At 72.8% G+C, this 42,067-nt stretch carries 45 protein-coding genes; 30 read left to right on the top strand and 15 right to left on the bottom strand.

The features are described 5' to 3' along the window. The 4 genes from JWP64_RS21420 to JWP64_RS21405 form a co-directional block, all read left to right on the top strand. On the top strand, positions 1-544 hold a 544-nt coding region (locus JWP64_RS21420), incomplete at its 5' end, for a hypothetical protein (protein ID WP_297499926.1). Then, complete coding sequence (locus tag JWP64_RS21415) at positions 534-824, top strand: hypothetical protein (protein ID WP_297499924.1); 291 nt, start codon at positions 534-536, stop codon at positions 822-824. The genes JWP64_RS21420 and JWP64_RS21415, both read left to right, overlap by 11 nt. A 54-nt stretch (positions 825-878) precedes the next feature. Continuing rightward, the gene (locus JWP64_RS21410) at positions 879-2,411 is read left to right on the top strand and encodes a TldD/PmbA family protein (protein WP_297499922.1); all 1,533 of its coding nucleotides are present in this window, start codon (positions 879-881) and stop codon (positions 2,409-2,411) included. After that, positions 2,408-3,793, top strand: coding sequence for a metallopeptidase TldD-related protein (locus JWP64_RS21405; RefSeq protein WP_297499920.1), 1,386 nt, complete (start codon positions 2,408-2,410; stop codon positions 3,791-3,793). Before JWP64_RS21410 ends, JWP64_RS21405 begins: the two co-directional genes overlap by 4 nt. A 33-nt stretch (positions 3,794-3,826) precedes the next feature. Here JWP64_RS21405 and JWP64_RS21400 read toward each other — a convergent pair whose 3' ends face one another. The 3 genes from JWP64_RS21400 to JWP64_RS21390 form a co-directional block, all read right to left on the bottom strand. After that, entirely contained in the window at positions 3,827-4,249 is a 423-nt protein-coding gene (locus JWP64_RS21400) for a hypothetical protein (RefSeq protein WP_297499918.1), read from the bottom strand. Positions 4,250-4,353: 104 nt separating this feature from the next. Further along, a complete protein-coding gene (locus tag JWP64_RS21395) occupies positions 4,354-5,160 on the bottom strand; it encodes an alpha/beta hydrolase (RefSeq protein WP_297499916.1) in 807 nt (268 codons plus the stop codon). A gap of 51 nt (positions 5,161-5,211) precedes the next feature. Then, positions 5,212-5,769 carry a TetR/AcrR family transcriptional regulator gene (locus JWP64_RS21390; RefSeq protein WP_297499914.1) on the bottom strand — a complete coding sequence of 186 codons (558 nt, stop codon included), beginning with the start codon at positions 5,767-5,769 and terminating at the stop codon, positions 5,212-5,214. Between the two features lie 160 nt (positions 5,770-5,929). Here JWP64_RS21390 and JWP64_RS21385 point away from each other — a divergent pair, with 160 nt between their 5' ends. Beyond that, positions 5,930-7,468, top strand: a complete 1,539-nt coding sequence (locus JWP64_RS21385) for an MFS transporter (protein ID WP_297499913.1) — start codon at positions 5,930-5,932, stop codon at positions 7,466-7,468. A 3-nt stretch (positions 7,469-7,471) separates the two neighbouring features. Here the strand turns inward: JWP64_RS21385 and JWP64_RS21380 are convergent, their stop codons facing one another. Further along, positions 7,472-7,981 (bottom strand): WYL domain-containing protein, encoded by a 510-nt coding sequence (locus tag JWP64_RS21380; protein ID WP_297499911.1) that lies wholly within the window; start codon positions 7,979-7,981, stop codon positions 7,472-7,474. Positions 7,982-8,075: 94 nt separating this feature from the next. On the opposite strand from JWP64_RS21380, the gene JWP64_RS21375 reads away from it, so the two are divergent. From JWP64_RS21375 to JWP64_RS21360, 4 genes are all read left to right on the top strand, one after another. Beyond that, entirely contained in the window at positions 8,076-8,774 is a 699-nt protein-coding gene (locus JWP64_RS21375) for an alpha/beta fold hydrolase (RefSeq protein WP_297499909.1), read from the top strand. A gap of 197 nt (positions 8,775-8,971) precedes the next feature. Then, entirely contained in the window at positions 8,972-9,292 is a 321-nt protein-coding gene (locus JWP64_RS21370) for a hypothetical protein (protein ID WP_297499907.1), read from the top strand. A gap of 357 nt (positions 9,293-9,649) precedes the next feature. Next, complete coding sequence (locus JWP64_RS21365; RefSeq protein WP_297499906.1) at positions 9,650-11,476, top strand: phosphoenolpyruvate carboxykinase (GTP); 1,827 nt, start codon at positions 9,650-9,652, stop codon at positions 11,474-11,476. Positions 11,477-11,851: 375 nt separating this feature from the next. After that, positions 11,852-13,717, top strand: a complete 1,866-nt coding sequence (locus JWP64_RS21360) for a hypothetical protein (RefSeq protein WP_297499905.1) — start codon at positions 11,852-11,854, stop codon at positions 13,715-13,717. Here the strand turns inward: JWP64_RS21360 and JWP64_RS21355 are convergent. After that, complete coding sequence (locus JWP64_RS21355; RefSeq protein WP_297499904.1) at positions 13,714-14,052, bottom strand: hypothetical protein; 339 nt, start codon at positions 14,050-14,052, stop codon at positions 13,714-13,716. The two genes, JWP64_RS21360 and JWP64_RS21355, sit on opposite strands and share 4 nt — an antisense overlap. Before the next feature lie 77 nt (positions 14,053-14,129). On the opposite strand from JWP64_RS21355, the gene JWP64_RS21350 reads away from it, so the two are divergent. Next, positions 14,130-14,708: a peroxidase-related enzyme gene (locus JWP64_RS21350; RefSeq protein ID WP_297499902.1), complete on the top strand. Its 579-nt coding sequence runs from the start codon at positions 14,130-14,132 to the stop codon at positions 14,706-14,708. 79 nt (positions 14,709-14,787) lie between these two features. Here JWP64_RS21350 and JWP64_RS21345 read toward each other — a convergent pair whose 3' ends face one another. The 4 genes from JWP64_RS21345 to JWP64_RS21330 form a co-directional block, all read right to left on the bottom strand. Next, positions 14,788-15,282 (bottom strand): hypothetical protein, encoded by a 495-nt coding sequence (locus JWP64_RS21345; RefSeq protein WP_297499900.1) that lies wholly within the window; start codon positions 15,280-15,282, stop codon positions 14,788-14,790. A 271-nt stretch (positions 15,283-15,553) separates the two neighbouring features. Beyond that, entirely contained in the window at positions 15,554-16,315 is a 762-nt protein-coding gene (locus JWP64_RS21340) for an amino acid ABC transporter ATP-binding protein (protein ID WP_297499898.1), read from the bottom strand. Further along, entirely contained in the window at positions 16,312-17,241 is a 930-nt protein-coding gene (locus JWP64_RS21335) for an amino acid ABC transporter permease (protein ID WP_297499896.1), read from the bottom strand. The genes JWP64_RS21340 and JWP64_RS21335 overlap by 4 nt, the downstream gene beginning before the upstream one ends. A 4-nt stretch (positions 17,242-17,245) precedes the next feature. Then, positions 17,246-18,169 (bottom strand): ABC transporter substrate-binding protein, encoded by a 924-nt coding sequence (locus tag JWP64_RS21330; RefSeq protein ID WP_297499894.1) that lies wholly within the window; start codon positions 18,167-18,169, stop codon positions 17,246-17,248. 250 nt (positions 18,170-18,419) lie between these two features. Between JWP64_RS21330 and JWP64_RS31655 the strand changes: the two genes are divergently transcribed. The 5 genes from JWP64_RS31655 to JWP64_RS21305 all read left to right on the top strand — a co-directional run bounded on the left by JWP64_RS31655 (position 18,420) and on the right by JWP64_RS21305 (position 23,149). Beyond that, entirely contained in the window at positions 18,420-18,752 is a 333-nt protein-coding gene (locus JWP64_RS31655) for an antitoxin (protein ID WP_366890354.1), read from the top strand. Positions 18,753-19,045: 293 nt separating this feature from the next. Further along, on the top strand, positions 19,046-20,242 hold the full coding sequence (locus tag JWP64_RS21320) for a thiamine pyrophosphate-dependent dehydrogenase E1 component subunit alpha (protein WP_297499892.1): 1,197 nt from the start codon (positions 19,046-19,048) through the stop codon (positions 20,240-20,242). 1 nt (position 20,243) lies between these two features. Continuing rightward, on the top strand, positions 20,244-21,218 hold the full coding sequence (locus JWP64_RS21315) for an alpha-ketoacid dehydrogenase subunit beta (protein WP_297499890.1): 975 nt from the start codon (positions 20,244-20,246) through the stop codon (positions 21,216-21,218). Beyond that, the gene (locus JWP64_RS21310) at positions 21,218-22,597 is read left to right on the top strand and encodes a dihydrolipoamide acetyltransferase family protein (protein ID WP_297499930.1); all 1,380 of its coding nucleotides are present in this window, start codon (positions 21,218-21,220) and stop codon (positions 22,595-22,597) included. Before JWP64_RS21315 ends, JWP64_RS21310 begins: the two co-directional genes overlap by 1 nt. Positions 22,598-22,660: 63 nt before the next feature. Beyond that, entirely contained in the window at positions 22,661-23,149 is a 489-nt protein-coding gene (locus JWP64_RS21305) for an FxsA family protein (protein ID WP_297499888.1), read from the top strand. Position 23,150: 1 nt separating this feature from the next. On the opposite strand, the gene JWP64_RS21300 is transcribed toward JWP64_RS21305, so the two are convergent. Beyond that, entirely contained in the window at positions 23,151-23,339 is a 189-nt protein-coding gene (locus tag JWP64_RS21300) for a hypothetical protein (RefSeq protein ID WP_297499886.1), read from the bottom strand. Between the two features lie 176 nt (positions 23,340-23,515). Then, complete coding sequence (locus JWP64_RS21295) at positions 23,516-24,139, bottom strand: SIMPL domain-containing protein (RefSeq protein ID WP_297499884.1); 624 nt, start codon at positions 24,137-24,139, stop codon at positions 23,516-23,518. A gap of 88 nt (positions 24,140-24,227) precedes the next feature. Here JWP64_RS21295 and JWP64_RS21290 point away from each other — a divergent pair, with 88 nt between their 5' ends. From JWP64_RS21290 to JWP64_RS21270, 5 genes are all read left to right on the top strand, one after another. Then, entirely contained in the window at positions 24,228-25,061 is an 834-nt protein-coding gene (locus JWP64_RS21290; protein WP_297499882.1) for a DUF1206 domain-containing protein, read from the top strand. 182 nt (positions 25,062-25,243) lie between these two features. Then, positions 25,244-26,434, top strand: a complete 1,191-nt coding sequence (locus tag JWP64_RS21285; protein ID WP_297499880.1) for an ATP-binding protein — start codon at positions 25,244-25,246, stop codon at positions 26,432-26,434. Between the two features lie 215 nt (positions 26,435-26,649). Continuing rightward, on the top strand, positions 26,650-26,979 hold the full coding sequence (locus JWP64_RS21280) for a co-chaperone GroES (protein ID WP_297499878.1): 330 nt from the start codon (positions 26,650-26,652) through the stop codon (positions 26,977-26,979). Between the two features lie 56 nt (positions 26,980-27,035). Further along, on the top strand, positions 27,036-29,570 hold the full coding sequence (locus JWP64_RS21275) for a VanW family protein (RefSeq protein WP_297499876.1): 2,535 nt from the start codon (positions 27,036-27,038) through the stop codon (positions 29,568-29,570). 91 nt (positions 29,571-29,661) lie between these two features. After that, complete coding sequence (locus JWP64_RS21270; RefSeq protein WP_297499874.1) at positions 29,662-30,087, top strand: CBS domain-containing protein; 426 nt, start codon at positions 29,662-29,664, stop codon at positions 30,085-30,087. Between the two features lie 94 nt (positions 30,088-30,181). Here the strand turns inward: JWP64_RS21270 and JWP64_RS21265 are convergent, their stop codons facing one another. After that, positions 30,182-32,005, bottom strand: coding sequence for an acyl-CoA dehydrogenase (locus JWP64_RS21265; protein WP_297499872.1), 1,824 nt, complete (start codon positions 32,003-32,005; stop codon positions 30,182-30,184). A gap of 282 nt (positions 32,006-32,287) precedes the next feature. On the opposite strand from JWP64_RS21265, the gene JWP64_RS21260 reads away from it, so the two are divergent. Beyond that, entirely contained in the window at positions 32,288-33,352 is a 1,065-nt protein-coding gene (locus tag JWP64_RS21260; RefSeq protein ID WP_297499871.1) for a peptidoglycan-binding domain-containing protein, read from the top strand. 25 nt (positions 33,353-33,377) lie between these two features. Here JWP64_RS21260 and JWP64_RS21255 read toward each other — a convergent pair whose 3' ends face one another. Then, entirely contained in the window at positions 33,378-34,193 is an 816-nt protein-coding gene (locus JWP64_RS21255) for a glucose-1-phosphate cytidylyltransferase (protein ID WP_297499869.1), read from the bottom strand. Between the two features lie 89 nt (positions 34,194-34,282). Further along, on the bottom strand, positions 34,283-34,939 hold the full coding sequence (locus JWP64_RS21250) for a 2-C-methyl-D-erythritol 4-phosphate cytidylyltransferase (RefSeq protein ID WP_297499867.1): 657 nt from the start codon (positions 34,937-34,939) through the stop codon (positions 34,283-34,285). 212 nt (positions 34,940-35,151) lie between these two features. Between JWP64_RS21250 and JWP64_RS21245 the strand changes: the two genes are divergently transcribed. The 6 genes from JWP64_RS21245 to JWP64_RS21220 all read left to right on the top strand — a co-directional run bounded on the left by JWP64_RS21245 (position 35,152) and on the right by JWP64_RS21220 (position 39,944). Further along, positions 35,152-37,113 (top strand): Hsp70 family protein, encoded by a 1,962-nt coding sequence (locus JWP64_RS21245; protein ID WP_297499865.1) that lies wholly within the window; start codon positions 35,152-35,154, stop codon positions 37,111-37,113. 129 nt (positions 37,114-37,242) lie between these two features. Then, positions 37,243-37,548: a hypothetical protein gene (locus tag JWP64_RS21240; protein ID WP_297499863.1), complete on the top strand. Its 306-nt coding sequence runs from the start codon at positions 37,243-37,245 to the stop codon at positions 37,546-37,548. A gap of 126 nt (positions 37,549-37,674) precedes the next feature. Beyond that, entirely contained in the window at positions 37,675-38,397 is a 723-nt protein-coding gene (locus JWP64_RS21235; RefSeq protein WP_297499861.1) for an alpha/beta hydrolase, read from the top strand. Positions 38,398-38,445: 48 nt separating this feature from the next. Continuing rightward, entirely contained in the window at positions 38,446-38,577 is a 132-nt protein-coding gene (locus tag JWP64_RS21230; RefSeq protein ID WP_297499859.1) for a hypothetical protein, read from the top strand. Next, positions 38,574-39,446, top strand: coding sequence for an alpha/beta hydrolase (locus JWP64_RS21225; protein ID WP_366890351.1), 873 nt, complete (start codon positions 38,574-38,576; stop codon positions 39,444-39,446). The genes JWP64_RS21230 and JWP64_RS21225 overlap by 4 nt, the downstream gene beginning before the upstream one ends. 27 nt (positions 39,447-39,473) lie before the next feature. Beyond that, positions 39,474-39,944: a GNAT family N-acetyltransferase gene (locus JWP64_RS21220; protein WP_297499858.1), complete on the top strand. Its 471-nt coding sequence runs from the start codon at positions 39,474-39,476 to the stop codon at positions 39,942-39,944. Here JWP64_RS21220 and JWP64_RS21215 read toward each other — a convergent pair. After that, the gene (locus JWP64_RS21215; protein ID WP_297499856.1) at positions 39,924-40,079 is read right to left on the bottom strand and encodes a hypothetical protein; all 156 of its coding nucleotides are present in this window, start codon (positions 40,077-40,079) and stop codon (positions 39,924-39,926) included. The two genes, JWP64_RS21220 and JWP64_RS21215, sit on opposite strands and share 21 nt — an antisense overlap. 110 nt (positions 40,080-40,189) lie before the next feature. On the opposite strand from JWP64_RS21215, the gene JWP64_RS21210 reads away from it, so the two are divergent. The 3 genes from JWP64_RS21210 (at position 40,190) to JWP64_RS21200 (ending at position 41,914) form a co-directional block, all read left to right on the top strand. Then, positions 40,190-40,384 carry a hypothetical protein gene (locus JWP64_RS21210; RefSeq protein ID WP_297499854.1) on the top strand — a complete coding sequence of 65 codons (195 nt, stop codon included), beginning with the start codon at positions 40,190-40,192 and terminating at the stop codon, positions 40,382-40,384. A gap of 346 nt (positions 40,385-40,730) precedes the next feature. Continuing rightward, positions 40,731-41,060, top strand: coding sequence for a DoxX family protein (locus JWP64_RS21205; protein WP_366890348.1), 330 nt, complete (start codon positions 40,731-40,733; stop codon positions 41,058-41,060). Positions 41,061-41,524: 464 nt separating this feature from the next. After that, a complete protein-coding gene (locus JWP64_RS21200) occupies positions 41,525-41,914 on the top strand; it encodes a hypothetical protein (protein ID WP_297499850.1) in 390 nt (129 codons plus the stop codon). Positions 41,915-42,067 lie beyond the last annotated feature (153 nt).

Genomic DNA, 42,067 nt, shown 5'->3' with positions numbered 1-42,067 from the left:
CGCGGCGCTCACGGAGGCCGCCGCCCGCCTGGAGCGCCGCGTCCGCGCCCGGGCGCTGCCGCCGCTGCGCGCCCTCGCCGGCGGTCTCGGGCTCGATCCCGCCCTCGTCGATCCCGGGAGCCCGCCGGAGCCCCCACCGGTCCGGTTGCCGCCCCCGCCCGCGCTTCCCGGGTGGCCGCACCTCTTGCTGCGGGCCGGTCCCGGGGCCTGGCGTCCGCTGCTCGCGGCGGCGTTGCCGCTGCTGGGGCTGCCGGTCCTGCCGCTCACCGGGCTCCGGGCGCTGCTGCCGCTGCTCATGGGGTTGTCCGTGGCCGCCGTGGCGGGGACGATCGTGGCGCAGCGCGCCGCGGCGGACCGCACCCGCTGGGGCGGCTGGGTCGCCGAGGCCCTCGAGGGGTTCGGCGCGGCGTACGACACGGTGGTCGGAAGGCGGCTGATCGAGGTGGAACGGCGGGTGGGGACGGCGCTGGACGCGGCCGTCGCCGCGCGCCGGGCCGAGGTCGTCGCGGAGCTGCAGGCTCTGGAGCCGTCCGGTGCGCGTTGACGGAGACCTGCCCGACGAGCCTCTCGGCGAGCTCGTCATCGGCCCGTGGGACCTCGACACGGACGGCGACGGCGTGCCGGACTCGATCCTCGTCGACGACGGCGGGCTGGTCGCCGCGACCGACCTGGACGGCGACGGCCTGGCGGACCAGGTCCTCCGCCTCGACCCGGTGGACCCGGGCGGCCCGCTCCTGACGGGCACGGTCTTCGGCCCGCTGCTCATGGACGCGGCGTTCCCGGACGACGACCACCCGTGGTGGCTGCCCCCGGACCCGCACTGACTGCCGCCCCCACTGACTCCGCGTCCGGACAGGGGCGGCCGGTAGGTTGGCGCGGTGCCAGCCACCGATCCCGCCGTGGACGACACCCTGATCGATCCCGAGTTCCGGGCGCTCCCGCTCGCCGGCCTGGCCGGGGCCGCGCTCAGCCGGGCCCGGCTCCTCGGCGCCGAGTACGCGGACCTGCGCGTCGAGCGGATCGTGTCGCAGACCATCCGGCTCCGGGACGGCTCGGTCACCGGCGTCGAGGACTCCACCGTCACCGGGGTCGCGGTCCGGGTGCTGGTCGACGGCGTGTGGGGGTTCGCCTCGCACGTCGAGCTCACCGCGCAGTCCGCCGTCGCGGTGGCCGAACGGGCCGTCGCCGTCGCCCGGACGCTGCTCCCGGTGGCGCTGGAACGGGTCGAGCGGGCGGACGAGCCCGTCTATCCGGGTTCGGTCTGGGTCTCGGCCTACGACGTCGACCCGTTCACCGTGCCCACCCGGGACAAGGTCGAGTTGCTCACGGATCGGTCCCGGCGCCTCCTCGCGAGCGACGGCGTGGACCACGTCGCGGCCTCGGTGCTGCAGGTGCGCGAGTGCAAGTTCTACGCGGACTCGGCCGGCACCACGACGCTGCAGCAGCGCGTCCGGCTCGAGCCCGGGATCACCGCGACCGCCGTGGACCGGGCGGCGGGCGGCTTCGAGACCATGAGCAGCCTCGCCCCGCCCGTCGGCCGCGGCTGGGAGTACCTCACCGGGGACACCTGGGACTGGGACGCCGAGCTCGCCGAGATGCCGGAGCTCCTCGCCGAGAAGACCAAGGCGCCCAGCGTCGAGGCGGGGGCGTACGACCTGGTCATCGACCCGACCAACCTCTGGCTCACGATCCACGAGTCCGTCGGGCACGCCACGGAGTACGACCGCGCGATCGGCTACGAGGCGGCCTACGCGGGATCGTCGTTCGCGACCCCGGACAAGCTCGGGACGCTGCGCTACGGCTCGGAGCACATGCACGTCACGGGTGACCGGACCGTCCCGCACGGCCTGTCCACGATCGGGTTCGACGACGACGGCGTGCGGACCGGCGAGTGGGACCTCGTCCGCGACGGCGTGTTCGTCGGCTACCAGCTGGACCGCACCTTCGCGCCCCGGCTGGGCCTCGACCGGTCCAACGGCTGCGCGTTCGCGGACTCCCCGCACCACGTCCCGATCCAGCGGATGGCCAACGTGTCCCTGGCGCCGGACCCGGCGAAGGACACGAGCACGGACGAGCTGATCGCCGGCGTCGAACGAGGGATCTACGTCGTCGGGGACAAGTCCTGGTCCATCGACATGCAGCGCTACAACTTCCAGTTCACCGGCCAGCGCTTCTTCCGGATCGAGGACGGGAAGCTCGCCGGGCAGCTGCGCGACGTCGCCTACCAGGCCACGACCACGGACTTCTGGGGCGCGATGGACGCCGTCGGCGGCCCGTCCACGTGGCGCCTCGGTGGCGCGATGAACTGCGGCAAGGCCCAGCCGGGACAGGCCGCGCCGGTGAGCCACGGCTGCCCGTCCGCGCGGTTCCGCGGGATCTCGGTGCTGAACACCCAGGAGGAGGGCAAGTGAGCACCCTGTCCCCACAGGAGATCGTCGAGCGCGTCCTGGCGGCGTCGGCCGGGCTCGCGGGCTGCGCGGTGATCGTCAGCGAGACCGGTGAGGCCGTCCTGCGCTGGGCGAACTCGTCGATGACGACCAACGGACACACGACGTCGCGTCGGGTCACGGTGATCGCGTTCGTCGACGTCGAGGGCGGGACGGCGGCCGGGACGGTCAGTTCCAGCGTCGCCGTCACCGATCAGGGCCGGCTCGAGGACCTGGTGCGCGAGGCGGAGCGCAGCGCCCGGGACGCGGGCCCGGCGGAGGACGCCGCGCCGCTCCCCGAGCCGACCTGCGAGGACGCGGCCTGGGGCGATCCCGCCGCGGAGACCTCGATCGCCGTCTACTCGGACCTGGCGAGCGGCCTCGCCGAGGTGCTGGCCGGGCCGAACCTGCAGTACGGCTTCGCGAGCCATTCGCTCACCACGGCATGGCTGGGCACCTCGGCGGGCGTGCGCCGCCGCTGGGTGCAGCCCACCGGTTCCGTCGAGCTCAACGTCAAGACGCCGGATCTGTCCGGCTCCGCCTGGGCCGGCGCCGCGACGACGGACTTCACGGACGTCGACGTCGTCGCGCTCGCCGCCGAGGCCGCGGACCGGCTGGCCTGGGGCACCCGCAAGGTCACCCTGGAGCCCGGCCGCTACGAGACGCTGATGCCGCCGTCGGCCGTCGCGGACATGCTCGTCTATCTGTCCTGGTCCATGGAGGGGCGAGCCGCGCAGGAGGGCCGCAGCGCGCTCGCCGGGCCGGACGGGCCGCGCATCGGCGAGCAGCTGACGTCGCTCCCGCTGACCCTGAGCAGCGATCCGGACGCACCGGGGATGGAGTACGAGCCGTTCGTCGTCGCCACCGCGTCCGGGGGCGGCACCAGCGTGTTCGACAACGGGGCGCCGACCCGGCGGGTGGACTGGGTGCGCGAGGGCGTGATCAGCGAACTCGTCTACAGCCGTGCCGAGGCCGCGGAGTTCGGGACGGCGTTCACGCCGGCCGGGGACAACCTGATCCTGACCGGCGGCGCCGACACTTCCTTGCCGGAGATGGTCGCGCGCACCGAACGCGGCCTGCTGCTGACGTGTCTCTGGTACATCCGTGAGGTCGACCCCACGACGCTGCTGCTCACCGGCCTGACCCGGGACGGCGTCTACCTGGTGGAACACGGCGAGGTCGTCGCCGAGGTCGACCACAACTTCCGGTTCAACTACTCGCCCCTGGACCTCCTGCGCCGGACGAGCGAGGTGGGCGCCACGGTCCCGACGCTGCCGCGGGAGTGGAAGGACTGGTTCACCCGGACGGCCATGCCGCCGGTCCGGGTGCCGGACTTCCACATGAGCTCGGTGTCCCTCGGGCGGTAGCCCGTCCTGGGAGGGGTGCTGAACATCACCCTCCTAAGCCGGCGGGGGCGGCGGGACCGGGTCGGCGGTCGGGGCGGGGCGGCGGCGCTGCTCGGCCAGCCGCTCGTCGATCCGGTCGGACACCACGGCCTGGCGCCTGCGCTCCCGGATCCGCAGCAGCACCAGCATCGAGACGCCGTAGGCGATCCCGACCACCAGCAACGCCACCCCGAACCGGGTCACCGTGGCCTGCAGGGGCGCCTCGATCGGCACATCGATGGTCGAGAGGAGCGCCAGGACCCCGAGGGTGAGCAGGTGGAACAGCACGCTGAGCAGGACGTTGAGCGAGTGCGCCGTCTCGTTGCTCCGGAACACCTCCTCCAGGAAGGGCTGTCCGCTGCGCAGCAGGACCTGGCCGACCACCACGGTCAACATGACGGCGACGAACAGGTAGATCACGTACTCGGTGGTGCCCATCGACTCTCCTCAGGCGCACGGCCACCGGCCGGTGGCGCAGGCGATTACCCGTTTCGCCCCACTCGTACGCATGCGGTCATCGGATCCAGGGCGGAGACCGGTCGTCACCGGGCCGCCCGCAGGAACTCGAGGACGACGGAGTCGAGCACCGCGATGCTCACGGGCTCGGCCAGGGACCCGGCCCCGAGCTGCTCCCGGACCGTCCAGTCCGGCCGGGCCTGCGCCAGCACGTCGACGAGATCGCGGATGGGCGGCTGCGGCATCGGCCCGACCAGCAGCAACGTCGCCGCGGAGCCCGAGGCGACCTCGGCGAGGGTCAGCCCCGGGTCAGTGATCGCGTCCCATTCGTGGCGCCCGGGCCCGATCGCGTCGACGAACTGGGCGCGGCGCCGTTCCGAGAGGCCCGCCCAGGTGCCCTCGCCGAACCAGTGGTCCGTGACCGACGGCGCCGCCGCGGCGCAGCGCTGCGCGTCGGCGGCCTCCACGACCCGATCCCGGAGCCGGCACACGTCGTCGAACACGTCGTGCCTGCCCGCCCGGGCGAGCAGGCTGAACGGCACCGGCTCCACCAGGACGAGGGCCTCGGCCCGTTCGCCCAGCTCCACCGCCGCGCGCATCGCGACCGCGCCGCCGATGCCGTGCCCGATCAGCGACACCGGGTCGTCCCGCCCCGCGGTGACGGCGTGCACCAGCCGGACCTGGTCCGTCAGGGACTGCCGGCGCGGCGCCGACCAGGGCGGGGTCGCCCCGTGCCCGTGCAGCGCCACCGTCAGGACGTGGTGGTCGTCGGCCAGCTCCTCGACCAGGCCCTCCCACCGCGACAGCCCGGCCAGCGAGCCCGGCAGCAGCACCACCGTCGGGCCCGAGCCCTTCTCCCGGACGTCGACGCGGACCGTTCCCCGGGTCCTCATCACCATTCCGATCCCCCTCGTGGGAGGGGTTCGGCGTCGTGGGGACCGGTGTTAGCCGGTCGCGCCGGTTCCGGACCGGCCGATGATCTGTCGGAGCCGGTCCAGCAGGTCGTCCACGGCGATGCCTCCGGTGAGCGGAGCGCCGGTGAGGGTGCGCAGGTACAGGCCGTCGCCGACGAGCTGGACCAGCCAGGCGAGCACCGGGTCCGGGACCTCCTCGGTGAGCGCGGCGAGCCCGTCCGCGTCGACGCCGGCCACCGCCTCGCGCGCCGCCCCGCCGATCGTGCTGGCGTCCGCGAGACGCAGGGTCGCGAGATAGGTGCGGCTCAGCCCGGCCGGCGACGCGGCACCGGGGACCGAGGTCAGGAGGTAGTACTCGACGGGGCCGTCCGGGCTCTCCCGCATCAGCGCGGCGTCCGCCTTGCTGCGCTCGCGGAGGCGTTCGAACAGACCCTGGGCCAGCGCGTCCTTCGAGGCGAAGTGGTAGAGGAGGCCGCCTTTGGAGACCTCCGCGGCGGCCGCGACGGCGTCCAGCGTCGCGCCCGCGGACCCCTGCTCGATCAGCAGGGTCTCGTAGGCGTCGAGGACCCGATCCCGCGCGCTCGCCACCTGCCGAGTCTAGGGGTCGTGATCGCGGTGAGACGTCTCACCCGGCTCGCGGAAGTTCGCGTGCCCCGGTGACGTTGAGCTACTGTACCGTCTGGACGGTATAGCTCGTCCCGAATTCTCATCCGCACGACGCGCCCGGTGGGCGCCGCTAGGACCCGCGATGACCGCCACCCTCCCCGCCCCCCGCTCGTCGTCTCTCCCCACGACCCCTCGTACCCTCGCCGGCCTGCGGGAATGGCTCGCCCTGGCGGTGCTGTTCCTGCCCACGCTGCTCGTCGCGGTGGACAACACGGTGCTCGGTTTCGCGCTCCCCGCGATCAGCACCGCGCTCGCCCCGGACGCCACGACGCTGCTCTGGATCGTCGACGCCTATCCCCTCGCACTGGCCGGCCTGCTCGTCACGATGGGTACCCTGGGTGACCGGATCGGTCGCCGACGGTTGCTGATGATCGGCGTCACGGGCTTCGGTGCGGTGTCCCTGCTCGCCGCCTTCGCGACGGACGCGGCGCACCTCGTCGTCGCCCGGGCGCTGCTCGGCGTCTTCGGCGCGATGCTCATGCCGTCCGTGCTGGCGATCCTGCGCGGGCTCTTCGTCGACCGCGCGCAGCGGCGGCTGGCGCTCGCGATCTGGGCGACGGGGTTCGCGGCCGGTGCCGCGCTCGGCCCCCTCGTCGGCGGGCTGCTGCTGGAGCACTTCTGGTGGGGCTCGGTGTTCGCGGCGAACGTGCCGGTGATGGTGCTGCTGCTCGTCGCGGTGCCGACGATGCTGCCCGAGTCCCGGATGGCCGTGCCGGAGCGGCTGGACCTGGCCGGCGTCGTGCTCTCGCTGCTGGCCGCGGTGCCGGGCGTGCTGGCGATCAAGCTGGTCGGCGAGCACGGGGTCACCCTCGAGGTCGTCCTCGCGGCCGGCGTCGCCGTGGCCGCGGGCGTCGCGTTCGTCCGCCGCTGCCGCGCCAGGGTCCGCGCGGGCCGCGCGCCGCTGATCGACCTCGACCTCTTCAGCGCCCCGGTGCTGCGGGTGTCGGTGCTGGCCAACGCCACCACGATGTTCGCCTTGACCGGCCTGCTGTTCTTCGCCGCGCAGTACCTGCAGCTGGTCCTCGGCCACTCGCCGATGCAGGCCGGGCTGCTGCTGGTGCCGGGCATGGTCGCGACGATCCTCGCCGGGCTCGGGGCCGCCGCCCTCGCCCGCCGGTTCCCGCTGCGCCTGCTGGTCCCGACCGGCCTGACGACCGCCGCCGCGGGCTACGCGCTGTGCACGATGCTCGGCGCGGGTTCCGGCGAGCTGACGCTGCTGGCGGCGTCCGTGCTGATGGGCGCGGGCGTCGGCCTGTCCGAGACCCTGACGAACGACGCGATCCTCGCCGCCGTCCCGGCGGACCGGGCCGGCGCCGCCTCCGCGGTCTCGGAGACCGGGTACGAGGTGGGCGCGGTCCTGGGCACCGCGGTGCTCGGCAGCGTGCTGAGCGCGGTCTACCGGGCGGGCGTCGAGGTCCCCGCGGGCGCCGACCCCGCCGCGTCCCAGACGCTCGGCGGCGCGGTCGAGGCGGCGGTGACCCTCCCGGCCCCGGCGGGCACTGCCCTCCTCGACTCCGCCCGCGAGGCGTTCGCGACCGGCGTCGACGTCACCGCGGGCGTCGGCACGGCGGTCCTGCTGGCCGTCGCCGTCACCGTGGCGGTCGGCCTGCGGTCCCGTTGATGTTCACGAACGGCACTTTCGCTCATACCTGATGAGCGAGAGTGCCGTTCGTGCATCGACCCGCGTCCTCCAGGAGCCGCGCCGCGTGCTCCCGGACCGCCACCCGCACCTCCTCCGGGCGCAGCACGGTGAACCGCACGCCAGCCCGGCGAGCATCCGGGCCATCCCGTCCGCGTGCTCCGCGCGGGCCCGCAGGAGCGTCCCGTCCGGGTGTGGTTCGAGGGGGCCGAGCGTGCGCGGCAACCGCCGGCGGACGTCGTCGGGCGGCCCGTGCAGCACCACCTCGACGTCCAGGGCATGGGGCACCCCGGCCAGCCCGGCCGCGACGTGCGCGACCGGGTCGAAGCCCTCCGGCCGACGGAAACGGTGCTCGGTGCGGCCCACCGAGGTGATCCGGTCAAGCCGGAAGACGCGGACCTCGCCACGCCGGTCGTCGTGCCCCGTGACGCACCAGCGGCCGTGGTGGAAGACCAGCCCGTAGGGGTCCAGCGCTCGCTCGTCTCCCCGCGTCACGAGCGGTAGCCGACGCGGACCCGCCACCGTCGGTGTGGATTCTGCCCGACAGACAGGGCCGGATCCGTCCTGATTCGCTTCTACCATTCTCCCCATGACGACATATGTGCTGGTCCCCGGGTTCTGGTTGGGCGCGTGGGCATGGGACGAGGTGGGTGCCGAGCTGCGGGCGTCGGGGCACGACGTCGTGGCGGTGGACCTGCTCGGGTCGACGGCCGAGGCGCACGTCGACGAGGTGGTGGCCGCGCTCGGCGGCCGCGAGGGCGTGGTGCTCGCCGGGCACAGCGGCGGCGGTCCGGTCGTCGCCGCCGCGGCCGAGCGGGTCCGGAGCGCCGTGTCCCACCTGGTGTTCGTGGACACCGGACCGCTGCCCGACGGCTTCGCACAGATCGACTTCGCCCCGCCGGAGGGCCAGGAGTGGACCCGGGCGCGGATCGCGCAGAACAACGGCATGAACCCGATGCCCAGCCGCGAGGAGTTCGACGTCCAGGGCACGAGCACGGCCGGCCTGGACGACGCGACGTTCGCCCGGGTCCACGAGCGCTCCCGCCCCGAGCCCGAGGGGGTCGTCACCGGTTCGATCCGCCGCGGCACCCCGGACCCGACGCTGCCCAGGACCGTCGTCGCCTGCAGCTTCACCGCCGCGGACGCCCAGGGCCTGATCGACGCCGGCGTCCCCGGCTTCGCGGAGATGACCGGGCGGGAGTGGTCCTTCACCGAGCTGCCGACCGGCCACTGGCCGATGTTCTCGGAGCCGAAGGCCCTCGCGTCGCTTCTCGCGGGGCTCGCCTGATCCGGGCGAGCGGCACGTCCGCCCGGCGGTCTTCGGGCCGACGTGCCGTTCACGGCACCGAGGGCTGAACTTCGGCGACTCCCCGGCGCGTCGCGGGGCGAACCGCGTACCTCGGTGGCCCGCATGCAGTTGAGTGTCGGGAGGCCGCACCACCGACGTGGTGTGCCGCCCGAGTGGGTGCGAGGAGGGTGACAGCCGTGTCCTACGACGCAGTGAGCGCGTACACGCTCGTGGTGGGTGACGACGAGGAGCCCGCGACGGTCAGCGTGCACACGACCGCGGACGACGCGTGGCGCACCCTCGACGCCTTGATCCGGGAACGGTGCGCGATGCGCCCGCGTCCCCGGCGGGTCGTGGACTCCGACGCGACGACGCGGCTCGCCGACGCCTGGCGGGCCGTCGACCCCGAGTGCCGCTACTGGCAGGTGACGGCGCACCGGCTCCCGCTGATGCTCCCCCAGATCGCGACGATCTCCCCCGGCTACCGTTCCGACAGGTTCCGCCGCGCTTCTGCGTGAATTTCAGGCACCATTCCGTATTTTGAAACCGTAAGCTCGGGCGTCGATTTCACATGTGCGTCATGTGCGGGAACCACGCGGGCCGATCGCGCTTGTGACGTGCCCGGAGTGGTGATCCTTACTGCAGGACAACCTGACGGCATTTCTGGTGGTCAACAGCGCTCTGACCGTTTCTGAATCGATTCCATGATCGGTGCTGTGAGCCGACCGACAGTTTTCCCCTGTGGGGTCCGCGGTACATCGCCGGTAACCTCCGTAGTCACCTTTCCCCGTTACACCCCCCGCTCACGACACGGGCGGGGTGATTGCCGTTTTCCCGGACGGGCGGGGCCGACCGGGCGAGGAGACAGGACGAGAATGACCGCAGCGACCGTTCCAGGGATCGACGACGCCCCCACGACCAACGCGCGCCTGCTGTCATGGGTGCGTGAGGTCGCCGAACTGACCACGCCGGACGCCGTCGTGTGGTGCGACGGGTCCGACGCCGAGTGGGACCGCATGACGACCCGCCTCGTCGAGGCCGGGACGTTCCGGAAGCTGAACGAGGAGAAGAAGCCGAACTCGTTCTGGGCGGTCTCCGATCCCGACGACGTCGCGCGCGTCGAGGAGCGGACGTTCATCTGCAGTGCCACCCCCGAGGGCGCGGGCCCGACCAACAACTGGGTCGACCCCGCCGAGATGCGGGAGACCCTCACCGGCCTGTTCCGCGGCGCCATGAAGGGCCGCACCATGTACGTCATCCCGTTCTGCATGGGTCCGATGGACGGCGACGACTCGAAACTCGGCGTCGAGATCACGGACTCCGAGTACGTCGTGGTGTCGATGAAGATCATGACGCGGATGGGCGCCTCGGTCCTGCCGCTCTTCGACACGGCAGCGGGGGACAGGTTCGTGCCGGCGATCCACACGGTCGGCGCGCCGCTCGAGCCGGGCCAGAAGGACGTGCCCTGGCCCTGCAACGACACCAAGTACATCACCCACTTCCCGGAGACCCGGGAGATCTGGAGCTTCGGCTCCGGCTACGGCGGCAACGCCCTGCTGGGCAAGAAGTGCTACGCGCTGCGCATCGCGTCGAACATCGCGCACGACGAGGGCTGGCTCGCCGAGCACATGCTGATCCTCAAGCTGATCAGCCCGGAGGACAAGGCGTACTACGTCGCCGCCGCGTTCCCCTCGGCCTGCGGCAAGACCAACCTCGCGATGCTGCAGCCGACCATCCCCGGCTGGAAGGCCGAGACCGTCGGTGACGACATCGCGTGGATGCGGTTCGGCGAGGACGGCCGGCTCTACGCGGTCAACCCGGAGTTCGGCTTCTTCGGCGTCGCGCCGGGCACCAACTGGAAGACCAACCCGAACGCGATGCGGACCAACGAGGCCGGCAACGCGATCTTCACCAACGTCGCGCTGACGGACGACGGGGACGTCTGGTGGGAGGGCCTGGAGGGCGACCCCCAGCACCTGATCGACTGGAAGGGCAACGACTGGACGCCCGAGTCCGGCACCGACGCCGCGCACCCGAACTCGCGCTACACCGTGCCGATCGCACAGTGCCCCGTCGTCGCGCCCGAGTGGGAGGACCCCAAGGGCGTGCCGATCTCGGCGATCCTCTTCGGCGGCCGCCGCAAGACGACCGTCCCGCTCGTCACGGAGGCCCGGGACTGGCAGCACGGCACCTTCATGGGCGCCACGATGTCGTCGGAGAAGACCGCCGCGGCCACCGGCGGCCTCGGCCAGGTCCGTCGTGACCCGATGGCGATGCTGCCGTTCCTCGGCTACAACGTCGGCGAGTACTTCCAGCACTGGCTGGACACCGGCAAGGGCGCGGACGCGAACAAGCTGCCGCGGATCTTCTACGTCAACTGGTTCCGCCGCGGCGAGGACGGCCGCTTCCTGTGGCCCGGGTTCGGCGAGAACTCGCGCGTCCTGAAGTGGATCATTGAGCGGATCGAGGGCAAGGCCGCCGCGGTCGAGACCCCGGTCGGTTTCGTCCCGACGCCGGACCAGATGGACCTCGACGGCGTGGACGCCACCGAGGAGGACGTCGCCGCGGCCCTGGCGGTGGACGTCGAGGAGTGGAAGGCGGAGATCCCGCTGATCGAGGAGTGGTTCGAGAAGGTCGGTGACAACCTGCCCACCTCGATGCGGGACGAGCTGGAGAACCTGAAGCAGCGCCTCGGCGCCTGATCCCTCCCGAGCACGGCGGACGGCCCGTCGCGAGCCTCGCTCGCGGCGGGCCCGTCCCGCGTCGTGGGCCCTGGCAGCCTCCCCGCTCCCGGCCTGTCGCTCACTGAGAGTGATGCCTACGCGGGGACGGGCCGCCGACCTGCGCCGGAGCCCCGCTCCGAACGGCCGGCCCGGTACGACGAACGTGCGTGTAGTGCCTCGCCGACGTCGAAAGGGTGAGAAAGATCCCCGGACGGGCACCCGACGGCCGCATAGGGTCACCTCTGAGCGCCATCGGCTTGTGGAGGTACCCGAACGAGGTGGAACGTTATGACGTGACGGGCGAAATACAACCCGTGACCGTCGCGCGGGCGGGGGCAGTGGGAGGTGACCGGGATGCTCGATGTCGGACTGTCGAGTGAGCTGGACGACGCGGGCCTGGGGACGTTCGTGAACCGGATCGCCGAGTCCGGGACGGACGACGCCACCGTCGCCGCCCGCGAGGAGATCACGGCCCGGATCGGCGCCGGCGACGCACCCGCCGGGCTACGCCGGCTCGCCGAGGCGCTGGCCGCGTCGGTCGGGGCGCTGCCGGAGCAGCGCCGGCCGAGCGAGGATCCGGTGTCCGTCGTCTCCGCCGTGCGCGCCGAGTCCCTGGTGGTCCTCGAGGACTTCACGCCCGCCGAGGTGGCCGCGGCCGTCGGGACGCTCGTCGAGGACGGGTTCCGGGTCGCCGTCGCCGCCACGGACGCCGCCCGCCTGGAGGGGGTGCGCGCTGGCGGCCCCCTCGTCGAGGACCTGCCCGCGCAGACCCCCGCCGAGCAGCGCCGGCTCCGCCGCCTGCTCGTCACCTCCACCCCCGAGCGCCGGGCCCGCGTGGGGCAGCAGCTGCCCCCGGTGGACGCGATGCCGACGTTCGACGTGGTCGAGGAGCTGTGCCGCCGCGCCGCGCACCGCGCGTCGGACCCCGACGGCAGCGCGATGGTCCACGGCCTGCTCGAGGAGCTGGACCCGGAGCGGCTCGACGCGGTCACGGCGGTCGCGCGTTGCGCGGGCCGCACGCTCGGCGCGCTCGCGCCCGGGCGCGCCTGGGAGCGGGACGTGCTCTCGCAGCTCGTGCACAACCGGCACCGGCAGGAGTTCGACGCGCTGGTCGCGGACACCGCGCAGGCCACGGTCGCGGCCGAGCGGACCCTGCACACCCCGCGGGTCGGCGTCGTCGGCCCGCTGCCCCGGGACGCGGCCGACCTGCTGCACCGCTACCTGGACTTCCTGCACAGCGGCGGCCGCAGCCGCAACCTCTTCCGCGCCGGCGTGCAGCGGGACGTGGCGCCCGTGCTGCGGCGGCTCCGCGTCGACGGGGTGGAGCCCATCGAGGCCGAGCACGTGCTGCTCGCCCTGGAGCACCTCGAGCTGGCCGAGCGGCTGACCCGGATCGACGCGGGCTGCCGTGTGCTGGACATCCCCGCGCCGCGCGACGCCGAGGAGCTCGCACAGCTCGCGGACGGTCTGACCCGCGTCGCCGCGGCCGCCCGCTCCGTCGCCGCGTTGCGGCACGACGTGCTCTTCCTGCACCCGTCGTCGCCGCTCTCGGTCCCCGACCTGCAGACCGCCGAGCGGGTGGCCGGCGCGATCGTGGACTACGGGCAGCACGGGTCGGCCGCGCAGGCCGCCGCCCGGCTGGACGACGCGGCGCGGACGCTGACGGAGTCCCTGCCCGGCGGGAGCGTCCCGGTCGAGCTGCGGGACGTCGTCGAGGCGCTGCGGACGCGGGACGCGCAGGCCTACGCCGAGGCACTGGGCCGGCTCGCCGCGGCCCGCCGCGAGATCGCGGACGAGAGCGAGGCCGTCGAGCTGCTCGGCGGGTTGCGGGAGACGAGCCCGGGTCTGGCGGACGCCTGGGAGCGGGCCGCGGTCGCCGGCGCCGCCGGGTTCGGGTTCGTCTGGCCGGTACCGCTGGAGGAGCTGATCACCGCGCTGCCTGGTACGGACGTCCTGGACGTCGTGATCCTGCTCGACGGCGCCGAGCTCGGGGTGAACCGGCTGCTGGTCACGGGCGCGGCACCGCGCCTGGTGGCCGTCGCGTCCGGGGCTCGCCGGTCCGGGACGAACACGCTGCTCGGCGTGCTCGCGCAGGCGGGTGCGCCGGCCGTCCGGGGACGGTCCCCGGCGCTGGGGTCCGGGCGCGTGGTGCACCTGCCGCAGGCGCGGCGCGCCCCGCAGGGGGCCGGGGTCGAGACGGCCGGGAAACGACAGGCCTAGGGCCCGGTGGAACGCAGCGCGGACTCGATCCGCTCCAGCAGCGTGATGGGGTCGTCCCCGGAGGGTTCCTGGCGCTCCCACCGGGGGCCGCCCTCGGGGCCGGCGATGTAGAGGGTCCAGCGGCCGGGCTTCGGGTCGTCGGCCCGCAGCTGCGCCAGGGGCGTCGACGTCCAGGCCGCGCCCAGCTCGGGGATCGCCGGCGGGCGCCGGTCCAGGATCGTCAGATGGTCGCCGGCCGTCGTGTAACCGATGCGGCGCTCGTCCTTGGTGCTGTCCGGGACCTGCCCCGTGCACCACTCGGCGACGCGGGCACGGATGTCCTCGGGGATCGCCATGCCCGCAGATCATGCAGGTCCGCCGGGCCCCGCGAAAGGGTCTGGCGGAGCCGGTATCGGACGGTAACGTCGCGGGAATGACTGATCAGTCGGTGAGCCGATTCGGGCATGTCGAGCTGGGGGACATGCCGGAGGACCTGCGGAACAGGATCGGTGCGATCGCCGAGAAGTCCGGGTTCGTCCCCAACGTCTTCCGCGCGCTCGCCCGCCGCCCGCGCGAGCTGCGCGCATTCCTGGACTACCACGACGCGCTGATGGACTCGGACGACGGACTGAGCAAGGCGGAGCGCGAGCTGGTCGTCGTCGCGACGTCGGGGGCGAACCACTGCACGTACTGCGTCGTCGCCCACGGGGCGATCCTGCGGGTCCGGACGAAGGACGCCGAGATCGCGGACAGGGTCGCGACGAACCCCTACGCCGTGGAGCTCAGCCCCCGCGAGCGCGCGATCGTGGACCTCGCCCTGATGATCGCGACGGACTCCGCCTCCCTCACCGAGGCCGAGCTGGACGACGCCCGGGTCGCGGGCCTGTCCGAGGACGAGATCTGGGACGTCGGCGCGATCACCGCGCTCTTCGCCCTCTCGAACCGGATGGCCCACCTGACGGCCCTGCGCCCCAACCCGGAGTTCTTCCTGATGGGCCGCCCTCCCCGCTGACGCCCACCCGCCACCCCTCGAGATCACCCCGCGAGTCGGCGGTTTCGGGTCCCCGAGTCGCGGATTCCGGGCGTCCGGCCTACTCGCAGCCGACCCCGTCCTTGTCCGCGTCCAGCCGGTAGATGTCGTTGCCGGTCACCCGCACCGGCCCAGTCACGTACGACGGGCCGTTGCCGGATCCGCCCTGGCAGTCGACGTCGGAGTCGATCGGCACGCAGCCGCTGTAGTTCGGGTCGCAGCCGGACGAGCGCGCGGGCTTGGCGGTGGTCGTGACGGCCCGGCGGGGCGCTGGGGCGGCCGCGGCGACGACCGGTTCGGGCGCGACGACCGTGGTCCGCGGGCTGCGGGTCGTCATGCGCGGGGTGGTCGTGGTGGTCCGCGGGCGCGTCGTCGTCGGGGCCGCGGCCGCCGGTTCCGTGACGGGCGCGATCGTCATGGTCGGGGCGGGCGCTGCGGTCACCGTGATCGTGACGGGGGCGGCGGCGAGCGTGGGGGTCTCGGATGCGCAGCCCGCGGCGAGCAGGCCGAAGAGACCGAGGGCGGAGAGCGCGACGGTGCGCGACGTGCGGTTCACGTCCCTTCATCGGGCCGTGGTTGCAGCGCGCAACAAGTCGCGGTGGGAGATCATCAAATGTGACGAGAGGCGTCGTTCGTCCGGTCTGCGCGCGGGACGACCCGACCCGGCCACGATGCTGCCCCGAGCCGAACGCCTTCCGGCCTGATCCCGAGCAGGGCCTCAGAGCCCGACGCACGCGGGCGCCGGCCGCGACTCGCGAGGCTCCACATCGCGACTCGCGCGGTCGCGGGGCGCGCCTCGCGGGGGCTGCGGCCCGGCTGGTGGAACGTCAGAGAACCTTGGACAGGAAGGCCTTGGTGCGCTCCTCCCGGGGGTTGGCCAGGACCTCGCGCGGGGCGCCGGACTCGACGATCCGGCCGTCGTCCATGAAGACCAGGGAGTCCCCGACCTCCCGGGCGAAGCCCATCTCGTGCGTCACCACGACCATGGTCATGCCGTCCCTCGCGAGCCCGCGCATGACGTCCAGGACCTCGCCGACGAGCTCCGGGTCCAGCGCCGAGGTGGGCTCGTCGAACAGCATGAGCCGCGGGGACATGGCGAGCGCGCGGGCGATCGCCACACGCTGCTGCTGCCCGCCGGACAGCTGAGCCGGATAGTTCCCCATCCGGTCCCCGAGACCCACCCGGTCCAGCAGCTCCTCGGCCTGCTTCCGCGCGGCACCGCGAGGCGAACGCCGCACCACGAGCGGCGCCTCCATGACGTTCTCCAGCGCCGTCTTGTGCGGGAACAGGTTGAAGCGCTGGAACACCATCCCGATGTCCCGGCGCTGCTGCGCGATCTCGGACTCCCGCATCTCGTGCAGCTTCCCGCCGGCCTCGCGGTAGCCGATGAGGTGCCCGTCGACGCGCAGCCGCCCGGAGTCGATGCGTTCCAGGTGGTTGATGCAGCGCAGCATCGTGGACTTGCCGGAGCCCGACGGCCCGACCACGCACGCGACCTCGCCCGGCTGCACCACGAAGTCCACGCCCTGGAGCACCTTCGTGGCACCGAAGCTCTTGTGGATGCCGATGCCCTCGACCATCGGGGTCATGCCGTGCGCTCCTCGTTGCGGGTCGATCGATTGGTGCGGGGGAACAACCGGGGCCCGGCGGGCCCGGTCTGCAGACCGCGTCCGAAGCGCCGCTCCACGAACCCCTGGCCGATCGACAGCACCGACGTCAGTGCCAGGTACCAGGCCGCGGCGACGATGAGCAGCGGGATCGTCTGGAAGTTCACCGAGTAGATCCGCTGGACCGAGGTGAGCAGCTCGAAGTACCCGATGACGACGACGAGCGAGGTCGTCTTCAGCATCGAGATCGTCTCGTTCCCGGTCGGCGGGATGATCACCCGCATCGCCTGCGGGAGCACGATCCGGCGCAGCGTCTGCGCCCGGGACATCCCCAGCGCGCCGGCCGCCTCGGTCTGCCCGTGGTCGACGGACTGGATGCCGCCGCGCACGATCTCGGCCATGTAGGCGGCCTCGTTGAGGCCGAGGCCGAGCAGGCAGGCCGCGAACTGGTTGATCAGCTGGTTCGTGTCGAAGGAGATCCACTCCGGACCGAACGGGATCCCCAGCGCGAGGCGCGGGTAGAGCGCGGAGAGGAAGTTCCAGAACAGCAGCTGGGCGATCAGCGGGGTCCCGCGGAACACCCAGATGTAGAGCGCGGCCACCGAGGACAGGATCGGGTTGGGCGAGAGGCGCATGACGGCGAGCAGGATCCCGCCGACGATGCCGATCACCATCGAGATCACCGTGAGTACGAGCGTGTTCCCGAGCCCGTTGAGCACCGGCCCGGAGAACAGGTAGCTGCCGACGACGTTCCAGCGGAAGTTGTCGTTCGTCAGGACGGTGTGCACGAACATGGCGGCGAGCACCGCCAGCAGGGCGACCGCCACCCACCGCCCCGGGTGCCGGACCGGGACCGCGTCGAGGGGCTCCGACGAGCGGACGTCCCGGTCCGTCGAGGAGGTCGTCACGACGTCAGCTCGAGATCTCGGACGTGGGGATCGCGCCGTTCGCCACGTTCCACTTGTCCAGGATCGCCTTGTAGGTGCCGTCCGTGATCAGGGCCTGGATCGCGCCCTGCACCGCCTTCGGGTACTCCCCCTGGGCCTTCTTGAGCACGACGCCGTAGGGCGCGGTGGCGTACGGCTCGCCGACGACCTCGACCGCGCCCTGCGTGGTGGTCACCGCGTACGCCGCGACCGGGGAGTCCGCGAGCATGGCGACGATCCGGTTCGAGGTCAGCGCCAGCGTGACGTCGGTCTGCGCCTGCAGCTCGGTGACCTGGATCGCCGGCTTGCCCGTGTCCGTGCAGGCCTTGGTGCGCGCCGCGATGTCCTCGACCTGCACCGTGCCCGCCTGGACGCCGACGGCCTTGCCGCACAGGTTGTCCAGCGTGATTCCGTCCGGGTTGCCGGCCTTGACCGCCAGGCTGGTGCCGGCGATGTAGTAGCTCACCATGTCGACGGTCTGCACGCGCTCCGGGTTGATCGTGAACGAGGAGATGCCGGCGTCGTACTTCCCGCCCTCGATGCCGGGGATGATCCCGGAGAACGCGGAGTTCTGGAACTCCGGCGTCAGGCCGAGCTTCTGCGCGACGGCCGTGCCCAGGTCCACGTCCATCCCGATGATCGTGGTGCCGTCCGGGGCCGTGAACTCGTTGGGCGCGTACGAGGCGTCCGTGCCGAAGACGAGCTTGCCGTCGGCGGCCACGGACTGCGGGACCATCGCGGCGAGCGCGTCGTCCTTGGCGGCCGCCGGGATCGCGGCGGCGCTGGTCCGGGCGGCACCGCCGGTACCCCCGCCGCTGCCGTCACCCCCCGCGCCGCAGCCGGCGAGCAGGGCGGCCAGCGCCGCCGCGGCGACGGCGGCGGGGATGGTGGTGCGGGTTCGGGCGGGCACTGCGGACCTCCGTCGATGGGGAGCGGGTCACCCGGTCGGGGCTACCCACGAGTTGGTCGATCTGGCGGGATCGTGCCACCTCCGTGTCCCGGGGACACCTTCCCGTCGGCCGCCGTTACCGGACGGTGGCCGCGGGGACATCTGTGGGACATGCGGTTGGCAGGACCGGCCCGAGGGTAAGCGGAACCGGACGGAGCGCCCACGCGTTCCTCTCACGACACACCCCGAACCCTCGGAGGACGGCATGGCCATGATGAGGAAGTTGACCGCGCTGGCGGGTGCGGCCGAGGCCGCCCGCCGCTATGCGAAGAAGAACCCGGACAAGGCCGGGAAGATCCTGGACCAGGCGGCCCAGTTCGTCGACAAGCAGACGAAGGGCAAGTACTCGGGCCAGATCTCGAGCGCCGCACGCAAGGTCAAGGACGTCGCGGGCGTCCCGCAGCCGCGTCCGGGCTACGGCGCTCCCGGCACCACCACCGCGTACGACGCGCCCGACACCGGGTCCATCCCCGGCAGCGGCAACAGCGCGGCCGGCAACCCGGCGAAGGACACCCCGCCGACGTCGCCGTACCGGCCGAGCTGACCGAGCACGCACCACGGGCCCGGGTCACCTGACGGTGGCCCGGGCCCTGTCGTGTGCGGTCCACACGTCCGGTGGTTCCGAGCATCGGACGTCCTCACACCCTGTTGCCGCGCCCACGGATGCGGAACCGATCATGTTGCCGCGCACGCTCCCCGGTGGCCGCGAGCCGTGCCAGGATCGGTCCCACCAGGACGTCCGGCGCCGGACGACCCGCCCACCCGCGGGGCCGCCCGTCGCCACAGGTCCGCGCGCCGCCACCAGCGGCCGCGGGCCGCGAGGCAACAGGAGGCACCGTGTCCGATCCGCAGGCCTGGATCCCGGGCGATCCCCGTTCCCGTCCCACCAGGGAGAACATCCTCTCCGGGCTCAGGGGGACGGACTCCGGTGGCGCCGACCTCGTGCAGATGCTGACGCCCGAGGGCGTCCGCGTGCGCGACGAGCGCTTCGAGCCGTACGCGGCCGACGTCGACGTCGCCGCACTGAAGGACCTCTACCGGGACATGGTCCTGGTCCGGCGCGCGGACCGGGAGGGCAACGCGCTGCAGCGCCAGGGCCAGCTCGGGATCTGGGTGCCGCTGCTCGGCCAGGAGGCCGCGCAGATCGGCGCCGGCCGCGCGCTCGCGCCGCAGGACATGGCGTTCCCCAGCTACCGCGAGCACGGCGTCGCGTGGTGCCGGGGCATCGACCCGACGGACCTGCTCGGCATCTTCCGCGGCACCGACAACGGCTCGTGGGACCCGATCGAGACCCGCTCCCACCTCTACACCATCGTCACCGGCAACCAGTGCCTCACCGCGACCGGCTACGCCATGGGCCAGCTGTTCGACAGCCGGGTCGGCGGGTCCCCGGGCGACACCGGGACGAACGAGGCCACGATGTGCTTCTTCGGCGACGGCGCCACCAGCCAGGGCGACGTCCACGAGGGCTTCGTCTGGGCCGCCGCCTACGACGCGCCGGTCGTCTTCTACTGCCAGAACAACCAGTGGGCCATCTCGGTGCCGCTGGAGAAGCAGACCCGGGTGCCCCTCTACCAGCGCGCCCGCGGCTACGGCTTCCCCGGCATCCGGGTCGACGGCAACGACGTCCTGGCCTGCCTCGCCGTCTCCCGCTGGGCGCTCGAGGAGTGCCGCAGCGGCAACGGCCCGGTGCTGATCGAGGCCTTCACCTACCGGATGGACTCCCACACCACCTCCGACGACGCGACCCGCTACCGCCTCGCGGACGAGGTGGAGCTGTGGAAGCTCAAGGACCCGATCGAGCGGGTCCGGGTGAACCTGGTGCGCGAGCACGGCGTGGAGCCCGAGTTCTTCGCCGACGTCGACGCCGAGGCGGACGCGCTGGCGGAACGGCTGCGGGCCTTCTGCCTGGCGATGCCGGACCCGCCGCCGGACCGGATCTTCTCCGAGGTCTACGCGGACCCGTCGCCCCAGGTAGAGGCCCAGAAGGCCGAGTACCTGGCGTACCACGCGTCCTTCGAGGGTGGTGAGTGAGATGCCGCAGATGACGATCGCGAAGGCCCTCGGCGACGGCCTGCGCGCCGCGATGGAACGGGACCCGAAGGTCCTGGTCATGGGCGAGGACGTCGGCAAGCTGGGCGGCGTCTTCCGGGTGACCGACGGCCTGCAGAAGGACTTCGGCGAGCAGCGTGTCCTGGACACCCCGCTCTCCGAGAGCGGCATCATCGGCACCGCCGTGGGGCTCGCGATCCGCGGCTACCGCCCGGTCTGCGAGATCCAGTTCGACGGCTTCGTGTTCCCCGGCTACGACCAGATCGTCTCCCAGCTGGCGAAGGTCCGCTTCCGCTCGCAGGGCAAGGTCCCGATGCCGGTGGTCGTGCGGATCCCGTTCGGCGGCGGGATCGGCGCCGTGGAGCACCACAGTGAGTCCCCGGAGTCCCTGTTCGCCCACGTCGCGGGCCTGAAGGTGGTCGCCTGCTCGAACGCGGAGGACGCCTACTGGATGATCCAGCAGGCCGTCGAGACGGACGACCCGGTGATTTTCTTCGAGCCCAAGCGGCGCTACTGGGAGAAGTCCGAGGTCGACACCGCGCAGGCTCCGGCGCCACTGCTCGCGTCCCGGGTGCTGCGGCCGGGGCGGCAGGTGACCGTGGCCTGCTACGGCCCGCTCGTGAAGACCTGCCTGGAGGCGGCCACCGCCGCGGAGGCGGACGGCCTGGACCTCGAGGTGATCGACCTGCGGGCCCTGTCCCCGCTGGACCTCGGCCCGGTGTTCGAGTCCGTGCGGCGCACCGGGCACCTCGTCGTCGTGTCCGAGGCGCCGTCCGAGTCCTCGGTGACCTCGGAGATCGCGGCGCGCGTGCAGCAGGAGTGCTTCTACTCGCTGGAGGCGCCGGTACTGCGGGTGACCGGGTTCGACACCCCGTACCCGCCGTCCGCGTGCGAGGAGGACTTCCTCCCCGACCTCGACCGGGTGCTCGACGCCGTCGACCGTTCGCTGGCCTGGTGATCGGCGTGCGACAGGAGTTCAGGCTGCCGGACGTCGGCGAGGGCCTCACGGAGGCCGAGATCGTCGGCTGGCAGGTCGCGGCCGGGGACACGGTCACGGTCAACCAGGTGCTGGTGGAGATCGAGACGGCCAAGGCGGTCGTCGAGCTGCCCTCGCCGTTCGCGGGGACGGTCGGCGAGCTGCTGGCCGAACCCGGCGCGACGGTGCAGGTGGGGACGCCGATCATCGCGATCGAGACGGCGGGTGGCCCGGCTCCCGGTGACGAGGCCGACGCCGGGGCGAAGATCGGCGAGGCGGGCAAGGACGGACGGATCGCGACGCTCGTCGGGTACGGGCCGCGGCAGGGCACGGCCCGGCGCCGTCCGCGCCGCGGCGGTGGGGCCGCCCCGCGCTCGCCGTCCGCGCCGCCGGCTCCTCCCGCACCGCCCGGGGAGCCCGCCGCTGCTCGCGAGACGACCGCGCCCAACGGATCCGCGCACCCGAACGGTGAGCGGGTCCCACTGGCCACGCCGCCCGTCCGCAAGCTCGCCAAGGACCTCGGCGTCGACCTCCGCTCGCTCGCCGGTTCCGGCGCGACCGGTGCGATCACGCGGGACGACGTCCGGGCGGCCGCGAGCGCACCGGCCGAACAGGCGGTTCCGGCCGGCGGCACCACGGCGGGCGCTCCGGCCCCGGGCAGGGGCGGCAGCAGGCGTGAACCGATCCGGAGCGTCCGGAAGGCGACCGCCGCGGCCATGGTGTCCAGCGCCTTCACCGCCCCGCACGTCACGGAGTTCCTGGCCGTGGACGTGACCGCGACGATGGCGCTGCGGGACCGGCTTCGCGGCACCCGTGCGTACGCCGAGGTGAAGCTGACCCCGCTCGCGTTCGTCGCGAAGGCGGTCTGCCTCGCGGCCCGGCGCACCCCGGAGGTCAACGCGAGCTGGGACGAGGCGGCGGGCGAGATCGTCTACTACGACCACGTCCAGCTCGGGATCGCCGCCGCGACCCCGCGCGGGCTGATCGTGCCCAAGATCCGGGACGCGGACACGCTCGACCTCGCGGGCCTCGCCGGCGCGCTCGGCGAGCTCACCGCCACCGCCCGGTCGGGGAAGACGCCGCCGGCGGACCTCGCGAACGGCACGTTCACGATCACGAACGTGGGCGTGTTCGGGGTGGACACGGGCACGCCGATCCTCAACCCGGGCGAGGCGGCGATCCTGGCCCTCGGCGCGATCAAACCGGCGCCGTGGGTCGTAGACGGGGAGCTCGCGGTCCGGACGGTCTGCCAGCTCGCGCTCTCCTTCGACCATCGCCTGGTCGACGGCGAGCAGGGCTCGCGCTTCCTCGCCGACGTCGGGGCGCTGCTGGAGGATCCGGGTCTGGCCCTGACCTGGTAGGGGCTCACAGCAAACAATCAGGTGAAACGGGAGCACGGACGGCAGCTCCGACGTTCTACGGGTATGCCGTTCGTGCTGCTGTACCTCGTCGTCGAGATCGCGGCCTTCATCGCGCTGGGTTCGTGGATCGGGTTCGCCGCCACGCTGCTCGTCGTGCTGGCGAGCTCCGTGGTCGGACTCCTGCTCGCCCGCCGCGAGGGGCTGCGCGCCGCGCAGGCCTTCGCCGAGGCCGCGCGCAGCCCTAAGGTCGCGCACTCCGAGATGACGGACGGCATGCTCGTCGCCGCCGGCGGCGTGCTGTTGTTCGTCCCCGGCCTGGTCACGGACATGCTCGGGCTGCTGCTCGTGCTGCCGCCCACCCGGGCGCTGGTGCGCAGGCGGATCGTGGCCTCCGCCGAGCGCCGCAGCCCGGGCCTGCGCACCGCGCGCATCCGGAGCGAGGGCCCGATCGTCGACGCGGAGGTCGTCGGCGGACCCACCTACGACGGCGGCCCCCGCCGCGGGCCGGACGCGGCCGGCCCGATGGTCATCGAGGGCACGATCGCCGACTGACCTACCGGTCGGTCGAGACCACGAACGCGATCGGCACCGGCCCCTGCTGGTGGCTCAGCACGGTGGCGGCACCACCGGTCAGCAGGAGCGCCACCGCGCCGCCCAGGAGCGCGCGTCGACCGGCACGGACGCCCGTCCGCGCGTGGTGGCCGGGCCGCATCCGCAGTTCCTGCCGCGTCTGCTTCGTCATGCTGTGCCGTCCGGATCCCACGGATCCTCCCCGTCGAGTAGGCGCACACACGATTACTCCGAACGAGTGTGTTGCCTGACGGGCCACTGCACCAGCCGAGATGGAGGAATCACCCTGTAGAGCGTGCTCGACGGCGGTGTCGGGGTGTGTCCTGCCCCCTTACGGGTGAAGAGCCCTCAAGTCTCCAGCACCCAGGCGGTCGTGCACCGGGCGGTCACGCGGACGGGCTCCGGCTCCAGTTCGAGGTCGTGGACGTCGACGTCCGGGCCGCCCTCGGCGGCGGCCGCCCGCATCGCCATCATCGGCACCCCGCGCCCGTCGGACTCGCTGAGCCGGCGCAGTGCGCCCAGCCGGCCGCCGAGCGCGGCCGCGTAGCCCTCCGCCCGGCGCCGGGCGTCCCGCACGGCCTCGCGCTGCGCCGCGGCCAGGGCGGCGTCCGAGTCCTCGAGGATCCAGGCCGGCCCCGAGAAGCTCGCGGGCTCGGCGGCCAGCAGGGACCCGAGTACGGACTCCAGCCGGTCGAGGTCGGTGACCCGCAGCGTCAGGTGCTCCTCGGCCCGGCAGGTGCCGGTCCGGGAGCCGCGCCGCCACTCGTCGTGCACCCACAACCGCCGGTGGGTGACGGCCACCGCGGGCGAGTCCAGGGCCGGCTGTGCCGCGGCGACGAGCTTCCCGAGCGCGGTGACGGCGGCGGCGCGGGTGCGCCCCTTCGCCGAGAAGCCCAGCTCGAACTCCGCCCGGTCCGCGATCTCCTCGTGGTGCCCGGTGCCCTCGGTGACGATCTCGGGTATGTCGGTCATGTCCGAAGCCAAACAGATCGGGCCGTCTCGGCCCATCTCGTGCCGGCGCTAGACGTCCGTAGAGGAGGCGATCGCTACCGTGTGTCCCGTGGCCGCCCTTCTCCCGCGCCTGCGCCGGCTGGTGCGGCAGGGCCCCTCCGACGCGCCGGGTCCCGTCGTGGACCTGCTCGGCCGGGTCGGGCTCGCCGGGTACGGGATCGTGCACCTCCTCGTCGGGTGGCTGGCAGTGCAGATCGCGCTCGGCACGCCCATCGGCAACGCGGACGTCCAGGGCGCCGTCGCGTCCGTCGCCTCGACCCGGTTCGGGGAGGTGGCGCTCGTCGTCGCCGTCGTGTGCCTGGTGGCGTTCGCGCTCTGGCAGCTGACGGCCGCGGTGCTCGGCTTCCGCTGGGTGTCCGGCGGCGAACGGGTGCGCAAGCGCGTCGGTGCGGTGTCGAAGGCGATCGCGATGCTCGGCCTGGCGGCCGCGGCCGTCGCGTTCCTCGGCGGCGGTCGGCGCTCCGGGAACGCGGGCGCCCGGGCGGCCACCGCGGACCTGCTCGCCCTTCCGGCCGGCCGGCTGCTGGTGGCCGGCGCGGCGGTCGTCGTGCTGGTGATCGCGGTGGCGATGACCTACACGGGCGTGCGCCGGACCTTCATGGACGACCTCGACGTCCGCCACCTGCCGGAGGGCGTGCGGCACGGCATCGAGATCCTCGGGGCGATCGGGCACGTCGCCCGGGCGCTGGCGCTCGGCGTGGTCGGGGTGCTGCTCGGGACCGCCGCGCTGGCCTCGGACGCCGCCCGCGCCGGCGGGCTGGACGCGGCGCTGCGCCTGCTCGCGACCACTCCCCTGGGCGTGTCCGTGCTGATCGTGGTGGCACTGGGGTTCGCGGCGTTCGGGCTGTTCTGCATCGCGGACGCGCTCACGCGCAGGGCGTGATCGGGCCGGCTCGACGCGCGCCGTTCGGCCAGACGCGCATCGTCGACCGCGCGCGTCGCACCAGACCGCGCGCGTGGTCGGCGGATGTCCGTCCGAAGTCCTCCTCGCGCGGGCGACACGCCGATCGGGCCCGATAGCAAAATCTAGGGTTCCGCCAAGACGGCCGGATACCGTCCGATCCCATGGATCCGGTGCGCAATCCGTTCGCTCCCGGCGCTGGTCAGCGGCCGCCCGAGCTCGCCGGCCGGGACAAGGAGATCGACGCGTTCGAGATCGTGCTCGAGCGTGTCGCGCGCGGGCGCCCGGAACGCAGCCTGGTGCTCACCGGGCTGCGCGGCGTCGGCAAGACCGTGTTGCTCGGCGAGCTGCGCTCGATGGCGCTGCGCGCCGGCTGGGGCGCCGGGAAGATCGAGGCCCGGCCGGACGCGGACCTGCGCCGCCCGCTCGCGGCCGCGCTGCACCGCGCGATCCGGGACCTCGCCGTCCAGCATCCCCGGCAGGAACGCGTCGACGAGGTGCTCGGCGTGCTCAAGGCGTTCGCGCTGCGGGCGTCGCCGTCGGAGGCCAAGCTGCGGGACCGCTGGCAGCCCGGCATCGACGTCCCGGTGAAGAACGGGCGCGCGGACTCGGGGGACATCGAGATCGACCTCGTCGAGCTGTTCACCGAGGTCGCCGAGCTGGCGAGCGAGGTCTCCACCGGCATCGCGATCCTCATCGACGAGATGCAGGACCTGCGGCCGGACGACGTGTCCGCCCTCTGCGCCGCCTGTCACGAGCTCTCGCAGTCCCGGGCGCCCCTCGTGGTCGTCGGGGCCGGGCTGCCGCACCTGCCCGCGGTGCTCTCGGCGTCGAAGTCGTACTCGGAGCGGCTGTTCAAGTACAGCCGGATCGGCCAGCTGGACCGGGCGGACGCGGACTTCGCGCTGCTCGCGCCCGCGGAGCGCGAGGAGGCCGGGTTCGACGGCGAGGCGCTCGACGACCTCTACCAGCGCTCCGGCGGCTACCCCTACTTCGTCCAGGCGTACGGCAAAGCGGCCTGGGACGCCGCGCCGACGAGCCCCATCGGCGTCACGGACGTCGCGGTGGCGGCGCCGGAGGCCGAGGCGGAGCTGGCCGTCGGATTCTTCGGGTCCCGCTTCGAGCGGGCGACCCCCGCGGAGCGCGAGTACCTGCGGGCGATGGCCGAGCTGGCGGAGGGGACGGACGAGCCCGTCGTCACCTCGGGCATCGCGGACCACCTTGCGCGGAAGCCGTCGTCGCTCTCCCCGGCGCGGGACAGCCTGTTGAAGAAGGGCCTGGTGTTCTCCGCGCAACGGGGCCAGATCGCCTTCACCGTTCCGCATTTCGGCCGCTACCTGCTGGCGCACACGTAAGCAGGGGCGTTAGGCCGAAAGGGTGAAGTCGGGGAATCGCGGCCCGAGAGGTAACACGGGGGGCCGGGGTACCGATTCCCAGTACAGCCCCGTGGCGCTGTCGGACCCCCGACCTGGCAGCTCCACGGGGCATTCTCGTGTCCGGGGCCGCTCCGGGAGCGCGGCGGAGGGCACCGCCGGGTGGCGTACGGCGCCCTCCCCGTAGCATCTGCCCGGTGTCGGACCCGAAGTTCGAGATCCAGATGCTGCACGACCGCGTCATGATCAAGATCGTCGAGGGATCCGGCGAGCGGCGCAGCACGGCGGGCATCGTCATCCCGGCCACCGCGCAGGTGGCGAAGCGGCTGATCTGGGGAGAAGTCGTGGGGACGGGTCAGCACGTCCGCGGCGTGAAGGCGGGAGACCGGGTGCTCCTCGCCCCGGAGGACCAGTACGAGGTGGAGATCCAGGGGGCCTCCTACCTCGTCATGCGGGAGCGGGACCTGCATGCCGTCGCCACGGTGAGCGCGGAGAGCGCCTCCCAGGGCACCGGTTTGTACCTCTGACGCCCCGTCGACGCGGGACGGGTCGGCGGTATTCGTGGGGAAGGAACAGGCACTTCATGTCCGAGCGGCAGCCCTCGTCCGGCGAGGTGACCGATCGAGAGACGTCGGTGGGAACCGACGCCCGCCCGTCCGGTGACCCGGCACGTCCGGCCGAGGCCTCGAGCCCGGCCGAGCGCCCGGCAGGGAGCGGCGACGCCGAGGCCCCGGCCCGCAGCGAGCCCGCGCCGGCCACGAACGGGACGGCCACGAACGGCACGGCGGTGAGCGGCACCAGCCCCTCCCCGGTGGCGCCCGGCTCCGCGCCCCGGGCGCGCCCCCGTCCCCAGCCCCAGCCGGCCGGGGACGACTCGCCGACGGTCGCCACGAACCCGTCGGGTTCGACGGCGGCGGCACCGGCCACCGGAGCAGGTTCGGCGGCCGGTGCCGCGGCCTCTGCGGCGAGCGCCGAGGCCGCCGGCACGTCGTCCCCGCAGACGAAGGCGGCGGGTGTCGCTCCCGCTTCCGCGAACGGGAAGGCCGGCGTCGCCGGCACGGGCGAGGCGGCAGGCGAGGCCGGAGCCACGGGGCCCGGTGTCGGGGACCCGGCCGGAGCGACCGGCCCCGGCTCCGTCGACACCGCCTCCACCGTGCCCACTCCGGCGCCGGCCGTGAGCGACCCGCGCGCCGCGGACTGGGGCGCCGAGTCCACCCAGGCCATCCCGCTGGTGTCCCGCGCCGCCGCGCCGAACGGCGCCGACCGCCCCGCGAGCGAGCAGCCCACGGACACGATCCCCCGCGACGGCGGGGCCACCGGTGCGGCCGCGGCCGCCACCTCGGTGATCGATCCCCCCACCGAGCAGTTCGCGGCCACGGGGGGCGGGACCCCGCCTCCCGGCCCGCCCACCGGCTCCGGGGGCGGTGACGACGAGGGCGCGTCCCGGCCGAAGCGCAGGCGTCGCGTCCTGGTGCTGGCCGGCGTCGTCGCCGTGCTGGCCCTGCTCTACGTCGGCGACCTGGTGTTCAGCACCGGCAACGTGCCCCGTGGCGTCACCGTCGCCGGGCTGGAGATCGGCGGACTGTCCAAGGCGGAGGCCACCCGGCAGTTGCAGGCCGAGGTCGAGCCCCGGTCGTCGCTGCCCGTGCAGATCACCGCGGGCACCGTGACCAGCCAGATCGACCCGAAGGCGGCCGGTCTGGCCGTCGACTACCCCGCGACGATCGACGCCGCCGGCGCGCAGCCGCTCAACCCGATCACCCGCGTCACGTCGTTCTTCACGGACCGCGAGGTCGGCGTCGTCAACACCGCGGACGAGCGCTCGGTGACCACCGCGCTCGAGCAGCTCGCGCCGGTCGTGGACAAGGACCCGGTCGAGGGCAACGTGAAGTTCGACGGCACCACCCCGACCGCCGTGCCGCCGGTCCCCGGCCAGCAGCTCGACCTGCAGGCCGCCGTCGGGGTGCTCGAGCGGGACTGGGCCACCGGGTCGCCGGTCGCGCTCCCGCTCGTCCGGCAGCCGACGATCACCAGCCCCGAGGACGTCCAGCGCGCCATCGACCAGTTCGCGACGCCCGCGGTCGCGGCGCCGGTCACGGTGCTCGGCGAGGGCGCGCAGGCCACGCTCGCCCCGGAGGCCATCGCCCGTGCGCTGACCTTCAAGGCGGACGAGAACGCCGAGCCCCACCTCGTGCCGGAGATCAACATCGAGACGGTGACCGAGGCCGTGCAGCCGCAGCTCGCGGCCACCGAGAAGCCGGGCCGGGACGCGACCCTGGACTTCTCCACCGGATCGCCGGTCATCATGCCGTCCGAGGACGGCCGCGGCATCGACTACGCCGCGACGTTCAAGGACCTGGTCCCGGTGCTCACCGGGCAGGGCGCCCGTCAGGTCACCGCGGTCTACGCGGACCAGCCGGCGAAGGTCACCACGGACCAGATCAACCAGCTCGGCATCACCGGCGAGATCAGCTCGTTCACCACGGGCGGGTTCGCGGCCGACTCCGGGCAGAACATCAAGCGGGCCGCCGAGCAGATCAACGGCACGATCGTGGCGCCGGGTGCGACCTTCAGCCTGAACCAGGCGACCAACCCGCGCAACGCCTCCAACGGCTACGTCGAGGCCGGGATCATCGAGAACGGGCATTCGGCCCGCGGCATCGGCGGCGGCGTCTCCCAGGTCGCGACGACGACGTACAACGCCGCGTACTTCGCCGGCATGGTCGACGTCGAGCACAAGGAGCACAGCTTCTACATCAGCCGCTACCCCGCCGGCCGCGAGGCGACCGTCTTCGACGACGTCATCGACCTGAAGTTCCGCAACGACGGCCCGACCGGTGTCCTCATCCAGACGATCTGGACCCCGTCGTCGCTCACCGTGAAGATGTTCGGCAGCAAGCGGTACGACGTCACGTCGACCACCGGGCCGCGCACGAACCCGACGGAGCCGCAGACGATCACGATGCCGCCGGGCGAGCCCTGTTCGCCCAGCAAGGGCGCGCCGGGCTTCACGGTCACGGACACGAAGACCATGCGGAACGTGCAGACCGGCGAGGTCACGAACAAGACCCGCACGGTCAGGTACAACCCGTCACCCACAGTGGTCTGCGGGCGGTAACCGGGGGAAGCACCCGGCCGGAAGTCGCGAGACGCGGCTCACTCCTCGTACCCTTCGTCAGGACAATGTGGTCACGACGATCGGGGGCGCCATGCGTATTGCCGACGTACTGCGCAGCAAGGGCACAGCCGTCGCGACGGTGGAGCCGGACGCGCTGGTGAGCGACCTGCTCGCCCTGCTGGCGGAAGGGAACTACGGCGCCCTGCCGGTGGTCCGGGACGGCGTCCTGGTCGGGATGGCGTCCGAACGCGACATCGTCCGCAGGCTCCACGAGCGGGGCGCCGCGCTGCTGGAGGCCGCGGTCGTCGAGATCATGACGACGGACCTGGTCACCTGCTCCCCGGACGACAGTGCCGCGGACCTCGCCCGGGTGATGACGAACCGGCGGGTGCGGCACCTGCCGGTGGTCGTCGACGGGGAGCTCCGCGGCATCGTCAGCATCGGGGACCTCGTGAAGGCGAGAATCGACACCCTGGAGATCGAGCGCGAGCAGCTGGAGTCCTACATCAAGCAGTAGGCCCGGCCGCACCATGGAGCCACACCGCGCTCTTCGGGGTCGATAGACCGCGTTGTGGCTCCATGACGCCGCCTGTCGGCGCCGGAGGCGCAGACTAGAAGGCGTTCTCGGACAGCTCCATGAGGACGTTGTCCGCGTTCTCCACGATCTTCCGCTCGCCCGTGAGCCGGGGCAGGACGGTCCTGGCGAAGAAGCGGGCCGCGCCGACCTTGCCCTCGTAGAAGGCCTTGTCCTTCTCCGCCACCTCGCCCGCGAGCGCGGTCTGGGCGACGTCCGCCTGGCGCAGCAGCAGCCAGCCGACGAGCAGGTCCCCGACCGCCATCAGCAGCCGGACGGTGTGCTGGCCGACCTTGTACAGGTTCGCCTGGTCCTCGGCGGAGGAGTAGAGGAAGCCGGTGAGCGCGCCGAGCATGCCCTGGACGTCGCCGAGGGCCTTCCCGAGCAGCGCCCGCTCCTCCTTGAGCCGGCCGTTGCCGGTCTCGTTCTCCATGAACGCCTGGATCTCGCCGGCGACGTGCGCGAGCGCCTGGCCGTTGTCCCGGACGATCTTGCGGAACAGGAAGTCCAGGGACTGGATCGCCGTGGTGCCCTCGTACAGCGAGTCGATCTTGGCGTCCCGGATGTACTGCTCGATCGGGTAGTCCTGCAGGTAGCCGGAGCCGCCGAGGGTCTGCAGCGAGAGGAGCAGCATCTCGGAGGCCCGCTCCGAGCCGACACCCTTGACGATCGGCAGCAGCAGGTCGTTGACCTTCTCGGCGAGCGCGGTGTCCCCGCCGCGGCGGATCTGGTCCTGGAAGGTCGCGGTGTAGGTGTAGACGGCGCGCAGGCCCTCCGCGTACGCCTTCTGCAGCATGAGGATGCGGCGGACGTCCGGGTGGTTCGTGATCGCGACGCGCGGCGCCGCCTTGTCCGTCATCTTCGTCAGGTCCGCGCCCTGGACGCGCTCCTTGGCGTAGCCCAGCGCGGTGAGGTAGCCGGCGGACAGCGTGCCGATCGCCTTCGTGCCCACCATCATCCGGGCGTACTCGATGACCTGGAACATCTGCGCGATGCCGTCGTGCACCTCGCCGAGCAGCCAGCCGACGGCCGGGGTGCCGTGCGCGCCGAAGGTGAGCTCGCACGTCGTCGACGCCTTGAGGCCCATCTTGTGCTCGACGTTCGTCACGAAGGCGCCGTTGCGCTCGCCGGGCTCGCCGGTCTCCGCGTCGAAGTGGAACTTCGGCACGAGGAACAGCGAGAGGCCCTTGGTCCCGGGCCGCGGCTCGATGCCGGGAGCCTCCGGGCGGGCCAGCACCAGGTGCATGATGTTCTCGGTCATGTCCTGCTCGGCCGAGGTGATGAACCGCTTGACGCCCTCGACGTGCCAGGTGCCGTCCTCCTGCTGGACGGCCTTCGTGCGGCCCGCGCCCACGTCCGATCCGGCGTCCGGCTCGGTCAGCACCATCGTGGCGCCCCAGCCCCGCTCGATCATCAGCTCGGCCCAGTGCTTCTGCTGCTCGGTGCCGTTGTGGTGCACGACGGAGGCGAAGTTCGGCCCGGCCATGTACATGAACGCGGCGGGGTTGGAGCCGAGGATGAGCTCGGCGGCGGCCCACTGCACGGTCGGCGGGATGCCGTATCCGCCCAGGTCGTCCGGCAGCGACAGGCGCCACCACTCCCCGTCCATCAGGACCTGGTAGGCGTCCTTGAGGGACTGCGGCAGCGTCACCGAATGGGTCTTCGGGTCGAACACGGGCGGGTTGCGGTCCGCGTCGATGAAGGACTCGGCCAGCGGGCCGGTCGCGACGGCGTTCAGTTCCTTCAGCACGCCCTTGGCGGTGTCCAGATCGACGCCGTCGGGGCCGAAGTCGTCCTGCACGCGGAAGACCTCGAAGAGGTTGAACTCGAGGTCACGGAGGTTGCTCTTGAAGTGGCCCATCGGTCTCTCCAGCGGAATTCGTCGACCGTCCGGCCGCCCTGTTCCTACCGGCCGGTAACTACGGCTGAGGATATTACTCGCCGGTAACCAAGGCAAGCGCCCGGCCACGCACACCCATCCCGGTGATCACACCTTCGGGCTCCCAGCTTGTGCACGTTACGTGTGTGGGCGATGGTTCGGATGGTCCTGATGAGGTCGTTGTGACGCATGGTGCGTCATCTGGACGAGCTGGGGGCAGCGGTGGGTCAGGGGTCGGCTCGTGGGATGTCCCGTCGAGGGTTGATGGTGGGCGGACTCGCCGTCGGCGGCCTGTCCCTGGTCAGCACCGGAACCGCCGTGGCCGATCCGGCCGTCCGCTCGGCCTTTCCGGATTCCGGGACCCTCGCGGAGGCGGGACCGGACATCGTCCCCTGCCCCGGCTGGGGCGCCCGGCCGAACAAGCAGATCGTGCCCGTCTGGAACCAGCGGCCGGTGAAGGTCCTGGTGCACCACACCGCGTCGCCGAACCAGGCGGATACCGGCCGCGGCGCGGCGGACGCGCTGGCCAGGTCGATCCAGAACTACCACATGGACGCCCGGGGCTGGCTGGACACGGGGCAGCACTTCACGATCAGCCGCGGCGGTTTCGTGCTGGAGGGGCGGCACCGCAGCCTGGAGGTGCTGCGCGGGGGCCGTCAGCAGGTCGAGGGCGCGCACTGCAGCGGGCAGAACGTGGTCGCCGTCGGGATCGAGAACGAGGGCATCTACGTCGACGTCGACCCGCCGCCCGCGCTCTGGAACTCGCTGCGGGACACGTGCGCCTACATCTGCGCGCAGTACGGGATCGCGCCGACCGAGATGTACGGGCACCGCGACTTCAAGAACACCGCCTGCCCGGGGGACCGCCTCTACGGGATGCTGCCCCGGCTGCGCGGCGAGGTCGCCGGCATCCTGGGCCGGCGGCTGGAGGCCGAGGCGACCGTGAAGGCTTCATGGCCCCTGGTGCGCCCGGGCGACAGCGGGGCGACCGTGCTGGCCGTCCAGCACCTGCTTCGCGACGCCGGACACGACGTCCCGGTGGACGGCGCGTACTCCCCCGCCATGACGACCGCGGTGCGCCGCTTCCAGGCGGAGACGAAGGCCGAGGACGCGAACGGGATCATCGGCGGGGAGTCCTGGCCGGTGCTGGCCCGGACGGTGCGCCGGGGCGAGCGCTCGGAGGCCGAGAAGGCCGTGAACGTGCTCGCCGAGGAGCGTCAGGTCGAGAGCGTGCCGGACGTCGTCGAGCATCCGGAATGGCAGGAGCTGCTCGGCACGTCGGGCGAGCCCGCGGACTCGTCCGCGGACCCGGTGGGCCCACCTCGTTGAGGGTCCCCACCGGGCGCCGCGCGGCTCACCAGCTGCGGGGCTCGTCGTCCCAGAGCTTCCACGGGGCGTCGCCCTTGGCCCAGATCTTGTTCAGGGTCTCGTAGTCCTTGAACGTGTCCATGGCGGCCCAGAAGCCCTCGTGCCTGTTCACCGAGAGCTGCTTGTCCCGGGCGAGCTCGCCCAGCGGACCCTCCTCGAGGAAGTTGTCCTCGCGGTCGTCGATGTAGTCGTCCAGGAAGGACTTCTCGAAGACGAAGTACCCGCCGCTGACCCAGCCGGTGACCTGGGTGGGCTTCTCGTTGAACTCGACGACCTGGTCGCCGTCGACGTTCATCTCGCCGAACTTCGACGTCGGGTGGACCGCGGTGACCGTGCCGAGCCGGCCGGCCTCCTCGTGGTTCTTCACCAGCTGGTCGATCGCGACGTCGCTGACGCCGTCGCCGTAGGTCATCATGAACTGCGGGGTGTCGATGTACTGCTTGATCCGCTTGAGCCGCGCGCCGGTGCCCGCCTCGAGGCCCGTCTCGACGAAGGTGATCTCCCAGTTCTCGTCCGCGACCCCGTTGCGGAAGGCCGGCTCGTGCTCGCCCTCCGCGAGGGAGATCGTGAAGTCCGACAGGTGCGAGCGGTAGTCCAGGAAGAACTGCTTGATCTCCCAGCCCTTGTAGCCCAGGCAGAGGATGAAGCGGCGGTAGCCGTAGTGGCTGTAGAGCTTCATGATGTGCCAGAGCACCGGACGGCCGCCGATCTCGACCATGCCCTTCGGGAGGCGCTCGCTGACCTCCCGGATACGGGTTCCCTGTCCTCCGCAGAGGATCACCACCGGCGTGTCCTGGTTCATTGCTCTCCGATCTCGTTCGGCATTGTCGCTACAGGCGGACCTGGGGAGCCGGTCCGTCCGTGTCGTGCGGTCGATCGATCACAGCACCGTCACAGGCCCGTGAGCCTGTGCACGATGCCGAGGTCCTCCGGCGTCGTGACGTGCAGGTTCCCGGGGTCACCCGGGACCGTCACCACCGTGTAGCCGTGCTCGACGAGCAGGCTCGAGTTCTCCACCGGGCGCGGTCTGGTCTCGTGCACCTTCCGCAGCACCGGCGCGCGGAAGGCGTGCGGCGCCTGGGTGATCACCAGGTCGTCCTTGGGCAGGGTCTCCCGGACCACCCCGTCGACGACGCGCTGGACGATCTCCAGCAGCGGCACGACCGGCACCGCGCCGTCCGCCCCGCCCCGCACGGCCGCGAGGACGTCGAGGAACAGCCGGTCCGACGCCAGCGGGTGCGCCGGGTCCGCGGCCAGGATGATCCCGGCGTCGTCGGGGATCACGGCGAGCGCCGCGCGCATCGACTCGGACTGGTGGTCACCGCCCACCGCGAGGGCGTCCACGCGGTCACCGTCCCACTCGACGCCGGCCGGCAACACCAGCGCGACCCGGTCGCACGTCCGGCGCGCGGCGGCGACGGTACGGTCGATCATCCGGATGCCGCCGACGGGCTCGAACTGCTTCGGACGCCCGAAGCGCCGGGCCCGGCCGCCCGCGAGGACGACGCACCACGACTCCCCGGGGACGGTGGGGTCGGACGGCGTCACGAGGTCTCCGGTCGCATCGCGGCCGATTCTGGCATCAGTGCTGGATCACCCGGGGCGCAACCCCCGGTGCGGGCCCGGCGGCGCCCGGAGGGATGACCCACCTTCGGGTGCTCCCCCGGCGTGGACGGTTCACCGGCGGCCGCAAGATCCCGATCCTCCCGGAGGGACCCCTCCGCGGACGCGGCGGTCGGCCCCACACGGCAGGGGGTGGGATGGGCTACCGGCTCGGGATCGATCTGGGCGCGACGCGCACCGTCGCCGTCGTCTGCCGCCCGGTGCCCGACGGCCCCCCGGACACGCACGTCTACGAGCTGTCGTCCGTCCTGTCGCTCAACGCCGACGGCGCGATGGTCCCCGGCTTCTCCGCCGACCCCGCCCGGGAGGCGCGCGGCTTCACCGCCCGGGTGGGAGTCCCCGGGCCGCTGCTGGTCGCGGGCCGGTCCTGGGCCGCGGAGACGCTGTGCGCGGTGCTCGTGCGCCGGCTCGTCGACCGGATCGCCGAGCGCGAGGGTGGGCAGCCCGAGGGGATCGCGCTCAGCCGCCCGCCGTCGTGGAGCCTGCACGCCGAGTCGCTGCTGGGGGCGGCGCTGGAAGGCTTCGGCCTGGCCGTGACGTTCGTGGCGGCGCCCCGGGCCGTCGCGATCAGGGACGGGGGAGGGTCCGCGGGGCCGCTCGCCGTCCTGGACCTCGGGGAGAGCCACTGCACGGCGGCCGTGGTCGGCGCGGACCTGGACGTCCTCGCGGCCGAGCGGGTCGACGGCGGCGCCGGCACGGAGCTCGACCGGCTGCTCGCCGAACGGGTCGCGGCGGGTGGTCCGGCGGACGACGCGGCGCTCCTGCACGCGTGCCGGGGCGCGAAGGAGCGGTTGTCGGCGGAGCCGGCCGTCGAGATCGCCGTCCCGACCGGACACCCGTCGCCGCTGCACGCCTCGCCGCCCGCCTCGTGGCTGAACCGGGACAGCTTCGACGAGCTGGCCCGGCCCCTCGTCGAGGCGGCGGCCGCGCTGCTCCGACGGACGGTGGAGGCGTCCGGCGTGGACGTCGCGGACGTCCTGCTGGTGGGCGGTTCCGCGCGGGTCCCGCTGGTGGGCACGGTCGTCGCCGAGACGCTCGGCCGTCCGGCGCGGATCGACCCCGAGCCGGAGCACGCCGCCGCGATCGGGGCCGTGCTGGCGATCCTGCCGGGGGTCCCGGATCCCGCCGGGACTTCCGGGGACCGGGGTACGGCCGCGTACGTGCTCGCGGCCGGCGCGACCGCCGCGAACGCGGGCGCGGTCACCGCGATCGCGGTGGGCCCGGTGCCGGCCTCCGGCCCGGGCCTGCCGGCGACGTCGTTCGCGCCGCCGATCGCCGACGCCCCTGCGGCGTCCCTCCCCGCGGCGGACCCGGCGCCCTACACGGCGCCCGCGGTCACCCGCCTGCCCGCGGCGGAATCGGTCTGGGAGTACGGCGACGGCGGCGGGTCCCGCCGCCGGCGCACGGGGGTGCTGATCGGCGCCTCGGCGCTGCTGATGGCCCTCGGCCTGACCGGCATCGTGGCTGCCTGGCCGCGCGAGCAGGCCCTCGGCACCGGTGCGGAGGCGGAGCTCGGGACCGGCACCACGAGCGGTCCCCCCGCGCCGTCCGTCGCGCCGCTGTCGACGAGCCCCACGGTCGTCGAGGACGGGAGCCCGGGGATCGTGGCGCCGCAGCCGACGAGGGCGCGGGAGACCGGGGAGGTCCGGCCCGGGGCGAGTGCGACCACCCCGAGCGGGTCCGCCCGGAACGCGCAGGAGCTGCCGCCCAACTCGTCCGCACCCCGCTCCCCGGCGGCCGCGCAGCCCCCGGCGGAGGACCCTGCGGCCGGGAACGCGGCTGCGCCGAATCCTCCTGCGCCGAATCCTCCTGCGCAGGGCCCCGCCGCTCAGGCCCCTTCCGCCCCGGGCCCGTCGGACGGGGCGCCGCCCGCGCAGGACCGGCGCCAGAGCCCACCGCCGCAGGGCACGGCGCCCGCGCAGCCCGCGCCGGCCTCGAGCCCGCCGGCGGGTGGCGCCGCACCACCTCCGCAGCAGGCCCCGGGGTCCGCGAACCGTGCGCCGTCCGGCGGTGCCTCGTCGACCGACGGGTCCACGGCCGGAGCGTCCGGTCAGGCCTCCGCTCCGCCGCCGGGCGGAGCCGCTCCGAGCGCCCGCTGACGGGGCAGGTCTCGGTCGGGTCTCGGCCGGGCCGGTCGGCGTGACGAACGCCCGGCCCGACAAGATAGAAGCTGTGGGCCCGCGGGGGCGGGCGGAAGAGTTCAGGGGGAGGTGCGCACGGTGGTGCGTATGGCAGGAACGGTCATCGCCATGGAGGTCGTGGCGCTGGTCGTGGCGTATCTGGCCTTCGGTTGGCCGATGCTGGTGGTCGGTGCGCCAGTGATCGTGGGGACCGCGTTGGTGCTGCTGGTCGTCCACGTCTCGGAGGAGCCACGGCGCCGGCTGGCCGCGTTCCGCGCGGACCGCCGGAAGCAGCCGCGACCGCCCCAGGGCGGGCTGATGAGCGGGTTCTACGAGCTCCCGGTGCAGCGGGTGACCTCCGGCGGGTCGACGACGTGGGGACCGGCGAACCGGGCGGGTGCACCCCGCGTCTGACGGGTAGCAGTGACTCCGGTCACACGAGATCCGAACGGCGCGACGTCCCACGGGCGTCGCGCCGTTCTCGTTCCGCGGCGCCGCCGCGGGTGTGGTCGGATCACCGACGAGAGGAAGGTGGTGGAGATGTCGACCTTCGAGCACGGCGAGCTGACCATTCACTACGAGGAGACCGGGTCGGGGTTCCCTGTCCTGCTGCTCGCGCCGGGCGGCCTGGGCTCCGCGATCGACCTCTGGGACCGGGCGCCCTGGAGCCCGGTCGAACAGCTCTCCCCGCACTTCCGCGTCATCACGATGGACCAGCGCAACGCCGGAGGCTCCTTCGCCCCGGTCCGCGCGTCGGACGGCTGGCCCAGCTACACCGCGGACCAGCTCGCGTTGCTGGACCACCTGGGCGTCGACCGGTTCCACGTCCTGGGCATGTGCATCGGCGGGGCGTTCATCCTCAGCCTGATCCACACCGCGCCGGAGCGCGTCGCGTCCGCGGTGGCCCTGCAGCCGATCGGGCTCGAGGGCAACCGGGACCTCTTCCTCACCGCGTTCGACACGTTCGCGGACGACAGGCGGGACGCCCACCCGGAGGCCGGCGCCGAGGACTGGGCCGGGTTCAGGGACAACCTCTACGGCGGGGACGACGTGCTGTGGAGCGTTCCCGGATCCGAGATCGCCGCCTTCCCGACGCCGATCCTCGTGCTCATGGGCGACGACGAGCACCACCCGCAGAGCGCGTCGCGGCACCTGGTGGAGAGGGCGCCGAACGCGTCACTCGTCGAGTCCTGGAAGCCCGAGGCGGCCCGGCCCGCCGCCCGCGAGGCCGTCGAGAAGTTCCTGGCCGAACACTCCGCCTGATCCGGTTTCTCCACGACGGCGCAGGGTCCGGGCCGCCAGGATGGGGCCATGGACGACCTGGCGGCGATCCACGACGGCGACGCGTCCATCCTCGTGGACCTCGAGAAGGTCGGGCGGGACCAGCTGGTGGAGCAGGTCGAGGACGCCTGGCGGCGCGAGGCTCCGCAGGCAACGCGATGATTGAGCGCGCCGGCACCGGGCACTCGTACGACATGCCTCTCCTCAACGTCGGCACCGAGAACGACCGCCCCATCGAGCTGTACTACGAGGACCACGGCTCCGGGAAGCCCGTGGTCCTGATCCACGGCTGGCCGCTGTCCGGCCGCTCCTGGGAGAAGCAGGTACCCGCGCTGGTCGACGCCGGGTACCGCGTCATCACCTACGACCGCCGCGGCTTCGGCAAGTCCTCGCAGCCGTGGGAGGGCTACGACTACGACACCTTCGCCGCGGACCTCCACGCGCTGCTCGTCCACCTCGACGCCCGGGAGGCGACGCTCGTCGGCTTCTCGATGGGCGGCGGCGAGGTCGTCCGGTACCTGAGCGCGCACGGCTCGGACCGGGTCGCCAAGGCCGTGCTCGCGGCGGCCGTCCCGCCGTACCTCTACAAGTCCGAGGACAACCCGGACGGCGGCCTCGATGACGCGACGATCGAGCAGTTCCGGAACGGCGTGAAGGCGGACCGCATCGCCTTCCTGGACGACTTCACCCGGACCTTCTTCGCAGCGGGCGACAGGACGGACCTGATCAGCGAGGTCAACCGGGAGTACCACCGCGACATGGCCGCGATCGCGTCGCCGAAGGGCACGCTGGACTGCATCACCGCGTTCGGCCGCACGGACTTCCGCAAGGACGTCGAGGCCGTCGACGTCCCGACGCTCGTCATCCATGGCGACGCGGACGCCATCGTCCCGTTCGAGGTCAGCGGCAAGCGCTCCGCCGAGACGATCAGGAACAGCACGACGGTCGTGATCGAGGGCGGGCCGCACGGGCTCAACGCGACCCACCCCGAGGAGTTCAACCGGGCGCTCCTGGAGTTCTTCGACAGCTGAGGAGCCTCGCTGATCTAGGCTCGGTGTGTGCGGATCCGTGCTGGAACGCCGGCGGACCGGCCCGTGCTGCGACGCATCGCCGTCGCGTCGAAGGGCCACTGGTCCTACGGCCCGGAGTTCCTCGCCCGGTTCGCGGCGGTGATCGTCCCGGACGACGACTACGTGACCCGCCGGGACGTCCGCGTCCTCGAGGACGACGACGCCACGCCCATCGGGTTCAGCGCGATCCTGCACGGCGGGGTCGCGGTCCTCGACGACCTCTGGGTCGTCCCGGAGCACATCGGCTCCGGAATCGGCGCGATCCTCTTCGCCGACGCCGTCTCCCGCGCCGCGGCGCGGGGTGCGACCCGGATGGAGTGGGAGGCCGAGCCCTACGCCGTCGGGTTCTACGAGCGACAGGGGGCGACGGTGGTCGGGCGCGTGACGTCCGAACTGGGCCGGGAGATGCCGGTGATGCGGATCTCGCTGGTCCCGGCGTCACGAGCGGAGGCGCCGTAGGACGGTCCGGCGGCGCCGGGGTGCCCGGAGCTCCAGGCCGAGGTCCCGCGCGATGTCCTCGACGACGTCGTCGACGACCTGGTCGTCGGTGGCGAGGTGCCGGGCGAAGCGGGCCGGGCGAGCGCCGTCGTGCACCGCTCGATCTGCTCCTCGGCCCACGGGTCGCGACCGCCGCGGGGCGGAGGCGCCGGCGGACGGTGTCCGGCGAGGCCCTGAGGCTGACGTGCCGCAGGTCGGTTCCGCGGTTGCGCAGGCCGTTCAGGATCTCGTCCGCGTACTCGTCGACCACCAGGGTCATCGGCACGATCACCGGCTGGATCGCGGGGTCGGCGTCGAGCCGTGCCAGGACCGTCCGGGTCTTCCCGACCCCGAACGCCCCGTTGATCCAGACGATCATCCTCGTCCCTCGTGAGAGGGACACCACCGTCGTCGAACCGTGATCGAGCAGCGCTCAGGTTCACCTCACGGCGACGGACGGTGTGAGGACCGGCTCGCCGGCCACGGTCTCACCTGATGACCGGCCGCCGGGCGAAGGAGCGGCGATGCAGGCGCCGGCCGGCCCGGCGGCCTGCGTCGGCGGATCTCGTCGCCGACGAGGGAGCAGCTGGTGGGCGCCGGTTCGTTCGACTCCGGCCGCCGGTGGATCACGGTTTCATGACGCCCACCAGAAGTACTTCAGCATTCATGTTTCTCGGGCTAGATTGATGAGCATTCAATCATGCCTGGCCCGGTCGGGCCACTCACCCTGGAGTCCGTATGAACGTCGTCGCTTGGATCCTGCAGATCGTGCTCGCCGCGGCCTTCCTGGCTGCGGGCGGGATGAAGATTGCGAGGCCGAAGCCGGCCCTGGTGGCGGCGGGCATGGGCTACGCCGACGACTTCGCCGACGGCTCGATCAAGGCCATCGGCACGATCGAGATCGTCGGCGCCGTCGGTCTGATCCTTCCCTGGCTCCTGAACGTCGCGCCGATCCTCACACCCATCGCTGCTGTCGGGCTCGCAGTCGTGATGGCGGGCGCCGTGGTCGTCCACATCCGCCGCAAGGAGCAGTTCGTCCCGCCGCTCGCGTTGGGCGTGCTGTCTCTCGTCCTCGCGCTCATCCGCTTCGCGTCATAGTCGGTGTGCTGTTGTTGCAGGCCGGATGACCTCCGATACGACGAAGGCCCAGCTCCGGTGTGGACACCGTGTGAGCTGGGCTTTCGTGGTTGGAGCGGATGACGGGAATCGAACCCGCGTATTCAGCTTGGGAATCAGCGTGTGGGGGCGACGTCCCGGTCCTGACCTGCGCCGCGTCCCGGTCTGGGCACCCCGTCGTTGACCGCTGCTGACCCCTCGTAATGGCCCGTGAATGGCCCGGATCTTCTCCCCACGCTGGGTGCTGGTGGTGATCTCCTCGCGGCGCGGGTGGAACCCTGCCGGGCCGAGGGGTGGGGTGCAAGGCATGTAGTCCCGCCTTGTGGCCCGCCCCTCGGTCTGGCTGCCGTCTCGGCGTGCCGCGAGGAGATCACCACCCCCGCCGCACTTCCCCTGATCTCTGAGCGGTGCCGGGTTCGGGCGGAGCCTGGTCCTAGGCTTTGCTCGTGTCTGATCGGTTTATCCGGTACGAGAGCCCACTTCTGAATGACGACGGCCGCCGCACCGGCCTGTTCGGGTTGGTGAACGGTCTGGCGCGTCACGGCCTCCTGTCGGACACGGAGCATGAGTTCTGGCGGATCAACAACGCGTGGTACGACCGGACCCTGATCTATCCGCCGCCCGAGGCGTATGACCGTGGGATCTATCCGCAGGCGGCTTCGTGGTTCAGGACGTCGGCGACGGAGTTCCTGGGGCGTGTCCCGGGCTACCTGGCGATCCTGCGGGCGCACGGTGTCGACTGCGTCGAGCGGCGTTCGGATGATCCCGGTGCTGTGGTCTACGAGGATGAGCATCAGGTCGTCGTGGTGCCGCGGAGCCCTGCCGATGGACTCTGAGGATCTGGTGCCCACCCCTGCGGTTGGGCCGGGTAGCTGGGCCGCCGGCCGCACGCGGGCCGGAGGCAGGAGCGGGCGAGCCGGAGGGCCGGGGTGGCCGGCCGCGCCGCCGGAGGCGGCGCCTTGATCTCATAGAGGCAGATTCGGCAAGGT

Origin of the sequence: Pseudonocardia sp. (genome assembly GCF_025465255.1) — a bacterium.
GTDB lineage: Bacteria > Actinomycetota > Actinomycetes > Mycobacteriales > Pseudonocardiaceae > Pseudonocardia.
This window is presented reverse-complemented; position numbering and strand designations above follow the sequence as displayed.

Coding starts and splice junctions, on each gene's coding strand:
- JWP64_RS21400 (WP_297499918.1), bottom strand. CDS start 4,249: ATGGGCACCACCGAGTACGTGATCTACCTGTTCGTCGCCGTCATGTTG.
- JWP64_RS21395 (WP_297499916.1), bottom strand. CDS start 5,160: ATGAGGACCCGGGGAACGGTCCGCGTCGACGTCCGGGAGAAGGGCTCG.
- JWP64_RS21385 (WP_297499913.1), top strand. CDS start 5,930: ATGACCGCCACCCTCCCCGCCCCCCGCTCGTCGTCTCTCCCCACGACC.
- JWP64_RS21375 (WP_297499909.1), top strand. CDS start 8,076: ATGACGACATATGTGCTGGTCCCCGGGTTCTGGTTGGGCGCGTGGGCA.
- JWP64_RS21365 (WP_297499906.1), top strand. CDS start 9,650: ATGACCGCAGCGACCGTTCCAGGGATCGACGACGCCCCCACGACCAAC.
- JWP64_RS21360 (WP_297499905.1), top strand. CDS start 11,852: ATGCTCGATGTCGGACTGTCGAGTGAGCTGGACGACGCGGGCCTGGGG.
- JWP64_RS21355 (WP_297499904.1), bottom strand. CDS start 14,052: ATGGCGATCCCCGAGGACATCCGTGCCCGCGTCGCCGAGTGGTGCACG.
- JWP64_RS21350 (WP_297499902.1), top strand. CDS start 14,130: ATGACTGATCAGTCGGTGAGCCGATTCGGGCATGTCGAGCTGGGGGAC.
- JWP64_RS21340 (WP_297499898.1), bottom strand. CDS start 16,315: ATGACCCCGATGGTCGAGGGCATCGGCATCCACAAGAGCTTCGGTGCC.
- JWP64_RS31655 (WP_366890354.1), top strand. CDS start 18,420: ATGATGAGGAAGTTGACCGCGCTGGCGGGTGCGGCCGAGGCCGCCCGC.
- JWP64_RS21315 (WP_297499890.1), top strand. CDS start 20,244: ATGCCGCAGATGACGATCGCGAAGGCCCTCGGCGACGGCCTGCGCGCC.
- JWP64_RS21305 (WP_297499888.1), top strand. CDS start 22,661: ATGCCGTTCGTGCTGCTGTACCTCGTCGTCGAGATCGCGGCCTTCATC.
- JWP64_RS21300 (WP_297499886.1), bottom strand. CDS start 23,339: ATGACGAAGCAGACGCGGCAGGAACTGCGGATGCGGCCCGGCCACCAC.
- JWP64_RS21295 (WP_297499884.1), bottom strand. CDS start 24,139: ATGACCGACATACCCGAGATCGTCACCGAGGGCACCGGGCACCACGAG.
- JWP64_RS21285 (WP_297499880.1), top strand. CDS start 25,244: ATGGATCCGGTGCGCAATCCGTTCGCTCCCGGCGCTGGTCAGCGGCCG.
- JWP64_RS21275 (WP_297499876.1), top strand. CDS start 27,036: ATGTCCGAGCGGCAGCCCTCGTCCGGCGAGGTGACCGATCGAGAGACG.
- JWP64_RS21270 (WP_297499874.1), top strand. CDS start 29,662: ATGCGTATTGCCGACGTACTGCGCAGCAAGGGCACAGCCGTCGCGACG.
- JWP64_RS21265 (WP_297499872.1), bottom strand. CDS start 32,005: ATGGGCCACTTCAAGAGCAACCTCCGTGACCTCGAGTTCAACCTCTTC.
- JWP64_RS21260 (WP_297499871.1), top strand. CDS start 32,288: ATGGTGGGCGGACTCGCCGTCGGCGGCCTGTCCCTGGTCAGCACCGGA.
- JWP64_RS21255 (WP_297499869.1), bottom strand. CDS start 34,193: ATGAACCAGGACACGCCGGTGGTGATCCTCTGCGGAGGACAGGGAACC.
- JWP64_RS21245 (WP_297499865.1), top strand. CDS start 35,152: ATGGGCTACCGGCTCGGGATCGATCTGGGCGCGACGCGCACCGTCGCC.
- JWP64_RS21240 (WP_297499863.1), top strand. CDS start 37,243: ATGGCAGGAACGGTCATCGCCATGGAGGTCGTGGCGCTGGTCGTGGCG.
- JWP64_RS21235 (WP_297499861.1), top strand. CDS start 37,675: ATGTCGACCTTCGAGCACGGCGAGCTGACCATTCACTACGAGGAGACC.
- JWP64_RS21230 (WP_297499859.1), top strand. CDS start 38,446: ATGGACGACCTGGCGGCGATCCACGACGGCGACGCGTCCATCCTCGTG.
- JWP64_RS21225 (WP_366890351.1), top strand. CDS start 38,574: ATGATTGAGCGCGCCGGCACCGGGCACTCGTACGACATGCCTCTCCTC.